A 57,671-nucleotide genomic window follows, 5' to 3' on the forward strand; every position below is an offset into this window, starting at 1 on the left:
CGGATCGTAGGGACCATTGGCCTCGCTGGCATCGCCACCGTAGAGCGAGGGGTGCACGTTGGATTTCGAACCGGTGACCATGACGCCATCGACCGAGGACAGGAGTTCATCGAGGTCGAGCCTGTCGCCGAACGACGGCACCAGCAGGGGGAACACGCCGGCACCGGCAACCGCCGCTTCCAGATATTGCTGCGGGGCGGCATGCCAGGTGTAGTTATCGAACTGACGGACGTCGGTTGATATGGCGACGAGCGGCTGGTGCATTTTGGGTCTGTTTTCCATCTGGCAAGGGATGTCCTGCCTGCAAAATAGGCGATCCCCAGAGATTTTTCCATGCCAAGTTTCAGTGTCGCATGGGCCACGAAATTCCCTGTTAGACTATAGTTGCAGGGCCGCATGGCTTGGTCACCAAATCAGGCTGCCGCGCTGGACTAGACTTCTCGGCTGTGTATTGTTTCGGCCAACCGATGCGGGAGCCCGAGGATTTCCCGGATGTCGGTCTGTTGATTCAAAAGGGAGGAACTGCATGGATCGTCGTTCATTCATTCGCAAGGCCGGCGTGACCGGCGTCGGCGCCGCCGCGGCGGCGGCAACGCTTGCGGCCCCGGCAATCGCCCAGTCCAACCCCAAGGTGACATGGCGACTGGCGTCGTCCTTCCCGAAGTCGCTCGACACCATCTATGGCGGCGCCGAGGTGTTCTCCAAGATGCTGTCGGAAGCCACCGACGGTAATTTCCAGATCCAGGTCTTTGCCGCTGGCGAACTCGTGCCGGGCCTGCAGGCCGCCGACGCCACCACGGCCGGCACGGTCGAAGCCTGCCACACGGTCGCATATTATTACTGGGGCAAGGACCCGACATGGGCGCTCGGCGCGGCGGTTCCCTTTTCGCTCAACGCGCGCGGCATGAATGCCTGGCACTATCATGGCGGCGGCATCGACCTGTTCAATGAGTTCCTCGCCACGCAAGGTCTCTTCGGCCTGCCGGGCGGCAATACAGGCGTGCAGATGGGTGGCTGGTTCCGCAAGGAAATCAACACGGTCGCCGACCTCGCGGGCCTCAAGATGCGCATCGGCGGCTTCGCCGGCAAGGTGGTGCAGAAGCTCGGCGTCGTGCCGCAGCAGATCGCCGGCGGCGACATCTACCCGGCGCTTGAAAAAGGCACGATCGACGCCGCCGAATGGGTCGGCCCCTATGACGACGAGAAGCTCGGCTTCTACAAGGTCGCGCCCTATTACTACTATCCCGGCTGGTGGGAAGGCGGCCCGACGGTGCATTTGATGTTCAACAAGGCGAAATACGACGAGCTGTCGCCGGCCTACAAGTCGCTGCTGCGCACCGCCGCGCAAGCCGCCGACGCCGACATGCTGCAGAAATACGACTATGTGAACCCGGCGGCGGTGAAGCGGCTGGTCGCCGGTGGCGCCAAACTGCGTCCGTTCAGCCAGGAGATCATGGCCGCCTGCTTCGAAAAGGCCAACGAGGTCTATGCCGAAATGGAGGCCTCGAATGCGCCGTTCAAGAGGATCTGGGAATCGATCAAGGGCTTCCGCAAGGAGCACTATCTCTGGGCGCAGGTGGCCGAGTACAACTACGACACCTTCATGATGGTGCAGCAGCGCAACGGCAAGCTGTAAAACAGTCCCATCGCATTCGTTCAAAAGACCCCGGGCGACACGCCCGGGGTCTCTCTTTTTCAGGTCCGTGAGGAACCGACCTCGACCAGTATTCCGCCCGGCGCCATGCAGTAGAAGGTCGTTGACTTGAAGCCGCCGCGCGTCAGGTCCTCAACCTCGCCCGGCGCGAAGCCTGCTTCCGTCAATTCGGCCTGCTTGGCGTGCACAGGGTCTGGGCTGTCGACGAAAAAGCCGATGTGAGAGCCGTCTGGGTAAGCGGCGGATTGTCCCTTGCCCGGCATCATCAGGTTGAGGGCAAAGCCATCGGCTCCGCGCAGGATTGCGAAGGCATCCTTGCCGCGCATGGCGACCGTTTCGAAGCCGAAATGGCTGGTGAAGAAGCCGGCAAGAGCCGCGACTTCCGATGTGACGAGGTTGAGATGGTTCAGTTTCATGGTCTTTGTCCTGTTGCGGTTGAAACGCGGACAGGCTTGGCTGCAGACCGAGAACCGGTGGGACCGTAGCATCAGGAAATTCGGACATGACCCAACCGGCCCACGAGCTTTCGCCTCGCTTGCCGGCCGCGGGTTCTCCCGCATGTTCATGCGGCGAACAGGCCTCCGTCCAGGAACGGAAGAGACCGGACTACCGAACCGGTCATGTCTTTTTCGGCGCTGGCTCGATAACCGATCGGCGGCGTAACGGCAAGCCGGTCTGGCGCGACTGGCCTTTGGCTCAACCCTGTCGCGGCACCACCAGCACCTTGACCTCGCCGGGCGCTGGCGGATTGGCGATCACATCGGCCGCCTCTTCGAGCGGCACCTGCCTGGAGATCAGCCGATCGATCTCGATCGCACCCGAAGCGATGAGCTCGGCCGCGCGGCGGTGCGTGTAGGGGTTGAGGAACGAGCCGACCACCTTCAATTCCCGAAACAGCAGGTCGAAGGGCTCGAATTCCGCCTTCATGCCTTGCGGCGTCACGCCGACGATGACGACGGTGCCGCCGGCCCTTGCCAGCCGCATCGATTGTTCGACGGTGTCGCGCACGCCAGCGCATTCGAACACCACGTCGGCGCCGCCGGGCATCAAGCCCTCGGATCCCGCGATGGCATCGATGACATCGCCGGCGGTAGGATCGACCGTCGCTGTCGCGCCGAGTTCCTCGGCAAGCACCCGCCGAGAAGCCTGCCTTGTCGACAGGATGATGGTGGTGGCTCCGGCCAGTTTCGCCAGTTGCACCGTCAGCAGGCCGATCACGCCGCCGCCCAGCACGACCACCGAACTGCCAGGCTTGATCTGCGCAAGGTCCACGCCATGCAGGCAGCAGCCGAGCGGTTCGCAGAAGGCGCCATGCGTCGGCGGCAGATCGGCCGGCAGGATGAAAGCCTGTTTCTGCGGCAGCACGACATACTCGGCAAAGCCGCCGTCGCGATGGATGCCGATGGCGTTGAGATTGCGGCAGAGATTGACCCGGCCGGCATGGCAATGCGGGCACCGTCCGCAGGCGATGTTGGGATCCCCGGTAACACGATCGCCGACGGCAAAGCCGGAGACGGCCTTGCCGATTGCCTCGACGATGCCCGAAAATTCATGTCCGGGCGTCACCGGCGGCCGGCAGGGAATTCGCCATGGAAAAGATGCCGGTCGGTTCCGCAAACGCCGCAGGCCTCGATCCGTACCAGAAGCTCGTCCGGGCCGGGGGCAGGTTTGCCGACTTCCCGCAACGCAATGCTGCCAACTGCCTCCAGCCGCACCGCTTTCATGGCGCTGTCCCCATCAATTGAAGCTCGGCGGCTGCGAAAGGTCCGGGGCCGGTGCCGCCGGCTTGGCGGGAGGCGTCTCGCCGAAACTCGGCGGTTGCGACAGATCCGGCGTGCCGGGCGCGGCCGGTGCGCTGCCGCCATTGGCCGGAGCCGTGCCGTTTGCCGGTGGCACGCCGAGCGGCGACAGGCCGGGCACCTCCGGCACCTTGTAGTCGATTGTGCCCGGATCGATCACCGTGCTCTTGTAGCGCATCACCATTTGCGGGAAGGAGATCGTCAGCCCGATCATCACCACCTGGATCAGCACGAAGGGCACCGCGCCCCAATAGATCTGGCCGGTCGTCACGGGCGCGATCTGCTTGCCGGTAAGGCGGTCGAGATAGGGCACGCGCGCGGCGACCGAACGCAGGTAGAACAGTGCGAAGCCGAAGGGCGGATGCATGAAGCTGGTCTGCATGTTGACGCCCAGCAGCACGCCGAACCAGATCAGGTCGATGCCGAGCTTGTCGGCGGCCGGCGCCAGCAGTGGCACGATGATGAAGGCCAGTTCGAAGAAGTCGAGGAAGAAGGCCAGGAAGAAGACGAGGATGTTGACGCCGATCAGGAAGCCGACTTCGCCGCCCGGCAGCGAGATCAAAAGGTGTTCGACCCAGATGTGGCCGTTGACGCCGTAGAAGGTGAGCGAGAACACGCGCGCGCCGATCAGGATGAACAGCACGAAGGACGACAGCCGTGTCGTCGAGGTCAGTGCCTGCTTGATCACGTCCAGCGACAGCCGGCCCTTTGCCGCCGCCATGATCAACGCGCCGACAGAGCCCATGGCGCCGCCCTCGGTCGGGGTGGCGATGCCGAGGAAGATGGTGCCAAGCACCAGGAAGATCAGTGCCAGCGGCGGGATCAGCACGATGACCACCTGCTGCGCCAGCCTGGACATCATGTTGAAGTTCAGGCGTTTGTCGGCAATTGCCACGATGTAGATGAAGAGCACCCCCACGGTGGCACCGAGAATGTCGGCATTGTCGCCATGAGCTGGCGCGAGATAGCGATACGCGGCATAGGAGATGGCCACCGCCACCACCAGCGCCACCAGCAGCGACAGGACACCGTGACCGAGCGTGCGTGCCTCGAGTGGCAGCGCCGGCACCGATTTCGGCCGAACGATCGACATGATGAGGATGTAGAGCGCGTAGAGGCCGGTCAGCACCAGCCCCGGGATCAGTGCGCCGGCGTACATGTCGCCGACCGAGCGGCCGAGCTGGTCGGCAAGCACGATCAGCACCAGCGATGGCGGGATGATCTGGGCCAGCGTGCCGGATGCCGCGATGACACCGGCAGCCAGCCGGCGGTCATAGCCGTAGCGCAGCATGATCGGCAGCGAGATCAGACCCATGGCGATGACGGATGCCGCGACCACGCCGGTGGTCGCCGCCAGCAGCGCGCCGACGAAGATCACCGCGTAGGCGAGGCCGCCGCGGATCGGTCCGAACAACTGGCCGATCGTGTCGAGCAGATCCTCGGCCATCCCTGATCGTTCGAGCACGATGCCCATGAAGGTGAAGAACGGAATGGCCAGTAGCGTGTCGTTCGACATCACCCTCGAGCCGTAGAAATTATCCGGCAGTGCGTGCAGAAGCGGCCAGGCGAGATTGATCGATCCACCAGAATAGGGCGAGAGGAGCACGCCGATGAAGAAAAACATCAAGCCGTTGGCGGCCAGCGAGAAGGCCACGGGGTAGCCAATCAGCAGGAAGATGATCAGCGAGGCGAACATGATCGGCGCCATGTTCTGGGCGATGAATTCCATCATGAGCGCACCTCGTCGGCCAATGCCTTGGCTTCGAGTTCGGCTTGCTCATGTGCCGATATGAACGGATTGGGGTCGTCCATGTCGCCGCGCATGATGGCGATCTTCTTGATGATTTCGGAGATGCCCTGCAGCGCGAGCAGGAAAAAACCGACCAGCAGGATGGCCTTGGCCGGCCAGATGATGAGACCACCGGAATTGTTGGACATCTCGCCGCTGCGGAACGACAGCGACACGTAGGGCACGAAATAGATGACCATCAGCGTCACGAACGGCATCAGGAACAGGAGATGGCCGAGAAGGTCGATCCAGTGCTGTACGCGGCGGGAAAACAGGCCGTAGACGATGTCGATGCGGATATGCTCGTTCTGCTTCAGCGTATAGGCGGCGGCCAGCATGAAGGCGGCGCCGAACAAATACCATTGCAGCTCCAGCCAGGCATTCGACGAAATGTCGAAGATCTTGCGGATGACGGCGTTGGCCGCGCTCACCAGGATCGCCAGCAGGATCAGCCAGGCTACCGATTTGCCGATGAATTCGTTGAGGCGGTCGATGCCTCGTGACAGAGCGAGCGGCCCTTGCATGCAGTCCTCCCTTGTAGCGGAGGCGTGCCGGTTCCCCCTGCCGTCACGCCGCGTGGCCCAACGGTATGCCGTGCGTGGCCGGACGGGTCAACACGCATGGGAGCAGCAAAACAGGATCGGATGGAGGGCGGAGCCGGACAAGGGCGGTCTGCCCCGGCGTCATGCAACCAAAGTCTGATGGTTCAGACGACCTTGCCGGTGTCGCGACCGGCGCCGATGAGGATCAGCATGGCCACCAGGAACAGATACATCCACGCATCGCGCCATTCGATCGGGAAATAACCGGCCCACAGTGATTCGGCCATGCCGAAGGCGGCCGCGCCAAGCGCTGCCCGTGGCGGCGAGAGATAGCCGCCGACCGCCGTCACGAACAGGATCTTCAGGCCATAGACGAGGCCGGAACCGAAGCTGACATTGCCGTAGTAGAGGCTGGCCATGACGCCGGCCAGCGCGGCGCAAAAGCCGCCGAGCAGCACGGCATGGCGGAACACGCCGCGCACGTCGACGCCGCACAGGGCGGCGGCGCGCGGGTCGTCGGACACGGCGCGCCAGCGCCGGCCGAAGCTGGAGCGGGCAAACGCTGAGGTGGCGAGTGCGACCGCCGCCAGCACCACCGCGCAGTCGAGCACCTGGATCAGCGTCAGCGTCGCCTTGAAGCCGGCGCCTTCGGCGAAAACGATGGGCTGTGCCAGCATTGGCGGCAGCCACAGATCATGCGTGTCGGCCGCGATGCGACTTGCTTCCGACAGCACGATCAGGATGCCCAGCGTCGTCACCACGATGGCGTTGGGCGAGCGGTCGGCCAACGGTTCGAAGACGCTGCGCGACAGGACATGGCTGATCAGCGCGGCATAAAGGAATGCCGCGACCACGCCGAACAGCACCGACACCAGCAGCGTCAGCCACAGCACCTGGTAGCCGAAGGCGACGCTCAGGATCATTGCCTGTCCGCTGAAGGCGAACAGCGCGCCATAGGCGAGGTTGGTGCGGTGCAGGATGCCGTTGATCAGCACGTAGCCGAAGGCGAGCAACGCATAGAGCGCGCCGGAATGCAGCCCGTTCAGCACCTGCTGGAAGAAATAGAGCATGCTCAAACACCAGAAGCATCTCGCCGACAACGGTTTTGGACGACGGAATGCTCAAGACAAAGGCGACGATACCGTGCGCAGCGGAGGTTTGCATCGCCGAATCTAACTTGTCAAATGCGATTTATCGGTTAGATTTTGCGACATGACAGTTGCCTGGACCCCGCACCGCTTCACCGGCGGCCTGCTTGCGCTCGATACGGCGAACACCGTCGTGCTGCGCGGCGATCCGGATCGCACGTTCGACCGTTTCGACGATCCGGCCGAAATCGCCCGCTTCGCCGACGCGGCCAGCGGTTTTCGCGCCGCCGAGCTTGGGGACAGGCGGTTGACGGTGTCTTCACCGACGGCAATCGCGCCCGTCGTGCTGTCGATCCGCGAGACGACCGACCGGCTGTTTCGCGGCGCGGTGTCGAAGGGCGCGGTCGCCACCGCCGACCTGCCCGATTTCCTGCGCGCCTGTGCCGAGGGCCTTGCCCGCAGCCGCACCGAGGTCGGCGCGCCGGGAAGGCCGTTCGGCGATCCCCTGGTGCCAATCCCCTTCGAGGCGGCGCTGGCGGTCTCGGCCCTTTCACTGCTGCGCGACGACACGGTCGCGCGGCTCAGGATCTGCCCCAACTGCACCTGGCTGTTCGTCGACAGAAGCCGCAATTCCAGCCGGCTTTGGTGCGACATGGCGGTGTGCGGCAACCGGCAGAAGGCCAGTCGTCACTATCGCCGCCGCCGCATGGCGGCCCATGAGGTCAAGGATGCCTAGAGGATTTTCGCCCGCGCTCGTTGCCGGCGCCATGCTGATTGCCGCCGCGGCGCTCGGCGCCTGCCGCGACACCGGCGGCGAGGGCAAGCTGTTCGAGGTTTCCGGCAAGATATTCGTCTTCAACTACCGTCTCGCGAGGGCGACCTATGTCGTGACGTTGCGGCCCTTGCAGCCGATGGGCGAGGGCCAGGTGGCTGTTGCCAGCTTCCAGAATCCCGCCGGCGGTGCGCCCTTGGTGGTCGAGCAGAAGGTCTGGCCGAAGCTCGACAAGGTCAGCCTGGAGAGCCCGGCGCTGACCTGCATCGTCAAGAACAAGCCCTATGCCATCGCCATCAGCATCAAGGGCGCCGACGGCACGGTCCTGCAGAAGATCGACACCACGCTGATGTCGACGGAAGACCAGTCGATCCTGCCCGACCGGCCGCTGGTCATGGACCAGCTCTATACGCCCAACCCCGATCTCGCCGGCCATCCCGACGGCAAGCTGCCGGGCGAGCCGAAGCCGGACTGCTCGAAAGCCGGCTGACACCGTCCGACGGCATCGATTCCAGCGGAGTTTTCGTGGCCAGTCGCCCGTCGGCGCGCGGTTTCATGCGCCGTCTCCCGCTGCCGAACTGTTTGTCGCGCGTTGCCTGGCCCCTGCGATTTTGTTTGACCTCACTTGCAAGGGGAGAAAGGATGCGTCATCCGACCCCGACGTTGGCTGCCTGCCCCCGCGCGGCCTTCGCACAGGAAATGCCTGATGACGCTGCATGATGTCGCGCTCGACGACAAGTTCGACCTCGGGAAGGAGCGCATCTTCCTGTCCGGCGCGCAGGCGGTCATCCGCATGCTCCTGATGCAGCGCGAGCGCGACCGCCGCGCTGGCCTGAACACCGCCGGCTTCGTCTCCGGCTATCGCGGCTCGCCGCTCGGCGGCCTCGACATGCAGCTGTGGAAGGCGAAGAAGCAGCTCGCCGGGGCCGACATCGTCTTCCAGCCAGGCCTCAACGAGGAGCTTGCCGCCACCGCCTGCTGGGGATCGCAGCAGACGGAATTGCTGGGCGAAGGCACCCATGACGGTGTCTTTTCCGTCTGGTACGGCAAGGGGCCGGGCGTCGATCGTTCCGGCGACGTGTTCCGCCATGCCAATCTTGCCGGATCGTCGAAGCATGGCGGCGTGCTTGCGCTGATGGGCGACGACCATATGGCCGAATCCTCGACCAATGCGCACGCCACCGAATTCCTCTTCGTCGATACCATGGTGCCGATCCTCAATCCGGCCGGTGTCCAGGAGATCATCGACTACGGTCTGTACGGCTTTGCCATGTCGCGTTTCGCCGGCACCTGGGCGGCGATCAAATGCGTCAAGGACAACATCGAATCGACGGCCTCGGTCGATGCCTCGCTCGAGCGATTGAACATCGTCGTGCCGGAGTTCGACATGCCGCCGGGCGGCCTCAACATCCGCCATGAGATCGACATGCTCGGGCAGGAGGAGCGGCTGCACGAATACAAGCGTGCCGCGGCCTCCGCCTTCATCCATGCCAACGGGCTGAACCGCATCGTCTATTCGGGCGGCCGCAATCCCAAGCTCGGCATCATCACGCTGGGCAAGAGCTATCTCGATGTCCGCCAGGCGCTGGAGGATATCGGCATCGACGAAGCCGCCGCCAACCGCATTGGCATCAGGCTGTTCAAGGTCGGCTGCCCGTGGCCGCTCGACCTGCAACACATCGCCGAATTTGCCCGCGGCCTCGACACCATCGTCGTCGTCGAGGAGAAGCGGTCGCTGATCGAGGTGCAGCTGCGCGAAAGCCTCTACGGCACCGCCTCGCAGCCGGTTATCGTCGGCAAGAAGGACGAGCGCGGCGACTGGCTGTTCCCCGCCAAGGGTGCGCTTGATCCCAACGAGATCGCCATTGCCCTTGGCGAGAGGATCGTCAAGACCATCGGCCCCTCGGAGGAGATCTCGGCGCGGGTGGGCAAGCTGCGCCAGTTCCAGGCGATGCTGGCGGACGCCACCGACATCGGTTCGCGCACGCCCTTCTTCTGTTCGGGCTGTCCGCACAATTCCTCGACCAAAGTTCCGGACGGCTCGATCGCCGCGGCCGGCATCGGCTGCCATTTCATGGCGCTTTGGATGGATCGCAACACGCTGGGCTTCACCGCCATGGGCGGCGAGGGCGCGCAATGGGTCGGCCAGGCGCCGTTCTCGAAGCGCGGCCACATCTTCCAGAATCTCGGCGACGGCACCTACAACCATTCCGGCACGCTGGCGATCCGCTTCGCTTTGTCGAGCGAAGCCAACATCACCTACAAGATCCTCTACAACGATGCCGTGGCCATGACCGGCGGCCAGCCGCATGAGGGCGGCCTGACGGTGGACATGATCGCCAGGCAGGTGCGGGCCGAGGGCGTCGACCGCATCGCCATCGTCACCGACGAGCCGGACAAATACGCCGGCAAGGCCGACTTCCCGGCCGGCGCCACCATCCACCACCGCGACGACCTCGATCTCGTCCAGCGCGAGCTGCGCGACGTCAAGGGCGTGTCGATCCTGCTCTACGACCAGACCTGCGCGGCCGAAAAGCGCCGGCGCCGCAAGCGCGGCACCTTTCCCGATCCCGACAAGCGCGTCTTCATCAACGAGTTGATCTGCGAAGGCTGCGGCGATTGCGGCGTGCAGTCGAACTGCGTCTCGATCCAGCCGGTCGAGACCGAATTCGGCCGCAAGCGCAGAATAGACCAGTCGAGCTGCAACAAGGACTTTTCCTGCGTCAACGGCTTCTGCCCGTCCTTCGTCACCGTCCACGGCGCCAAGATCCGCAAGGCCGAGGGCCTTGCCGGCAAGACCGATCCGCTTGACGGTGTGCCGACACCGGCCGAATTCCCGCTGGGCGCCGAGGGCTGGGCAGCGATCATCGACGGCGTCGGCGGCACCGGCGTCGTCACCGTCGGCGCCGTGCTCGGCATGGCGGCCCATCTCGAGGACAAGGGCTGCGGCATGATCGACATGGCCGGCCTCGCCCAGAAGGGCGGCTCGGTGTTCACCCATGTCCGCATCGCCCGCACGCCGGACGACATCCATGCCATCCGCGTCTCTGCGGGCAAGGCCGACCTCGTGCTTGGCTGCGACCTCGTTGTGTCGGGCGCCAAGAAGGTGCTGACGGCGGTGCGCGAGGGGCATACGATCTTCCTCGCCAACACCGCCGAGATCATGCCCGGCGAGTTTGCCCGCTCGGCGGATTTCTCCTTGCCGATCGAACGCCTGAAGAAGGCGATCCGCGCCGCCGCCGGCGACGACAAGGCGCATTTCTTCGACGCCACCCGCACCGCCACCGCACTGTTCGGCAATTCGCTCGGCGCCAACATGTTCATGCTCGGCTTTGCCTTCCAGCATGGCGGCCTGCCGCTGTCGGCCGAGGCTGTCGAGAGGGCGATCGAGCTCAATGGCGAAGCGGTGGCCATGAACATCGCCGCCTTCCGCTGGGGCCGCCGCGCAGCGCACCAGCCGGATTTCGTGCGCGGCCTCGTCGCCCAGCCGGGCAGGGCAGGAGAGACCGCCCCGGTCGCGCAGACGCTGGACGAGATCATTGCCCGCCGTGTCGCCTTCCTGACCGCCTACCAGAACGCCGCCTATGGCAAGCGCTATGCCGACAGGCTGACGCTGCTGCGCGCTGCCGAGACCAGGGCCGTGCCCGGCTCGACCGCCGTGACCGAGGCGGCGGCCAGGAACCTGTTCAAGCTGATGGCGATCAAGGACGAGTACGAGGTAGCACGACTCTACACCGACGGCTCCTTCGCCGCGGAGTTAGGCAAGCAGTTCCAGAGCTATGAAAAACTCGAATTCCATCTCGCGCCGCCGATCATGGGCCGTCGCGGCAATGACGGCACACCGAGGAAGTCGAGCTTCGGTCCCTGGATGATGAAGGGTTTCCGCCTGCTGGCGGCGCTGAAAGGCTTGCGCGGCACCGCTTTCGACCTGTTCGGCTATACCGCCGAACGACGCATGGAACGGCAGCTTTTGGCGCAATATGAGGGCGATCTTGAGCTCGTCGCCAACTCGCTGGCGCCAGGCAAGGCCGACGCGGCGGTCGCTCTCGTTTCGGTCCCGGCGCTCATCCGTGGTTATGGCCATGTCCGCCAGGCCAGCGCTGAAAAGGCCGCGGGCGAGCGTCAAAGACTGCTCGAGCGCCTGTCGAGTACGCCGACGCAGACGGAACTCCAGGCCGCCGAGTGATGGATACGCCTTGTTTACCTGAAGCTTGATTTTCCTGCTCTGTCCTGCATTTGCGGGCCCTTGGCACCTCAGTCGAAGTCCCTGTTCTAAGCCTTTCTTAAGGCGGGTGTGACATGACAAGGCTTAGCGTTGGGCCGACAATATGGGCAGAACAAAAACTGAGAACATCCCGGCGGATGTTTATATCCAGTTTGTGCGGTCGTTGTTCGACAACGCCCACATGCTGGTAATCGGCGGCGTATGCTACTGGATCCTCGGATTCATGATCTACTTGCGTATGCACAACCCATTGTTCCTGGGTTTTTCTTTTGGTCTGCTGTCCATCAGCCTTTTCCGCTACTCCGGCATTCGCGGGTTCCGGAAGGCGGGCGGCGTAATAGCCAATGTTGAAGAGGCGCGGCGGTGGGAGCGCACCTATATCCTGAAGGGCAGCCTGCAGGGCCTCGGCCTGGGCGCGCTGTGCTTCATATCGATCTATGTCTATCCCGATCCCTTCGCCGAACTGGCCGCGACGTCGCTGGCCATCGCCACCTTGGTGACGGTCGTTGGCCGCAACTATGGCTCGCCGCTCATGGTGCGGATCTTTTCCGTGACCTTCATTGGTCCGGCGGCACTGGCACTCTTGCTGCGCATGGATGTCCCCTCGGTCGTTCTCGGCTTGATGATCATCCCGTTGACTTTCATCACCATCAACAGCGCCGACCACGTCCGCAACGTGCTTTTCTCGGCCGTTATCGGCCACAAGGAAGCGAGGAAGCTCGCGTTAAGGTTCGACCGCGCCCTCAACACCATGTCGCACGGCCTTGTCATGCTCGGTCCCGACGGCCGGGTGGCGGTGGCCAATGCCGAAGCTGCCCATCTGATGTCGCTCAAATCCGCGAATGCGCTGCTCGGGCGGTCGATCCATGGTCTTTTGATGCGCGGAGTCGCCGGCGGCATGCTGGCGCCGAAGGACTGCCGCTACATCGAGGCCCAGCTGACGCGGGCCTTGCGCGAGGGGCGCGACCGCAAGGTCCTGGTATCGCTGGCCAATGGCCAGCATTATGAATTCTCGGCCCGCGAAGGCAGCCAGGAACTCGGCGTCATCACCTTCGAGGACGTGACGGCGCGCGTCGAGGCTGAAGACAAGATCCGCTTCATGGCGCGTTACGACAATCTCACCGGCCTGCCCAATCGCGCCTATTTCCACGAACTGGTCGGTGAGGCGATGGCGTCAGGCGATCGCGACCGTTTCTGCGGCCTGGCCGTGCTCGACCTCGACGATTTCAAGAGCGTCAACGATACGCTCGGCCATCCGATCGGCGACGGGTTGATCTACGCGGTCGCCGAGCGTCTTGCCGCCGTTGCCGGACAAGGCATCACCGTCAGCCGTTTCGGCGGCGACGAATTCATGGTCTTCTTCGACCGCATCGAGGATGAGAGCCATCTGACCACGCAGACCGACGAGATCTTCGCGGCATTGCAGGGCGAGGTGGACGTCGCCGGCCATGGGCTGCGCATCCAGACCAGTGGCGGCGCGGTATTGGCGCGGGTCAGGGACAGCGATGTCGACGCCATGATCGTCAAGGCGGATCTGGCGCTTTACAAGGCCAAGGAGCTTGGCAAGAACGGCTGGCGGCTGTTCGAGGCGGCAATGGACGCCGCGTTCCGCAACCGGCAGCTGATGAAGGCGGATCTGCGCAGCGCCGTGGAAAGCAAGAGCCTGCGGGTCGTCTACCAGCCGATCGTGGCGATGAACACCATGCGCATCGCCAGCTGCGAGGCGCTGTGCCGCTGGGATCATCCCGACCTTGGACCGATTTCGCCAAGCATCTTCATTCCGCTGGCCGAGGAAATGGGCATCATTTCCGAGATCAGCACTTTCGTGCTGCAGGCAGCCTGCACCGAATGCGCCAAATGGCCCGATCAGACAAGCGTCTCGGTCAACCTCTCGGCCAAGGATTTCCGCAGCCGCGATGTCATCCAGAAGGTTCGCGATGCGCTGGCGAGTTCCGGCCTCGCCGCCGGCCGGCTGGAGATCGAGGTCACCGAAACGGCGCTGCTCGACGACAAGTCGCTGACGCGCCAGTATATCGAGGAGCTCAAGCAGATCGGTGTTCGCATCGCGCTCGACGATTTCGGCACCGGCTATTCGAGCCTGAGCTACCTCCACAAACTGCCGCTCGACAAGATCAAGATCGACCGCTCGTTCCTGATGGACGTCACCCAGAACGCGCGTTCGCTGGAACTGCTCAAGGGCATCGTCAATCTGTCACGGCCACTGGGGCTTTCCGTGACCGTCGAAGGCGTCGAGACCTTCGAACAGCTCAAGATCCTGGCCTTGCAGGTCAAACCGGATCTCGTGCAAGGCTTCCTGTTCGGTGCCGCGCTCAGTGCGTCGGGTATCGAGACGATGTCGAATGTCACTTGGCCATTTGCAGCCGACCTGCGTCGTGCCGGCAAACGGACAGTCATTAGCTCCGTGATTTCGCAGGGCGCTTAATTCCCGACGTTTTTCGATTCAAGCACGGCCTTTGATATCGAACTCATCCGCCTCCTCATCGTCCCGCCGCGATTTTGCTTTCACGCAATGCTGCTGAAAAGGGTCCTTTCGGAACTCGCTCGCGAATGGATTGAACTCAGCCGCTGAAATCTGCCTGTTTGTCGAGGCGCGATGTCTCGGAGGCCATGAACCAAGTCGGTCCCAGGCGTGTTGCTCGCCAAGACTCAGCGGTGCGTGCGGCCGTTAAGGTTAACATAAGGTAAATCAACAGCATCCAAGTTTCTGCTTGTGTCTCATTTTGACTCGACTAGCGTATTCGAAGGCGGAATTTCGAGGACAGATGATGGATGCTGCTGCGGCTGCAAGGAATACGTCTGGCGCGGTCAGGGCAGCCGGGGATTCGGTGCTGAACCGATCGATGATGCAATTGCTGGAGCATGTCGACTATCGCCTCATCACCGGAGGCGAGGATTTGGAGGCGATTTACCGGCTTCGCTATAAATCCTACCTGCGTTCGGGCATGTGCGGCCCGATCGCCGCCGGGATGTTCGAAGATCGCTGGGACAATCTGCCCAATTCCTACCGGTTCGGCGTCTATTGCTATGGCGAATTGGTCAGCACGATCCGCTTCCATTACATTTCTCGCGAGCACCCCAATTCGCCCTCCGTCGATGCCTATCCCGAAATACTGATCGAGCGGCTTGCCCGCGGAGAAACCTTTATCGACGGAACCCGGTTCGCAACCGATCCTGATGCCGCGCCGGCCCCCGGAGTGCTGCCGTTCCTGACACTCAGGCTTGCCATGGTGGCCTCGCTCTATTTCGGTCAGAACTCGGTGCTGACTCCGGTCAAGGTCGAGCATTCCAATTTCTATTCCCGTTATTTCAACGCCGTACAGAGGACCGAGGCCAAGGAATTCCCGGGCGTTCTGACTCGGATCGCCCTGTTCGAAATCCCTGCCGGCGAAAATATGCGCCTGACGCTCGAACGGTTCCCATTCTTCAGGTCGACGCCGATGGAACAGCGGCTGATGTTCGGCAATCCGGCCATCAATCGGCTGACGCCCTTGTCCATCGTGCCGACAGCGAAATATTATCGCGACGCCGCCTGAAGCCCTCGTTTTTTGCAAGGCGTCTGGAGCTTTCCGGCTAGATCCGCGTTCTGATGACGGCGGAACGCCGCCGCTCCATGTTTGTCTTCCCAGCGGATATGCCAGAAGGACCCCGACATGCATATTTCCCAGCTCGCGCTCACGCCGCTCATCTCGCTGATCGCCGGCGTGCTGATCCTGATCATGCCACGGCTGCTGAACTACATCGTCGCGCTCTATCTGATCGTCGTTGGACTGCTCGGACTTTTTCCGCACCTCGCCGGGTAAATAAACCTTCAGCCGGCAAAGAAACGCAACGCTGCGGCGACGATCGCTTCGGGTCTATCTTCCTGCATGAGGTGGCCGGAGCCGGGGACGAGGGTCAAGGCGCAACCCGGCAGCATGGCCGCGAGCTTTTGGCCGCTTTGCGGCGGTATCCAGCGGTCTTCCTCTCCCCACAGCAAGGTGACGGGGCAGCGCAATTGGCCGTAGAGCGGTTCGACCTCATCGGTAAAGCGTTGATCCATTTGGGCGATCTGCCGGTAGAAAGCCGGCTGGCCAACGGAGCCGGTCCATGGTGCGATGTAAGGTTCCAGATCGCTGTCCGACAAAGGCCTGGTCGCTGCGCCCGAAACATACGCTTTCAGAATCGCCGCTTGTATGTAGTCCGGCAAGCCGGCGAAAGCGGCCTCGTGCTGACGCACATGCCGGACAAAGGGCGAGCCCCAGGGGCGCACCGCCACCGGGTCGATCAGCAGCAGCCTGTCGTAGTCGCAGCCGTCGATCAGATGCGCGCGTAACGCCGTGGCGCCGCCGAAATCATGGGCGATGATTTGGGGTCGGTCGAGCTTCCAGAAGGCCAGCATCGCCGCCAGCGCCTTGTTCTGGATGCCGAGCGAAACGTCCTGACCTTCCCGCTTGTCGGATCGCCCATATCCGGGAAGATCGTAGAAATACAGCGTATGGCCACGCGCCAGTTCCGGTGCGACGCGATGCCAGACATGCGAGGAGAACGGCGTTCCATGCACGAGTACGATTGGCGGGCCCGAACCGGTGGTCCCCCATGCGATGGTCGTGCCGTTCCAGTCAAATGTCTGTGTGGGTGTGATCATGGTGCTTCATCGGCCGGCGGTTCGTCCCGCGACGATAGTCCCTCGCGACCACGTCCAGAACCGCCAAATTCTGACACTAGGTTCAACGGGATTCACTCCTGTCGCTGACGACCGGCGATGGCCGGGCTCTATCATGCAAGGGATTGGCCAGCAGTTTCAATTTTCCCTTGAGGCAGTTGTCGGTCCCAATGCGGCAATAGCGCCATTGCTCTCGGCCCGGCTTTTCGCTATGTGCCTGAAAGATGTCTTCGAAGGGGTATTCCTATGGCTGATCACTCGCCGACCGGTCCTGTCGAACTGGGCGCGAAGATGGACTATGCCGAGCATGACCGCACCTATGCGGGCTTTCTCGCTCTGGCCAAATATGGATCGCTTTTCTGCGGCGCGCTGCTCATCGCGATGGCTTTCGGCTTCTTCGCGGGCGGTTTCTTCTCGGCACTTGTCCTGTTCGCCCTGATCATGGCCGTCGGCGCCTTCATTCTGCGATAGACCTTCCAAAACCCAGTTGCCATTGACCTCGCCGGATATTCCGGCCGACACTTTGCGCAAACAGGTTCCAGCCGAAAGGATCATGCGGTGGGACAGACGGTTTTCATCCCTCGTGAGCTTGACGCGAACGAGCCGCGCGTCGCGGCCTCGCCCGATACGGTCAAGCGGCTGGCAGGGCTGGGCTTCGACGTGATTGTCGAAACCGGCGCCGGCACGAGGTCGCGCATCCCCGACGAGGAGTTCGCCAAGGCAGGTGCCGTCATCAGCAAGGCCGCGGATGTCGGTAAGGCCGATGTCGTGCTGAAGGTCCGCCGGCCTACGGAAGCCGAGCTGAAGAGCTATAAATCCGGCGCTGCCGTGATCGCCATCATGGATCCCTACGGCAACGATGCCGCCGTTGCGGCGCTGGCAAAGGCCGGTGTCACTGCCTTCTCGATGGAATTCATGCCGCGCATTACCCGCGCGCAATCGATGGACGTGCTGTCCAGCCAGGCAAATCTTGCCGGCTATCAGGCGGTCATTGACGGTGCCTCGGAATATGATCGTGCCTTGCCGATGATGATGACGGCGGCCGGCACGGTGCCAGCGGCGAAAATCTTCATCATGGGTGTCGGCGTCGCCGGCCTGCAAGCGATCGCCACGGCGCGCCGCCTTGGTGCCGTTGTCACCGCCACCGACGTGCGCCCCGCCGCCAAGGAACAGGTCGCCTCGCTCGGCGCAAAGTTCCTGGCCGTCGAGGACGAGGAGTTCAAGGCCGCCGAAACGGCTGGCGGCTACGCCAAGGAAATGTCCAAGGAATACCAGGCCAAGCAGGCGGCACTCACCGCCGAGCACATCGCCAAGCAGGACATCGTCATCACCACGGCGCTGATCCCCGGCCGGCCGGCGCCGACGCTGGTGTCGGCGGCGATGGTCGCCTCGATGAAGCCGGGCTCGGTGCTCGTCGACCTCGCCGTCGAACGTGGCGGCAATGTCGAAGGTGCTCAGCCGGGTCGGGTGGTGACCACGGCCAATGGCGTAAAGATCGTCGGCCACCTCAACGTGCCCGGCCGCGTCGCCGCATCCGCCTCGCTGCTCTACGCCAAGAACCTGTTCGCTTTCCTCGAGACGCTGGTCGACAAGACCACCAAGACGCTGGCCATCAAGCGCGATGACGAACTGGTCAAGGCCACCATGCTGACCGACGGCGGCAAGGTGGTTCATCCGGCCTTCGCCAAGGCCGACCAGCAGCCTCATGTCGAACCCGCGGCGATCCCGGCCACAACCATGGTCGCCGATGCTTCGGCTGCGCCCAAAAAGCCCGCGCCAAAGAAGACAGCCGCGTCCAAATCGTCCTCGCCCAAGTCGTCCTCGCCCAAGTCGAAAGGCACAGCGTGATGGATCAGTCCCTGCAGAAAGCCCTCGACCAGCTCGACCAGGCCTCCGCCGCCGTCAGGCTTGCGGTGCAGAACCTGGCCAATGCTCCAGGTGGCGCCGAGGCGGCGGGTGATGCCGCCCACGCTCTGTCCGGCGGCGCCATCGATCCCTTCGTCTTCCGCTTCGCCATCTTCGTGCTGGCGATCTTCGTCGGCTACTATGTCGTTTGGTCGGTGACCCCTGCGTTGCACACGCCGCTGATGGCCGTCACCAACGCCATCTCGTCGGTCATCGTCGTCGGCGCGCTGCTCGCCGTCGGCATCGCCGCTTCCGGTGTTGCCGCCGGCTTTGGCTTCGTCGCGCTGATGCTGGTCTCGGTCAACATCTTCGGCGGCTTCCTCGTCACCCAGCGCATGCTGGCAATGTACAAGAAGAAGGACAAGTAGAGCGCCATGAACGCCAACTTCGCGTCCTTCCTCTATCTCGTCTCCGGCGTCCTGTTCATCATGGCGCTGCGCGGCCTGTCGCATCCGACCACCAGCCGCCAGGGCAATCTCTACGGCATGATCGGCATGGGCATCGCCATTGCCACCACGCTGGCGCTGGCAACCCCGTCCGCGGGCCGCTTTGGCCTCATCGTGCTCGGCCTTGCCATTGGCGGCGGCGTCGGTGCCGTCACCGCGCGCCGCATCGCCATGACCTCGATGCCGCAGCTGGTTGCCGCCTTCCATTCGCTGGTCGGCCTTGCCGCCGTCATGGTGGCGGCAGCCGCCATCTACGCGCCGGAAAGCTTCGGCATCGGCACGGCGGGCGACATCCATGCCCAGGCGCTGATCGAGATGAGCCTCGGCGTTGCCATCGGCGCCATCACCTTCACCGGCTCGGTCATCGCCTTCTTGAAGCTCGATGGCCGCATGTCCGGCAAGCCGATCATGCTCGGCGGCCGTCATTTCATCAACGCCGCCCTGGGCGTCGCGCTCATCGTGCTGATCGTGCTGCTGGTCACCACGGAATCGAAGCTGGTCTTCTGGCTGATCGTCGCCGCCTCTCTGGTGCTCGGCGTCCTCTTGATCATCCCGATCGGCGGCGCCGACATGCCGGTCGTCGTCTCGATGCTCAACTCCTATTCGGGCTGGGCAGCGGCCGCGCTTGGCTTCACGCTCGGCAATCTGGCGCTGATCATCACCGGCGCGCTGGTCGGCTCGTCCGGCGCGATCCTGTCCTACATCATGTGCAAGGGCATGAACCGCTCGTTCATCTCGGTCATCCTTGGCGGCTTCGGCGGTGAGACGGCGGCTGCGGCCGACGACGGCATCGAGCGCACAGTCAAGCAGGGTTCGGCAGATGATGCCGCCTATCTGATGATGAACGCGCAGAAGGTCATCATCGTGCCAGGCTACGGCATGGCGGTCGCCCAGGCGCAGCATGCGCTGCGCGAAATGGCCGACAAGCTCAAGGCCAACGGCGTCGACGTGAAATACGCCATCCACCCGGTCGCCGGCCGCATGCCCGGCCATATGAACGTGCTCTTGGCCGAAGCCAACGTGCCCTATGACGAAGTGTTCGAGCTCGAGGACATCAATTCGGAGTTCGCGCAGGCCGATGTCGCCTATGTCATCGGCGCCAACGACGTCACCAACCCGTCCGCGCGGGACGATAAGAGCAGCCCCATCTATGGCATGCCGATCCTCGACGTCGACAAGGCGCGCACCTGCCTGTTCGTCAAGCGCTCGCTCGGCTCCGGCTATGCCGGCATCGACAACACGCTGTTCTACAAGGACGGCACCATGATGCTGCTCGGCGACGCCAAGAAGATGACAGAGGAAATCGTCAAGGCCATGGATCACTGATCCGGCCATAGGCGGAAATAGCAAAGAGCCCGGCCCAGGGGCCGGGCTCTTTCATTTTTGACGCAAGCCTAGGCTCAGCGGCTGGTCAGGAAGACCGCTTCCTCTTCGTCGCGCTGCCGGCCGCCGAGGGCGGCCGCGGCACTGGAGATGAAGGCGCCGATGACCAGCGACAAGGCGCCGAGCAGCGCAAAGGTCGCGCTGGCCTTCCTGGCGCTATCGGCCGCCTGCTTGGCCTTGACCTTGGCGTCCTCGACCTTGGCAACCATTGCATCGACACGCGCCTTGGCGTCGGCCTCGGAAAGGCCGGTGCGGGCGGCGACCAGTTGCGCCAGATAGGTCTTGTCGTCGGCCGAAATCTCGCCCGCCGCGGCGCTAGCAATGAGGATACGCGAGGCCTGGCCTACAGCGGCGGCATCGCCATCCGGAGTGGCAGCAGCCAGCTTGCTCGGATCGGCGGGACGAAACAGCGAATCCACCAGATAGGAGGTCGCGTTGTTGGCCGACGCATTGCCGGCGTTGCCGGCGGCACCAGCAGATGCTCCCATGGCCGCTCCCGACGCCGCCGCGGACACGGCCTGCACGCCCGAGCCAAGCACTGCGGAAAGCGCCGAGCCGAGGACTCCGACGACAAGCAACGTGGCCAATGCCCAAGCAAGAAAGCCGTGAGCCGTGTCGCGGAAATAAACCTCATCGGTGTGGATGCCGACCCATTTGGTGCGCAAGCGCCCGGCAAGGTAGCCGCCGACGCCGGAGGACAGCCACTGCACGACGACCAGCCAGATCGCGGTCGACGCCGCGAAGGTGGTGATCGACGCGCCGGAGCCCGACCATGGTGAGACCATGGTGAGCCCAAGACCGGAGCCGAGCAACATGAGGATGAAAGTCAGCGTCGAGGCCGCGAAGGCGCCGGCGATGATCGGTCCCCAGCTGACGGCTGTTGCGGAGGACTCTTCTGACGCGGACAGGTCGATAGCCGATACGGTGGGCTGCATCTGCGCCCCCTACCGTACGAACAGCATGATGAGGATGATGATCGGGATCGGAATACCGAGCAACCAGAGCAAAATGCCACGTCCCATGAAAGCCTCCTGTGAGAAATTGTGATCGATGTTGGCACAATGTCCCGAGAGGCCTTCCGTTCCGGCGGGCAATAAAATGATTTTGTTTGCCGGCGATGGAACAATTCGGAGCTCCGCTCCGCACCTCGTGTCGGGCAAAAGCGGAAATCTGGGGCTTCGACGGCGTGCCACCGCTTCCGAAATTTGCATCGACGCATCCGGCTTTGACCGGGCCGCGTTTCACTAGCGTCTCAACGCCGCGCTGCTAGCAAGCTTCCTCAGCACAGCGCTACGGCCTTAAAGCGCGTCGCGTCGAAACGGATTCAGCCACGCGCTTAGGTGCGTGTTCTTGTGCATATTGTTCGCCCAAAACCGCTGCGCAGTTTTGGGCAACATGCATCAAATATCCAGATTGGCGACCGACAGCGCGTTGTCCTGGATGAATTCGCGCCGTGGCTCGACCTCGTCGCCCATCAGCCGCGAGAACAGGCTGTCGGCATCGGTCGCATCGTTGACCTTGACCTGCAGCAGCGACCGCACATTCGGGTCCAGCGTGGTTTCCCACAATTGCTCGGCATTCATCTCGCCGAGACCCTTGTAGCGCTGCATGGTCAGCCCCTTGCGACCTGTCGCAAAGACGGCGTTGAGCAGCGCCAGCGGCCCCGAGACGGTTTCGGACACATCCTTGCGGCGCAGCACCGGCGGCGTCCCGTAGACCTCGCTGAGGCGCTGCGCGTAGCGGTCGAGCTGGCGGGCGTCGGCCGAATTGATCAGCCCCATGTCGAGATGGGCGTATTCCTTGACGCTGCGCACGGTGCGCTCGAAGACATAGCCCCCGCTGCCGTCATTCGAGGTCGACATGCGCCCGGTCCAGCCGCGCTCGGTGTCCTCGGCGATGATGTCGAGGCGCTGTGCAATCCGCTCCGCCATGGCGTTGGCACGGCCAAGATCGCTGAAGACTTCGGGGTTGAGCCCACCGGCGATCGACGCTTGTTCGACCACGCCTCTGTTGTAGCGCGTGTGCAGGCCGTTGATAAGCTGGCGCACAGCCAGCGCGTCGTCGACCGCACCGCGCAGATCCTGCCCGGTCCGCACTTCCCCCGAGCCCAGCGTCAGCGAAGCTTCCTCCAGCCCGGACTCGATCAGGAACTCCTCGAAGGCGCTTTCATTCTTGATGTATTGCGAGCTCTTGCCGCGCGTCACTTTGTAGAGCGGCGGCTGAGCGATGTAGAGATGGCCGCGCTCGATCAGCTCGGGCATCTGCCGGAAGAAGAAGGTGAGCAGCAAGGTTCTGATATGGGCGCCGTCGACGTCGGCGTCGGTCATCAGGATGATCTTGTGGTAGCGCAGCTTGTCGGCGTTGAACTCGTCCTTGCCGATCGAGGTGCCGAGCGCGGTGATCAGCGTGCCGATCATGTCGGAGCCGAGCATGCGGTCGAAACGCGCCCGCTCGACATTGAGGATTTTGCCGCGCAGGGGAAGGATGGCCTGGTTCTGGCGCGAACGGCCGCCCTTGGCCGAGCCGCCGGCCGAGTCACCCTCGACGATGAAGATTTCGGATTTCGCCGGATCGCGCTCCTGGCAGTCGGCCAGCTTGCCGGGCAAGGACGTGACGCCGAGCGAGCTCTTGCGGGTGATGTCGCGCGCCTTGCGCGCGGCTTCGCGCGCCGCCGCGGCCTGGATCACCTTGTCGATGACCACCTTGCCTTCGGTCGGATGCTCTTCCAGCCAGGTGCCGAGCGCCTCGTTGACCAGCCCCTCGACCACCGGGCGGACCTCGGAGGAAACCAGCTTGTCCTTGGTCTGCGAGGAGAATTTCGGATCGGGAACCTTGACCGACAGCACCGCCGTCAGCCCTTCGCGGCAATCGTCGCCGATCAGCGAGACCTTTTCCTTCTTGGTCAGGCCCGAGGACTCGCCATAGCCGGTGATCTGGCGCGTCAGCGCGCCACGGAAACCGGCCAGATGGGTGCCGCCATCGCGCTGCGGGATGTTGTTGGTGAAGGCCAGCACGTTCTCGTGGTAGCTGTCGTTCCACCACATCGCCACTTCGACAGTGATGCCGTCGCGCTCGGCCTTGATGGCGATCGGCTTCTCGATCAGCGGCTTCTTGACCCGGTCGAGATATTTGACGAACTCCTCGAGACCGCCATCATAGTGCAGTTCATGCCGCACGATGTCGGCGTGGCGGCCGTCGGTCAGAATGATGCGCACGCCGGAATTGAGGAAGGCGAGCTCGCGCAGCCGGTGCTCCAGCGTGCCGAAGTCGAATTCGACCATGGTGAAGGTCTCGGCCGACGGGAAGAAGGTGATAGAGCTACCGCTGCGGCCCTCATAGGTGCCCGGCTGCTTGTCCTGCTCGTAGCTACCGGTCGCCCTCAACGGCGCATCGGCATTGCCGTGCGTGAAGCTCATTTCGAAGATCTGGCCGTTGCGGCGAATCTTGAGCTTCAGCCAGGCCGAAAGCGCGTTGACCACCGAGACGCCGACGCCATGCAGGCCGCCCGACACCTTGTAGGAGTTCTGGTCGAATTTGCCCCCGGCATGCAGCTGCGTCATGATCACTTCGGCCGCGGAAATGCCTTCGCCGGTGTGAATATCGGTCGGAATGCCACGGCCATTGTCGATCACCGTCACCGAACCATCGGGGTTGAGCGTCACCGTGACGAGGTCGGCGTGCCCTGCCAGGGCCTCGTCGATGGCGTTGTCGACCACCTCGTAGACCATGTGATGCAGGCCCGAACCGTCGTCCGTGTCGCCGATATACATGCCAGGGCGTTTGCGGACAGCGTCCAACCCCTTCAAAACCTTAATGGAATCGGCGCCGTATTCGGCTTCGGCGCCGTTGGTGTTCTCGATCTGGTCGCTCATGAAAACCTATTGTCTAGATGCCGCTTGTACGGCGCGAAAAATCAGCCCCGAATCGCGCGCCTGATATAGCGTTAGATATAGGCGCTAAAGGCGGTTTTTCCAAGGTTTGCGGGCATTTCCGGCCCAAATCCTGGGCCGGCAGCCGGCTATTTTTTTCCGGCGTTGAGTTTGGCGAGAAGGCCGCGCAAATATTTGATCGTGGGTTTGTCTCTTGGCGCCAGCCGGCCTGTGCGGTCGAGGTCCAGCGTCAGGTTCAGCGCCTTGGTCAGCACAGCCTTCGGATCCTTCGCCACATAGGCATAGTTGATGTAGGCCTGTACTAGATCAAATTGCCAGATGGCATTGTTCGGATCGGACTGGGCGAGTTTCTGGCGGATGCCGAGGCTGGCTTCGAAGGCCTTCCTTGAGCCCTCGAAATGGCGCTGTCTGGTCTCCAGCATGCCGATTTCCGAAAGCGTAATCGACAGGTCGCGTTGCCAGTCGGAATTACCTGGATCGAGCTTGGTCAGCCGATCGACAATGGCAAGACTGTCCTGGTAGTTTTGCAGTGCGCTGCGGATATCGCCCTGGGCATCAAGCACACCGGCAACCTTTTCCAGACAGACCGACAGGTCGCGCTGCCAGTCGGTGTTGCCAGGGTCATCAGCGGCAAGTTCGCGCGCCACGGCCAGCGCTTGCTGATAGGAAGCCAGCGCGGCCGGCCAGTTCTCCTGGTCGTTGAGCGCGTTGCCGATCTTGGCGTAACTGATCGACAGGTCGCGCTTCAAGTCGGTGTCGTTAGGGTCATGGCGTACCAGTTCCTCGGCGATCGCCTGGCTCTTGCTGTAGGCCACGAGCGCCCCGGCGGCGTCGCCGCGCTCGCGCAGTACATCCCCGATCCTCTCATGGCTGACAGAAACCGCGCGCTGGCGCTCAGGATCGGGTTTGTTCTCAGCCAACACAAGCCGAATTCTCAGGCTCTCTTCAAAGGCCGTCTGGGCGCCGTCCAACTGCCCGGCGGTCCGGGCAAGGTCGCCGATTTCATCATAGGTTATGGTCAGGTCGCGCAGCAGGGAGGCGCTGTTCGGCTGAGCATCCACCAATTTCCGCTTGATCGACAGGCTTTGCTGGTAGGCCTTGGCCGCCGCACCCACATCGCCCTGCGTCGCCAGCACGTTGCCGATCTTGTCATTGGCCATGGCAAGATCACCGAGCCAGCTTTTCTCGTCCGGCACGCTTGCGGTCAGGTCCTGCAGCATGTCCCTGGCCGCCTCATAGTGCTCTAGGGAGGTTGGCAGGTCGCCTTGCACCATCTTTATGTTGGCGAGCTTGATGTGGCTGATGGCGAGATCGCGCTTGACGCTGGGGTCTGTTTCCTGACGCGACCGCTGCTCGAGATTGGTCAACAGCGCGGTAAAGGCGCGGCCGGCCGCCTCGACATTGCCCACCGTCGTATAGAGGATACCGAGTTCCTCCAGCGTGCGGCTCTGACGGTCGGCCTGTTCCAGGCTGAGCGAGGTCTGCCCAGCCTCACCATACAGCGACAGCACCGTTTCAAAGTCACCAATGGCCGTGGTGTAGTCGAGGTCGGCGCGCGCCGCACCACCGGATAGAAAACGCGTCGCGGCCTCGGACAGGGTGCGGCTGGCGAAATTGACCTTCAGCGCCTGGCGCGAAACATTGTCGATGTCGGCGGCCTTGGCCAGAAGAGCGCGGGCGCCATCGAAGGCGCCTAGTGAAAGCTGTTCCTCGGCCTGCCGGCGCAATTCCGCCACCTGCGGATCGTCGGAGGCGAGCGTCTTCATTTCGCTGCGCACCTTGACGAAGGCGTCGGCGGCCTCGCGCAGCCGGGCGTTCAGGCTGTCGGCGGAGAGATGGCTGGCGTCGGAACTGATCAGCGCGCCATAGAGCGGCGCCAGCGGCATGTCGGCATCGCTGGCGATCTGCTCGACCTCGCCGCGCATTTCCGGCGTCACGTCGGCCATGGCGAGCAGCAGCCGTTCGCGCTCTGGCAGCTGTTCCTTGGCGGCAGCGGCAAAGAACAGTTTCGGCAGGCCGCTTTCGACATAGGGCAACTGCTTGCCGCGCGACAGGTCATAGACTTCCTGCTGCACCAAGGTCAGCACCGAGCGGATCTCGAGCCCGTCCGTGGCGAGATATTTGGTCAGCGCCGTCGTGAAGGGCGAATTCTCTCCGGTTCCATCGGCGGCCGTCTCGCCAGGGGCGGCCGAAAAGGCGAACAGGATGTTTTCCGCCCGCCCGACGCGGCCGAGGCCCGGCTTGACCTTGTCGGCGACATCCTTGGTCAGCGAGGTCGCGCCGCGACCATCGCCGCTGCTAGCCGAGAAGGGATCGCTGCGGCAGGCATCGAGCACGATCAGCCCGACCTTGGCGGTCGCGGCGACGGCATCGCGCACCTCCTCCAGCGGCAGGCTGGTCTTGTCCAGTTGATCGACCGACGACGCGTCGGCATCGACTGGCAGCAGCCGGTTGTCACCGGAGATTTCGACGCCATGGCCGGAGAAATAAACCAGCGCGACATCGGCGCCCTTGGCATCCTCGCGAAAGTCGTCGAGCGCGCGTCGCATGCGCCGAAGGTCCCGGTTGGTTTCGAGGATGACCTCGAAGCCGAGCTTCTTAAGTGCGGCTTCCATCGCCTCGCCGTCATGGATGGGATTGGCCAGCGGCCGGACCAGCCGGTAGTCGTTGTCGGCCATGACCAGCGCCACGCGCCGTTCCGCCACCGCGGTGGCGGTGGTCGCAATCGTCAGCAGCAAGGCAAACAGCAAGCGCAATTTAGAACCGCCCCCGGCTCAGTCACCCACCGACCATTCCACCTCTTTATGGCGCGGGCAAGCCGGGGGCGCTAGGCAAAAGACCGGCGTTCTCAGGCAGCGCGCATGGGTTTCAACGCCTCGCTCCAGCGCAACAGTTCGTCCAGCATGGCCTTGGCGCCGCCGATCACCTGTTCGCTGGCGTTGAAGGCGCCGTTCTCGTCGAGCAGCTTCTGATACATCGGCAGCGCGACGCCTTCCGGGATCGGCATGATCCCCACCGAGGTCAAAAGCGGCTTCAGCGCCTGCGCCGCGCGCAGGCCACCGGACACGCCGCCATAGCTGAAAACGGCGGCCGGCTTGTACTTCCATTCGCGCAGCAGGTAGTCGATCGCGTTGACGATCGCTGGCGCTGCGAAATAATTATACTCCGGCGCCACGAAGACAAAGGCGTCGGCGGCGTCGATCGCCTTCGACCAGGCCTTGGTGTGGTCGTTCTGATAATTGCCAAGCCTCGGATGGTGCGGCTCGTCCAGCACCGGCAGGTGGAACGCGGCGATGTCGGTCAGCACCGGCTCGAACTTCCCGTGCTCACGCGCGAACGTATCCAGCCACTCGGCAAAAACCGGACCGGCGCGGCCGGGCCGCGTGCTGCCGATGATGATGTTCAACTGGTGCTTCAAGGCGGGCTCCCCTGTCAGGCGGTATCTCTTTGTGACTGTCACTACGGCAGAGCGTCCCGGCGGACAAGGCGGGACACCCAGCGAAAGGGTCACGATCGGATGAACGGAGCGTCTGCTTTCGCGCCGCGAATTGCCTGCCTTGCGGTCACATGGACGCCGGGATTGCCAGCCACTACATTGATGCGAGCAGCGGAGCACTTCATGGACACTCAGCCCGCCCCCTTTGTTCCCCCCGCGCCGAAGCCGCGCACGTCGCCGCCTTCGACGCTGGAGATGATCCGCATCGTCTATCGCAATCCGCTCGAACTGTGGGGCGAGCCGACCTACAACGAGCCGTGGATTTCCGCGAATGGCGTCGGGGGCCATCTGATCGTCGCCAACGATCCCGGCCTAATCCGCCATGTGCTGGTCGACAACGCCAAGAACTACAAGATGGCGACGGTGCGCCAGAAGATCCTGCGGCCAATCCTGCGCGATGGCTTGCTGACCGCCGAGGGCGAGGTGTGGAAGCGGTCGCGCAAGGCGATGGCGCCGGTGTTCACGCCGCGCCATATTTTCGGCTTTGCCCAGCCGATGTTGAAGCGCACTAAGGAGTTCGTCACCCGCTACGAAGAGGGCGGCGCGTCCGACATCGCCCATGACATGACGTTGCTCACTTACGATATCCTCGCCGAGACGCTGTTCTCCGGCGAGATCGCGGGCGAGCCGGGCAGTTTCGCCAACGAGATCGACCGCTTGTTCGAGACCATGGGCCGCGTCGATCCGCTTGATCTGTTGCGCGCACCCGACTGGCTGCCGCGGCTCACCCGCATCCGCGGCCGCAAGACCATGGCCTATTTCCGCAAGATCGTGACCGATACGGTCAAGATGCGCGAAGAGAAATTCAGGCGCGATCCCGATGCGGTGCCGCAGGATTTCCTGACGCTGCTGCTCAAGGCCGAAGGTCCCGACGGGCTGACGCGCTCGGAGGTCGAGGACAACATCATCACCTTCATTGGCGCCGGCCATGAGACCACCGCGCGGGCGCTGGGCTGGACGCTTTACTGCCTCGCCGAATCGCCATGGGAGCGCAATCGGGTCGAGCAGGAGATCGATGAGGTGCTGGCGCGCGAACCCGATCCGACGAAGTGGCTCGACGCCATGCCGTTGACCCGCGCCGCCTTCGACGAGGCGCTTCGGCTCTATCCGCCGGCGCCCTCGATCAACCGCGAGCCGATCGAGCCGGAGATGTGGAAGGATCTTTATATCCCCAGGCACGCGGCCGTGCTGGTCATGCCCTGGGTCGTCCATCGCCACAGGAAGCTGTGGGACAGGCCCGATGCCTTCCTGCCCGAGCGCTTCCACCCGGGCAACCGTGAGAAGATCGATCGCTTCCAGTATCTGCCGTTCGGTGCGGGGCCGCGCGTCTGCATCGGCGCCAGCTTCGCCATGCAGGAAGCAATCATTGCGCTCGCCATCCTTTTGTCGCGCTTCCGCTTCGACACCACGGCCGAAACCAAACCCTGGCCGGTGCAGAAGCTGACGACCCAGCCGCAAGGTGGGCTGCCGATGCAGGTCACGCCTCGCTAGGCGTGCTGATATTCAGGTGATGCCGGCCTGCGAACGATGGCTTCCTGCGCTTCCCCGTTCTACTGCGTCGCAGTAGAACTGTGCTCACGTACTTGAGTACGCTCCGCTCCGGTTCTCGGAACCCAACGTTCTCGACTCGGCCTGACCTGAATATCAACACGCCTAGGGCTTATGCCGCTGGCTTGCGCTGCTGGAACTGGCCGGCGGCGCGGAAGCGCCAGAGGTAGCTCGGCAGGATCGTCGCGATCGATTGCGGCTGGATGCCGAGCCCGGCGAGCGTCCGGTTGGCCTTGGCGGCGGCTTCCGAGACGATGTTGTGCTCGCGCAGCTGCATCACCTGGTCCTTGGTCAGCAGCGGATTGGGCAACAGGCCGAGGATCGAGGCCTGGATGTTGGCCACCCACCACGGCACCGGCACCAGCAGTCGCTTGCGCTCGATCACGGTCAACAGCTCTTCCATGCATTCCTTGAAGGTGAGCACGTTGGGGCCGCCAAGCTCGTAGATCTGGCCGCGATCGATCTTGCCGTCGACCGAGCGCGCCACCGCTTCGGCGACATCGCCGACATAGACCGGCTGGAACTTGGTCTGGCCGCCGCCGATCAGCGGCAGCACCGGCGAATAGCGCGCCATGCTGGCGAAGCGGTTGAAGAAGCTGTCTTCCGGTCCGAAATTGATCGACGGCCGGAAGATCACGGCGTCGGGGATCGTCTCCAGCACGGCCTTTTCGCCGAGCGCCTTGGTGCGCGCATAGTCCGATTCGGAGTCCAGATCGGCGCCAAGCGCCGAAATATGGGTCAACCCGGCACCGACCGAGCGCGCCGCCTCGGCGACGGCGCGGGAGCCAAATTCGTGCACCGCGGAGAATTTCTGCCGGCCGGTTTCATGCAGGATGGCGACGAGATTGACGACATGGTCGGCGCCTTGCACGGCGCGGTCGACCGACCAGCGCACGCGCACATTGGCCTGCACCGGCTGGATCTGGCCGACATTGCCGAGCGGCTGCAGATGGCCGGCAAGATCGGGCCGCCGGCAGGCAACCCGGATGCGATAGCCGCGCTTGGCCAGCGCGCGCACGACATGGCGGCCGACAAAGCCAGACCCGCCAAAGACGACGACGAGCTTTGGGGTCTGCAGGATTTCGGTCATGGCTGGCTCCGGCGCACTTTCCAGATGGCTTGGCTGAAGCCGTTTCATAGTCGGTTTTGCGCCAAAGGCAAAGGGTGACGCGTCGTCGCGTCACCCCTCTTGAAAGCTTGTCAGATGCCTTGCCGATGCGGGCGTCAACCGAGTGCAGGTTGCTGCCGCGAATGACGAAGAAGAGCTGGATCGCGGCCCACAAAATCGACTTTTCGGCACCCGATAACCCTGGCCCATGGTCAACCAGTGGAACCAGACGGTGACCAGCAGCACGAAACGCAGAAAACCCCGCCGAAGCGGGGTTTTCCGGGTGAAGCTCATGTCGAAACCAGGGTCCAACGAGGCGGCCTGACCTGAGACGGTATCAGCACGGCGTAAAACGCCCGCCCCAGCCCTGGATGCATTCGACAGAAGACACCGACCGGGCAAACCCGACCCGGACAGCCATTGGTCGCCGCGGCATGCAGGAAGGTTCACAAAATCACAAAAAATCGCACCGCCGGGGCGACATGAATGCGTCGAAGGACGTTACCGGCCGCCGTTGCGGGAAATCGCCGCTGCCCGCCTGAGTGCCTGCGGCGGCTGGCCAAAGCTTCTCAGGAACGCGCGGCGCATTCGCCCGGCATCGCCGAAGCCGCTCTCTTCCGCGATGCGATCGAGCGACATGGGGCTGTTTCCACCGCGATCCGCGCGCTCTCCAGGCGAATTCGTTCCACGGCCTTGGCCGGAGTGGTGCCGGTTTCCGCCTTGAAGGCGCGCGCAAAATGCCGCGGGCTCATGGCGGCACGATCGGCAAGGCACTCCACCGTCAACGGCTGGGCCAGCGCGGTGCGCATCCATTCGATCAGCTCGATAAAGCGGCCCGTCCGTCCGCCGAGTTCGACAAGCGCGGAGAATTGCGACTGGCCGCCGGGGCGGCGTTGATGAACGACAAGCTGCTGCGCAACGCGGCGGGCTATGGCCGGGCCGAGATCATCCTCGATGAGCGCCAATGCCAGGTCGATGCCGGCCGAAATGCCGGCCGAGGTCCACACGCTGCCATCCCTGACGAAGATCCGCTCCGCATCGAGTTTCACTGCGGGGTAGCGGCGTGCGAAATCGTGCGTGCTCCACCAGTGGGTGGTGGCGCGCCTGCCATCGAGAAGTCCAGCTTCGGCCAGCAGATAGGCGCCGGTGCACACGCTCGCCGTTCGTCTCACGCCCGTGCGCCGAAGCCAGGCGACGATCTCCTGGGCGGCGGCCATGGAGCGAATGATTTCGCCACCGGAGATGATGGCGGTGTCGAGCGGCTCTTCCATCGACAAAGGCCGGGCCGCAAGCCGCATGCCGGATGAGCTCTCGATCTCCTCTCCGCCGGGCGCCAGTATCTCGAGCATGTAGCTGCCAACGCAAAAACCTTCCGCCAGCTCAAAGGCGGCCGCCGGGCCGGCCGCATCCAGCAACTGGAAGCCGGGGTGAATGATGATGCCAACCTTGCGGGTCATGGCAGTTTTTGCGCGATATATGTCATTTCGGACAAGTCCTACCGCAGCTAGGTTGATGGTCAAGCGTTTCGATCGGAAGGACTGGATCATGAATTTGCGTATCATGCTGTGGAGTGGTCTCGGCGTCGTGGTGGCCCTCCTCGCATTGGGTGCCGCATGGCTATTGTCGCTGCCGGCGGCATCCCAGGCTGCCGTTCAGCCGGCAATCGATACCAGGGAGGCCGCCGCGACGCTCGCGGCATTGAAGTCGCCGAAGCGCCAGCGTCCATTGATCGCCATCATCGGCATCAACGACGGCACCGAAACCACTGATTATCTCATGCCTTACGGCATCCTGCGGCGCGCCGATGTCGCCGATGTCGTGGCGCTGGCGACGCGGCCCGGACCGATGAGACTGCACCCGGCCTTGCAGATCGAGCCCGATGCGACGACGACGGCATTCGACGCCGAGCACCCGGACGGCGCCGACTACGTCATCGTCCCGGCCATGATGCGCGATGACGACGCCGACGTGCTGGAATGGATCAGGAGCCAGGCGGCCAAGGGCGCCATGGTGATCGGCATCTGCGCTGGCGCCAAAGTGGTCGGCGCCAGCGGGTTGTTGGACGGCAAGCGGGCGACGACCCATTGGTATTCCGTCGGCGAGCTCCGCGAAAAACACCCTACGATTCACTATGTCGCCGACCGGCGCTTCGTCGTCGATCAAGGTGTCGCGACGACAACGGGGATCACCGCATCGATGCCGATGATGCTGACCCTGATCGAGGCCATCGCCGGCCGGGACAAGGCCGAAGCCGTCGGCCGCGATCTGGGCCTGGCGCACTGGGATGCGCGGCATGACAGTGGCGCCTTCAAGTTCACCCGCCCGTTCGCGCTGGCGGCGATCGGCAACACGCTTGCCGTCCTGGGGCATGAACAGCTCGGTATCCCGCTGACATCAGGCATGGATGAGGTGTCGCTGGCCCTGGTCGCCGACGCCTGGTCGCGAACCTATCGCTCGGGCGCGGTCACATTCGCCGGTAAGGACAGCGCGATCGTCAGCCGTGACGGTCTTCGTATCTTGCCTGACCAGATCGCCACCGACTGGCCGGTGGACCGGTTGGTTCCGGCCACGGCCGATCCGCGGCCGGCGAGGGCGCTCGACCAGGCGCTTCAAGACATCTCGGCTCGCCACGGTGCACGCACGGCCGACTTCGTCGCCATGCAGCTCGAATATCCCCGGTGAAAGGGACTGTTGAAGGTCCGGCACCGGCCAGGCATTCGTTCGTCGCAATTCAGGTCGAATAGCGCTCGGCGAATTCGGAAATACGCTGCACCACCGCCTTGGGCGCGGTGATGCCGCGCGCCTGCGCCTTCTCGGCGGCTTCCGCCCGGGCGCGGCCCGGCACATGCACGCCGAAGCGGCGGCGCAGGCGGTCGAGCTGGTCCTTCATGCGCTGTTCGAAATCCGGATCGAGCAGCTTGGGCTCGATAGCCAGCACGAACAGGCCGGTGCCTGGGCTGTCGGGCCCGCCGGTGAACCAGGGCGCATCGAGCGACCAGTTGGCCCCGGAAATGCCCGCAGCCAACACTTCGACCATCAGCGCGATGTTGGCGCCGCGCTGGCCGCCAAAGGCAAGCATGGCGCCCTTCATGGCGGCGGCCGGGTCGGTGGTCGGGTTGCCACTGGCGTCCAGCGCCCAGCCTTCGGGGATCTTCTTGCCGTCTTCGGCCGCCTTGCGAATGTTGACGAAGGCGGTGGCGCTCGATGACTGGTCGATGACCAGCGGCGCGCCGTCGGCGGCGGGCGCGGCAAACGACATCGGATTGGTGCAATAGACCGGCTTGACCGAGCCCGAGCCGGCAAGAACGGCCGGGCCGTTGGTCGCGGCGAAGGACACCAGCCCCTGTGCCGCCAGCCTTCCGGTAAAGTAGCCGAGCGCGCCGCATGTATAGGCGTTCTTCTGCGAGAAGATGGCGACGCCGAACAGTTTTGCCGCCTTGGCAAGGTCGTCGATCGTCCGGTCGAAGCCGGTATGCGCCAGCCCGCCGCGTGCGTCGGAAAGGTAGACGGCCAGCGCCGGCCTGGTGATCACCGGATCGGCATTGCCGTCGATGCGCCCGGCCTCCAGGGCTTCGAGATAGTCGATGAAATGCGACAGGCCGACAGTCGAAAGCCCTTCCGCCTCGGCGGCGATGATCGACGCGGTGAGCGACTGCGCCGCCTCCTCATTGGCGCCGGCGCCGAGTGCCGCCATCCGGCACAGTCCTCTTGCCTGGTCGAGACTGAGTTGCATCGCAATTGTTCCTAAGTGAGTAGCGAATAGGGAATAGCGAGTAGGGCGAATAGTGAGACGCCCTATTCGCTACTCACCGTTCGCTAACGACCTCTTCCTAGCCGACCTTGACCGGAATCCGCGCCTCGATCCGGCTGAGGGCCAGGACCAGAATGCCGGTGATCGCCATATAGATCAACGCCAGCAGCAGCAAGGGCTCGTAGGTGAGGTAGGTGTCCTGCCGCACCTTGCCCGCAACGGCGAAGATATCGATGACGCTGATCGTCGCCACCAGCGGCGTCGACTTCAATTGCAGCACGGTCTCGCCGGTCAGCGTCGGCAGAGCCCGGTAGAAGGCCTGCGGCAGCAAGATGCGCTGGAAAATCTTCCAGCGGCTCATGCCGAAGGCGCGGGCGGCTTCCAGCTGTCCCTGGGGCACGCCGGCAAAGGCGCCGCGCATCACTTCGCCCTCGTAACCGGCGAAGGACAGGGTGAGAGCCAGAACGCCGTACGGCCATGCCTGCCTCAGATAGGGCCACATCCAGGACTCGCGGATCCATGGATATTGCGGGAACAGCGAGCCCAGCCCGTAATAGAGCAGCCACAGCTGCAAGAGCAGCGGCGTGCCGCGGATGATGGTGCAGAAAACTTTCGCCGGCGCCGCGACCCAGATCGAACCGGCGGCCTGCGCCAGCCCGACCGGCACGGCGATCAGGAAGCCGAGCGCGCAGGTGACGGCCAGGATCCACAGGGCCCGCCAGATGCCCATCAGGCCCATTTCCCAATATTGCGGCAGCCAGTTCCATCGCATGAAAAAGGCGGCCGACAGCACCAGCCCCAGGGCGATCAGGATGAGGACGATGCGGTGCGGCTGCAGCCAGAGCGAGGCGCGCGCCGCGGTGTTGATGATGGCCGCTTCGCCCGCCATCAGCGTGCCTCCTTGATCGAAGGCATGCCCCGCCGCGCCCATTTCTCGGCGCGGCCAAGCAGGAAGTTCGAAAACAGCGTCACCGCAAGATAGAGAACGCCGGCGGCGAGATAGAATATCAGATAGGCCTTGGTGACGCCGGCTGCCTGCCGTGTCGCCAGCGTCAGCTCGAAGAAACCGACGACGGCCAGCAGCGCGGTGTCCTTGGTCGCGATCAGCCACAGATTGGCGAGACCTGGAATGGCAAAGGGCAGCATCGCCGGCAGCGTGATGCGCCGCAAGAGAAGGCTGGGAGACATGCCGAAGGCGCGGGCGGCTTCGATCTGGCCCTGCGGGATGGCCAGGATCGCGCCGCGCATGACCTCTGTCGAATAGGCGCCCTGGCAGAAGCCAAGCACGGCTATGCCGGCCACCAGCCCGCTAATATCGACACGCTGGTAACCGATCGCGGTCAGCACCTGGTTTATCAGGTCGGTGCCGGCATAGTAGAGCAGCAGGATCAGCACCAGTTCCGGCACGGCGCGCACCACGGTGGTGTAGACCGCGAGCAGGTCGCGCACGACCGGTCCGCCATAGAGCTTGCCATAGGCGCCGCAGATCCCGATGAGCAGGCCGACGATCGTGGCGCCGACGGCAATCTCGAGCGAATGCAGTAGCCCGAGCATGAGTGTGCCGCCCCAGCCGACGGGCGCGGGCGAGAGGAGTTCGATGATACCGGCCGCCGAGGCCGGAAGAAACGCGTCGATCAGCTTTGCCCCCGGATTGCTGGCTTTGTCCGCCGACGCCAGCGGCCGGCGGCAAGCATGCGTGGGAAGAATAGGCCGGAGAGCACAACTTTGGCGTCATGCCCTCCGGCTCATGCGAGGGGCGTCAGTTCGACTGCGTCGAGCCGCCGTAAATGTCGAAATCGAAATATTTCTTCGAGATCTCGTCATACTTGCCGTTGGAGCGGATCGCCTTGATGCCGGCGTTGATCTTTTCCTTCAGGTCGGTGTCTTCCTTGCGCACGCCGGCGCCGACGCCCGGTCCGAGCACCTCGTCGTCCGGAGCCACCATGCCCTTCAGGTCGCAGCAGGCCTTGCCCTGGTCGGACTTCAGGAATTCGCCAAGCGCGATGGAATCGGCCTGCACCGCATCGAGGCGGCCGGCGGCGAGATCCTGGTTGGCTTCGTCCTGGGTCTGGTACTCCTTGATTTCGGAAGCCGTGGAGCCGAAGTGCTTCTTGGCGTAGACGGCGTGCACGGTCGACACTTGGACGCCGACCACCTTGCCCTTGAGGTCGTCAGGCGTGGCGCCGAACTTCTGGTCCTTCGGTCCGATGATCGCCGTCGGCGTGTTGTAGTACTTGTCCGAGAAGTCGATCGTCTTCTTGCGCTCGTCGGTGATCGACATCGACGAGACGATGAGGTCGATCTTCTTGGTGGTCAGCGCCGGGATGATGCCGTCCCAGGCAACAGGTGTGATGACGCAGTCGAGTTTCTCTTCGGCGCACACGGCGTCGATGAAGTCGATTTCCCAGCCGACCCATTTGCCCGAGGCATCCGGCGAGGTGAAGGGCGGATAGGGCTCGGCGGCGACGCCGATCTTGACCGGATCGGCTTTGGCCACGCCCATGGCGGCGACGCCGAGCAGCAGTGCCGCGGCGAATGTCTTCAGAACAGTCTTCATTTCAAACTCCCAGTTTGTTGTCGGTTCCCGGTTTTCTTCCGTCCCGGCTTTCCTAGCCGATGTTGCGGATGAACTGCTTGAGCCTTTCGGATTTCGGTGCGCCGAAGATCTGCTCCGGCGGCCCTTCTTCCTCGACCAGCCCGTTGTAGAGATAGACGACGTGGGTCGCGACCTCGCGGGCGAATTTCATCTCATGGGTGACCAGCACCATGGTGCGGCCTTCGCGCGCCAGATCGCCGATCACCTTCAGCACCTCGCCGACCAGTTCGGGGTCGAGCGCCGAGGTCGGCTCGTCGAACAGCATGACGCGCGGATTGATGGCGAGCGCGCGGGCAATTGCGGCGCGCTGCTGCTGGCCGCCCGAAAGATAGGCTGGATAGACGTCGCGCTTTTCGGCAAGCCCGACGCGCGCCAGCAGCTTTTCGGCCTGGGCGATCGCCTCGTCGCGCTTAACGCCGAGCACATGCACGGGAACCTCGATGACGTTTTCGATCAGCGTCATGTGGCTCCACAGGTTGAAGTTCTGGAACACCATGCCGAGCTTGGAGCGGATGCGCTCGATCTGCCTGCGGTCGGCCGGAACGGTGTGTCCATGGCTGTCCGCCTTGAGCTTGATCTCCTCGCCATTGACGCGGATGACGCCGCTGGTCGGATTTTCCAGGCAGTTGATGCAGCGCAGCAGCGTCGATTTGCCCGAGCCCGAGCCGCCGATGATGGCGACCACCTCGCCGTCGCGCGCCGACAGCGATACGCCCTTCAGCACATGCAGCTGGCCGAATTTCTTGTGCAGGTTTTCGACATGGATGGCTTCGGCGGCGCCACTCTGCGCCTTGCCGGATGAGACTGCGGCAGCTTCCACCGCGCTCACCGGCCGGCCCCTGCATCGTCGGCGGCAGTTCGTCGAACGTCTATCCGGCTAATCAACATATACGCTGTACTGCCCCGCTCCAGACTTCAGCATGGACCCAACGGCGCGAGCCCGTCAATCCCGCTCATTACGGCACTTGCGAGCTTGTTGTGCAAGTGTATAAATAGCCCTCCATGAAATTTTCTCGGTTTTTTTCAGCCAAAAAAGGGCTTCGATGAGCGCTTTCGGATCACAATCCATGGCAGCGCCGCTGCGACGCGTGCTGATGCGGTCGGCGGCCAACGCCATGCGCGACGCCGACAGAGCTGCCTGGCACTATGGCCCAGGTTTCAATCCGGCGAAAGCGGCATCGCAGCACGCGGCGCTTGCTGAATTGGTTGCCGCCTCCGGGGCCGAAATCGAATGGATCGAGGACAAGGCCGATGGACTTTCGGATTCGGTGTTCACGCACGACCCATCGCTGATGACCGACCGCGGCGCATTGATTCTGTCCATGGGCAAGCCGTTGCGCGCCAGCGAGCCCTCGCTGCATGAGGAGACCTATAGAAGACTGGGCATTCCGATCCTCGGCCGCGTCGAGGCCCCAGGCCAGGTCGAAGGCGGTGACTGTGTCTGGCTGGATGCGCGCACGCTGGTGATCGGGCGCGGTGTCCGTTCCAACCAGGAAGGCATCCAGCAGGTCTCCAACCTGCTGACGCCGCTGGGCATTTCCGTCTACGGCTTTGACCTTCCGTTGTGGCAGGGTGAAGAGGCCTGCCTGCATCTGATGTCGGTGATCAGCCCGCTGGCCGACGACCTCGCTTTGGTCTATTCACCGCTTTTGCCGGCCCCGTTCTATCAGATGCTGAAGGCGCGCGGCATCCGCCTGGTCGAAGGCGATGCCGAAGAGTTCGCGGCTTCCAACGGCCTCAGCCTGAACGTGCTGCCGACCAACCCGCTCAAGGTCATTGCCGTTGCAGGCTTTCCAAAGACCAAAGCCGCGATGGAAGCCGCCGGCTGCACGGTCGAAATCTTCGAGGCGGACGCGCTCTGCATCGCCTGCGAAGGCGGGCCGACATGCCTGACGCGGCCGATTCTGCGCCAATGAATGCGCCATCCCGCCGCAGGTTCCGTCGCGAGGGCGAGGAGCGGCGGCGGCAGGATTTGATCGAGGCAACTCTGGACAGCGTGGCGGAACGTGGCCTGCAGGGCGCCACCTTGCGCACCATCGCATTGCGCGCCGGCGTCACCGCTGGCCTGATCCGGCACTATTTCCCTGGCAAGGAAGAGCTGCTGCAGGAAGCCTATGCCGCGCTCATGGGCCGCATGACCGAGCAGGCGAAGGCGGCGCTGGTCATGGAAGATGCCTCGCCGCGCCGGCGCCTTGCGGCTTTCGTCACCGCCAACCTCAACGTGCCGATCATCGACGCGCGGGTGTTTTCACTCTGGGCAACCTTCATCGGCCGCGCCGGTGCGGATCCGAGCCTGGCTCGCGCCCACCGCGAAGGCTACCTTGGCTTTCGCAACGAGGTGGAAGCCGTTGTGGCCGAGGTGCTCGCCGCCGAACGGCGCGAGCCGGACGCAAGCCAGTTGCGCCACCATGCCATCGCGATCAATGCGATCATCGACGGGCTCTGGATCGAAGGCTGCCTGGCCGGCGAGATGTTCTCGCCCGGCGAATTGGCGGCGATTGGCATCAAGACCGTCGAGGCCGAACTGGGCCTCGCGCCGGAAAGGGAAGACAATCAATGACAACACTCGGCGAGGCCCTGATCACACTGCTCGAAGCGCATGGCGTCGATACCGTCTTCGGCATTCCGGGCGTCCACACGGTCGAGCTCTACCGCGGCCTGGCGCGCTCGAAAATCCGTCATGTCACGCCGCGCCATGAACAGGGCGCCGGCTTCATGGCCGACGGCTATGCCCGCGCCAGCGGCAGGCCAGGCGTCGCCTTCGTCATCACCGGACCGGGCCTGACCAACACCATCACCGCCATGGGCCAGGCGCGCGCCGATTCGGTGCCGATGCTGGTCATATCGGGCGTCAACGCCACGCCGACGCTGGGCAAGGGGCTGGGCTTCCTGCATGAGCTGCCGGACCAGCGCGGCATGATGGAAAAGGTGGCGCTGTTGTCGCGGCGCGTCACCGAGGCAAGCGAATTGCCTGACGCGCTGGCACAGGCCTTCGCGCTGTTTTCATCCTCGCGGCCGGGCCCGGTGCATATCGAGATCCCGACCGATGTCATGGTCAAGCCGGCCGACGATATCGCGGCACTGTTGAGCAACGCGGCACCGCCGACGCCGGATGGCGCGGCCATTGCCAGCGCAGCCAAGCTTATCACCGCCGCGCGCCGTCCGCTGATCCTGGCCGGAGGCGGCGCCAAGCGGGCCGAGATGGCGCTGCGGCGCCTGGCCGAGACACTGGGCGCGCCGGTCGTCGAAACCACCAATGCGCGCGGCCTGCTGCATCGCCACCCGCTCTGCGTTCCGGCAAGCCCAAGCCTGAAGGCGGTTCGGGCGCTGATGGCCGAGGCCGATCTGGTGATTGCCGCCGGCACCGAATTCGGCCCGACCGACTATGACGGCTATGGCGACGGTGGCTTTGTGCTGCCTTCCAATCTGATTCGCATCGACATCGGCGCTGACCAGCTCGCGCGCCGTCCGGTGACGGTCGGCATCCAGGCCGATTGCGCCGAGGCGATCGAAGCCTTGCTCGCCGCGATCGGCACCGCTCATCCTGCCGCACCAGATGGAGAGGCGCGCGCCACCGCCGCGCGGAAGGCGGCGTTCGCCGAACTGAGCCCGGCCTATCTGGCACAGGTGCATGCCGTGGAAATGATCCGCGATGCCTTGCCGGGCGCCATCGTCGTCGGCGATTCGACGCAGCCGGTCTACGCCGCCAACCTCTACTATGATCACGACCGCCCGGGCGGCTGGTTCAACGCCGCCACCGGCTTCGGCGCGCTTGGTTACGGCCCGCCGGCGGCGATCGGCGCCGCACTTGCCGTGCCCGACGCGCCGGTTGTCTGCTTGACCGGCGATGGCGGCTTCCAGTTCACCTTGCCTGAACTTGGCGCGGCGCTCGATGCAAAGGCGCCGGTCATCTTCGTGGTCTGGAACAACAGGGGCTATCGTGAGATCGAGACCTCGATGCTCGATGTCGGCGTCGAGCCCGTCGGGGTCTCGCCGGCGCCGCCGGATTTCTGCAAGCTGGCCGAAGCCTATGGCATCGGCGCCGAACGGCTCGCCGATATCGGCGCTCTGCCGCAGGCCCTGAAGCGCGCCCGGGCAACCGGACTGCCTTGCGTCATCGAAATCACCGTCGATTGAAGGCTTCAGCTCGGCGTTGATTTTCTCGTCTGCATCGGATCCTTCGTCGGCTCGGCTGTTGTACCGCAACGGCCGCATGGCTGACGCCATTGCCATAATATGCGTAGTGACGCATGCAAAGACGAGACGGCTGCCATGTCGAGATATCAATTGAGTGATCGCCCGAAAGGCGCGACGCTCCGCGTCGGGGCGGCACAACAAGCGACACAATCATAAAAACACGACAGGAGCGGTCCAGGATGACGGAAACACTTCAAGGCAGGCATATCGTTGTGACCGGTGGGACCGGCGCTCTCGGCGGTGCGGTGGTTGGTCGGCTGCTGGAACAGGGCGCCATCTGCCACGTGCCGAACGCACACGCCTCGGCACCCCAGCAATTTCCTTTCACCGCCCACGACAACGTCAAGCTGGCGCACAATGTCGACCTGTCGGACTCCGCCAAGGTCGAAGCCTTCTATGCCCAGGTTCCTGCCTTGTGGGGATCGATCCATCTCGCCGGCGGCTTCACCATGGCGCCGGTGGAAAAGATCGAATCGGCATCCTTTGCCGAGATGATGGACACCAACGCCCGCACCACCTTCCTGTGCAGCCGCGCTGCGATCCGCTCGATGCTGGCGTTGGGCACATCAGGCCGCATCGTCAATGTCACCGCGCGTGCCGGGCTCGACCCCAGGCGCGGCGCCGGCATGGTCGCCTACACGGCCAGCAAGGCGGCGGTGGCGGCCATGACGGTGGCGATGGCCGAAGAGCTCAAGGCCAAGGGCATCCTGGTCAATGCCGTGGCGCCGTCGACGCTCGACACGCCGGCAAACCGCGCCGACATGCCGGATGCCGATTTCAGCAAATGGGTCAGCCTCGAAGCGGCGGCGGAAGCCATCGCCTATCTCGCCTCGCCGGCCAACCAGGCGATGAGCGGAACGCTGGTGCCGCTCTACGGCCGGGCCTGAGCGGCGAGCGTCGAAGTCGGGCAGACGGCATCCGATCCATCGGCATTGCGATAGCTGTAGATCCGCAGCGGTGATGAAGCTTTCGTGGGGCACTCCCGCAACCATGTCGGCGGGTGGCCTTCAATCAGGCCCGCCGCGAATGGATAGGCGGCTTCCAGTCCCGGCAATGGCGGGCCGCGCCAGGCGCAAATCGCGACATGTGTTGCCTTGGAGGCATCGAGTATCGCGCGTGGATCGGCAGTCGCCGGATCGAGAAAACGATAGCTGCGCTCGATGCCCTTGGCCGATGGATGGTTCGGGATCGTCACCACCTTGGGACCTTCGGCAAGGGCAATGAAATGCGCGCCGATCAGCGGTGGAGAAAGAACGACGGCGCCAGACGGCCAACCGTGTTCCGGTTCAAAAGGGCTGTAATAGCAGCCGTCGGCGAGTTCGGCGGCCGGAACCACCGCTTGCGCCGGTTTTACCGACAGGTGGTACAGCACCATTGCTCCGGACAAAACGAGACCGGGCAGGATCAATGCGTATCTGTGCGATGCCGCCGGCACCGGCGATTTCAGATAGCGACCCAACCCCGCATTCGGCAGGAGGCTCGCCAAGGCGAAGACGAGGCCAATGCCGGAAAAGATCGGAAGGTAGCGGTAGTAGCGGACATAACCGATAGCAAGCGCCAGCGAGAGCAGCGAGAACAGGGTCAATATGACGAGAGGCCGGCTTCGGCCTTTCGGCCTGGCGCAGATGACGGCTGGCGCAAGCGCGCCGATAAACAGCAGCGCCATGCTGAGGAAACCTGCCGACAGGACGACATCAGGGCGCCGAAACAGGCTCAACTCCTGAAGAATTCTGTTGATCATGTTGTCGCGGACATAGGCGTCGATGGAGGCATAGGGGCTGGCCAGGCATTGCGGGAACAACAGCACCAGCACCGCCGCGCTGGCCGCCGCGAACACCGGAAGGATTGCCGTGCGCATCGGCCATCCTCCACGCCGGCCGGCAAGCAAGGGCGCGACGGCGAATGAAAGCCCCGCCGCGGCCAATGCCGTCACATGCGGCGGCGAATAGGTGTCGCATCTGACCGTGGTATAGGCGGAAGGCGGCACGATCGCCGCGAACAGGCCGATCGCGCCGGCGGTCAAGGCCAGCCCGAAACCGGCGATCCTGTTTTCGCCGCCCTCGCGGTCGAAGATCCAGTCAAAGGCATAGACCGCCATCACTAGCGCGTAGAACGGCGCGAATTCGGCGCTGACGGCGATTGCCAGGGCCGCCAGCAGCCCGTTGACGAAGGCCGAAAAGCGGTTCTGCGACATCATCAAAACCAGGGCCGCCAGCAAAAGCAGGATCTGCAGATTGTGATAGTCGATCCGTCCCGGGGCGAATTCGAAAAAGCTGCGCGCGGCAAAGATCAAAGCCAACGGCAATGCAACGGCCGGATAGGCAAAGCCGATGGCGATCAGCAGCCGGTTGTAGAAATAGAGCGCGGGCGCCAGCAGCAGCAGCGGGACGGCGAAGCTCGCCAGCATCAAAGCCGGCTCGACGCCGGCAAACGGGGCGAACAGCCGCGCGAAGGCGGCGTAGGGCAGGTCCACGATCCACGGCCAGTGTGAGACGTAGGGCTCGGGCTGGACAATGCCGGGCAGCGTCCGGTCGAAGATGTTACCCGTTTCAAGCAAAGTACGGATTTCGTGCAGCTTGAGGAGATCGTCCGCGTCATTGTTGAGCTGGAAGCCCAGGGACCACAGAACGATCATCAGGATCGCCATTGCGCAAAAGCAGAACAGGACAGGCGAGCTGGTGTAAAGGCGCAGCAACACCGAAGGCTGCGCAGCGGCACGATTGGCGCCAGTGCTCATGGAAGTATTCCGTTGGACCACCGGCAAATACGCGATGAAGTTTATGTTCCCGTAAAGAAAAAACCCGCCGGATCGCTCCGGCGGGTCTTTTTGTAAGACCGCACGCGAAGCGTGCGATCGATGGCTGACGCCTTAGTTGCCCTGCTTCTTCAGCGCGGCACCCAGGATATCGCCCAGCGAAGCGCCGGAGTCGGTCGAGCCGTACTGGGCGACCGCTTCCTTCTCTTCGGCGATTTCCAGCGCCTTGATCGAGACCTGCAGCTTGCGGGTCTTCTTGTCGAAGGCGATGACACGGGCATCGACCTTCTGGCCGACGGTGAAGCGCTCGGGGCGCTGCTCGTCGCGGTCGCGGCTCAGGTCAGAGCGCTTGATGAAGGTCTCGATGCCGCTGTCGACCAGCCGCACTTCCAGACCGCCATCCTTGACGCCGATGACTTCACAGGTGACCACGGCGTTCTTGCGCAGTTCTCCGGAAGTCGCTGCTTCGCCGACCGTGTCGCGGGCCAGCTGCTTGATGCCGAGCGAGATGCGCTCCTTCTCGATATCGACGTCGAGCACCTGCGCCTTGACCATGTCGCCGCGATTGTACTCTTCGATGACCTGCTCGCCCGGACGGGTCCAGTCGAGGTCTGAGAGGTGCACCATACCGTCCACGTCGCCTTCCAGGCCGATGAACAGGCCGAACTCGGTCTTGTTCTTGACCTCGCCCTCGACCTGGCTGCCGACCGGATGGTTGCGCGCGAAGGCTTCCCACGGATTCTCAAGCGTCTGCTTGAGGCCGAGCGAGATGCGGCGCTTGGCCGGATCGACCTCGAGCACCACCACGTCGACTTCCTGGGTCGTCGACAGGATCTTGCCGGGATGCACGTTCTTCTTGGTCCACGACATTTCCGAAACGTGGATGAGGCCTTCGATGCCCGGCTCCAGCTCGACGAACGCGCCGTAGTCGGTGATGTTGGTGACGGTGCCCTTGATCTTCTTGCCGATCGGGAACTTGGTGCCGATCTCGGACCACGGATCGCTCTCGAGCTGCTTCATGCCGAGCGAGATGCGGTGGGTTTCCTGGTTGATGCGGATGATCTGCACCTTGACCGTCTGACCGATGTTGAGGATTTCGGTCGGATGGTTGACGCGGCGCCAGGCCATGTCGGTGACATGCAGCAGGCCGTCGATGCCGCCGAGGTCGACGAACGCACCGTAATCGGTGATGTTCTTGACGACGCCTTCGACAACCTGGCCTTCCTCGAGGTTCTGCACGATTTCCGAACGCTGTTCGGCGCGGCTCTCCTCGAGCACGGTGCGGCGCGACACCACGATGTTGCCGCGGCGGCGATCCATCTTGAGGATCTCGAAGGGCTGCGGGTTGTGCATCAGCGGGGAGACGTCGCGGATCGGGCGGATATCGACCTGGCTGCGCGGCAGGAAGGCCACGGCGCCGTCGAGGTCGACGGTGAAGCCGCCCTTGACCTGGTTGAAGATGACGCCTTCGACGCGCTCACCCTTGGTGAACTTTTCTTCGAGACGGACCCAGCTCTCTTCGCGGCGGGCCTTCTCGCGCGAAAGCATCGCTTCGCCAAGCGCGTTCTCGATGCGCTCGACATAGACTTCGACGGTGTCACCGACCTTGAGGGTGGTGTCCTTGCCCTTGACGCCGAATTCCTTCAGCGGCACGCGGCCTTCGACCTTGAGGCCGACGTCGATGATGGCCATGTCCTTTTCGATCGCGGTGATCGTGCCCTTGACGACCTGACCTTCGCCGGAGTGGCCGGTGGTGAATGATTCTTCGAGCAGGCTCGCGAAATCATCGCGAGTGGGATTTGCAGCTGACATTGTTTCTCCTGGAGTGCCCCGCATCTCTGAGCGGGGCGGGCGCCGTGGGTTAGCGTTGCGTTGGCCTGCCGGCGTTCCGGGTTTAAAAAACCCTAGGCCGCATTTTAAGCGGCAATTCCGGCGCATGAAGAATGCTGGCAGGCTGGTTCGTGCCCGATATGGGTATTTTCCGCGCTTCCGGCAACGGAAACACGGGAGAAAACCCGGATCAGGCCTTGTTTCTCCTGGTCAGCACGTCGTCAACGATCGCCATGGCCGCGAGAAACGCGGCTTCTATAGCCATTTCGCTGGTATCAAGCAAGTGCGCGTCGGCGGCCGGCTTCAAGGGCGAGTCGGCACGGCCCATGTCGCGCTCGTCGCGGCGCACGATGTCGGCGAGGATTTCGGTGAAATTGGCGGTGCCGCCGATGCTTTCGATCTCGGCCAGCCGGCGCATCGCCCGCACCTCGGCGCTTGCCGTCACATAGAGTTTGATGTCGGCATCAGGGCACACGACCGTGCCGATGTCGCGCCCGTCCAGCACCGCGCCCGGCGGCGTCCTGGCGAAGGCGCGCTGCTTTTCCACGAGGATGCGCCGCACGGTCGGATACACAGCAACTTTCGAGGCGGCCTCGCCGATGGCATGCGCCGACAGCACCGCCCGGTCGAGCTTAGCCATATCGACCTGGCGCGCCGCGGTCTCGGCCGCCGAGACATTGTCGAGCGGCAACGCGTGCTGGATGAGCGCATAGGCCACCGCCCGATAGGTGAGGCCCGTGTCCAGCAGGTTCAGCCGGTAGTGGTCGGCCAGCCGACGGGCGAGCGTGCCCTTGCCGGCACCGGCGGGACCGTCGATGGCGATGGTGAAGACGTGAGTCATTGGCTGGCCAACGAAAGGGTTGGGCGCCGAGATCCTTCGCCGCCTGCCAACGTGCCACGGCTGTTGGTTGCCACGACCGTCACCTGATCTCCGCCCCGAGCCCCGTCATCAGCCCCATGAACTCCGGAAAGCTCGTCGCGATCATCGCCTGATCGTCGATGGTGACCGGCTTTTCCGTCGCCAGTCCCATCACCAGAAAGCTCATGGCGATGCGGTGGTCGAGATGGGTCTGCACGGTCGTATCCAGGCCGTTGGGATGGCCGCCGAGCCCCTTGCCGCCCGGCCTGCCGCGCACGGCAAGCGACGCCTCGCCCTCGGTGCAGTCGACGCCGTTGAGCTTCAGCCCGTTGGCGACGGCCGACAGCCGGTCGGATTCCTTGACGCGCAATTCTTCCAGCCCTTGCATCAGCGTCTCGCCCTCGGCGAAGCTGGCAGCGACAGCGAGCACCGGGTACTCGTCGATCATCGACGGTGCCCGCTCCGGCGGCACCGCGACGCCCTTGAGTTCGGAATAGCGCACGCGCAGATCGGCGACGTCCTCGCCGCCGGCATTGCGCGGGTTCAAAATGTCGATCTGGCCGCCCATTTCCTGCAGGGTCAGCAGCAAGCCGGTGCGGGTCGGGTTCATCAGCACGTTTTCGATCGTGATGTCCGAACCCGGCACGATCAGCGCCGCCACCAGCGGGAAGCCGGCCGAGGACGGATCGCCGGGCACGGCGATCGTCTGGCCGGTCAGTCTGCCCTGGCCTTCGATGAAGATATGGCGCACGCCGCGCTCGTCGGTCTCGACCGACAGATTGGCGCCGAAGCCTTTCAGCATCTTTTCGGTGTGGTCGCGCGTCATCACCGGTTCGATGACGGTGGTGATGCCGGGCGTATTGAGGCCGGCGAGCAGCACCGCCGATTTGACCTGTGCCGAAGCCATCGGCACGCGGTAGGTGATCGGGGCGGCGTGCTTGGGACCATGCAGCGTGATCGGCATGCGGTCGCCGGGCGTCGCCTTCAACACCTGCACGCCCATCTGGCGCAGCGGCTCCAGCACGCGGCCCATCGGCCGGCCGGACAGCGAGGCATCGCCGATGAAGGTGGTTTCCATGTCGTAGGTGCCGACGAGGCCCATGGTCAGCCGTGAGCCGGTGCCGGCATTGCCGAAGTCGAGCGGGCCTTCCGGCTGTAAGAGCGCGCCGTTGCCGGTGCCGCGGATCACCCATTCGGCGCCGCGCTTTTCGATATGCGCGCCCATCGCCTTCATGGCCGCGCCGGTGCGCATCACGTCCTCGCCCTCGAGCAGGCCGGTGATGCGGGTTTCGCCGGAGGCGAGGCCGCCGAACATGAAGGAGCGATGCGAGATCGACTTGTCGCCCGGCACGCGCGCGGTGCCGGAAAGGGCTTGAGATTTGCGGGCGGTGGCCGGCTTGGCAGCGGCGGCGTGAGACATGGAATTTCCCTGGACGGAATGCCGGCGGGCCGGCGCTTTTCATTTGTTGCGGCGGTCTCGTATCACGGCGGGGCGAAATGGTCATCCCCATGGTCGTCACTTGGCGCGAGGCCTTTCAGGACTTGGTTTTGTGACGCCGGCTTTTGGCTTTGACAGCGCCGCAAACAGTGGTTAAGGGGACCACTCTTTTATTGACGAGGCTTGCCGTGGCAAAAACCGAACTTGGCACAAAGCGTATCGACCCTGAGACGGGTCGAAAATTCTACGACCTGAACAAGGACCCGATCGTCTCGCCCTACACCGGCAAGACTTATCCGCGTTCCTATTTCGAGGAAGGCAAGATCGCCGCCCTCGAGGAGGAAGAGGAAGTGGCCGAGAAGGAAGTGGACGCCGAGGACGAAGAGGGCGTTGAAGTCGTCTCGCTCGAAGAGGCCGACGACGACGTCAAGGGCGACGACCTGCCCGATCTCGGCGATGACGAGGACGTCGACCTCGGCGACGATGAGGATGACACTTTCCTTGCCGACGAAGAGGAAGAAGACGACGACGTTGCCGACATGATCGGCGTCGGCGATGACGACGACGAGGTCTAACAGGCCTGAGACATAAGCGTTTGCAGGCTTTCTCGGCCTGTGGACAAAAAGCCGCTCATCAAGGCTTGATATCTGAGAAAGGCGGGGTTAGAAGCCGCCTGCACTAACGGCGCGGTGTTCCAACCCGCGCTGATCTCTTCGCCGGAAACGGCGCCGGCTGACTGCCGGGAGTGGGGCCATAGCTCAGTTGGGAGAGCGCTTGAATGGCATTCAAGAGGTCGTCGGTTCGATTCCGATTGGCTCCACCAAACAGTCTTCTCCAATCCGCCAGGGACTGACGACAGCGGGTCCGCCAAGGACCAGGCCTACCTTCGACCGATCGAAGAGAATTTCCAATTTCAACGGCGGATTTGGAATAAACTAACTCTACAGAGTTTGTAGAATAAGCAAAGTGCGGGCGATCTGTTTCCCGGACAGGACTCCGCCATGCCCGCCCCATTGCGTCAGCCATCAACCCCGTCAGGCACAGTCTGCTGCCGCCACCGGCTCGCGGGAGGCAGGCCATGACCGGCGACGTTCCGGACCGCATCAAGGTCCTCTGGTTCCTGCCGACGCATGGCGACAGTCGGTATCTCGGCACCGCCGAGGGCGGCCGATCGGTCGATCTGCCCTATCTAACGCAAGTCGCGAAGGCCGCCGACACCCTGGGCTATTACGGCGTGCTGCTGCCGACCGGCCGGTCGTGCGAGGATTCCTGGGTGATCGCCTCGGCGCTGGTGCCGCTGACCGAGCGGCTGCGTTTCCTGGTCGCCGTGCGGCCCGGCTTACAGTCGCCGACGCTCGCCGCGCGCATGACGGCGACGCTCGACCGCATCTCCAATGGCCGCCTGCTGATCAATGTCGTCACCGGCGGCGATCCGCTTGAGAACAAGGGCGACGGCATTTTCCTCTCACATGCCGAGCGCTACGAGGTGACGCAGGAATTCCTGCGGATCTACAAGCGCGTGCTGAGCGGCGAGACCGTCGAGCACCAGGGCAAGCATTTGCATATCGAGGACGGCAGGCTGCTGTTCCCGCCGGTGCAGACGCCCTATCCGCCGCTCTATTTCGGCGGCTCGTCCGATGCCGGCTCGACAGTGGCGGCGCAGGAGATCGACAAATATCTGACCTGGGGCGAACCGCCCGCCGATGTCGAGCGCAAGCTCGATGCCGTGCGCGAACTGGCCGAGAAGGCCGGGCGAAAACTCTCTTTCGGCATTCGCCTGCATGTCATCGCACGCGAAACCACCGAGGAGGCCTGGGCCGCCGCCGACCGGCTGATCAGCCGGCTCGACGATGCGACCATCGCTTCGGCCCAGAAAGTCTTTGCCCGCATGGATTCGGTCGGCCAGGCGCGGATGAGTGCGCTGCATGGCGGCGACCGCGCCAAGCTCGAGATCGCACCCAATCTGTGGGCCGGTGTCGGCCTGGTGCGCGGCGGCGCGGGGACAGCCCTGGTCGGTGACCCCGACACCATCGCCGAGCGCATCGACGAATATCGCCGCCTCGGCATCGACACCTTCATCCTGTCCGGCTACCCGCATCTGGAGGAAGCCTATCGTTTTGGCGAACTGGTGCTGCCGAAATTGCCGACCGATCATCCGGTCAAGGCCACCGGCTCATCCGTCAACACCGGCCCGTTCGGCGAGACCATCGCCGGCGACCACCGGCCGAAGTCACTCGCCAGCGCCTCGTGAACGCGCTGCCTCCGGCCCGCCGACTGCGCGTCGCCAGTATCGGCGGCGGCTTTTCCGGCGCGGCGTTGGCATGGCATCTGGCGCGGGCGCATCGGCCGGAGCGCCTGTCGATCTCGGTGATCGAGCCACGCCTCGCGCTCGGCGGCGGTCTCGCCTATTCCAGCGAAGAGCCGTCGCACCGGGTCAATGTGCCGGCTGTCAGAATGAGCATGGCTCCCGACGACCCGCAGCATTTCGTGCGCTGGTTGGCCGGCTCCGGCGAACTCGAGCGTGACGCGGACGCGATCTGGAAGAATGGCGACGCCTATCCGCGCCGGCGTGTGTTTGGTCGCTATGTCGCCGAGCACCTCGCGCCCTATCTGGCTTCAGGCGCGGTCCGTCATGTCGGCGGTCCCGCCACCGGCGTGACACGCGAAGCCAATGGCGCCGGCTGGACCGTGCAGACCTCCGCCGGACCTGTCATAGCCGACATTGTCGTCCTCGCCGCCACCCATCCTGCCCCCGCAATCCCGGCAGCACTTGCCTCCCTGGCCGAAGCGTCGGGTTTTGTCGCCGATCCCTACGCAGCGTCGGCACTTGCCGGTATCGGACTGGACGCTTCGGTGCTGATCGTCGGCTCCGGATTGACCTCGGCCGACATGGTCACGGAACTCGATCGCCGTGGCCATCGCGGCCGCGTCCTGGCGTTGTCGCGCCGTGGACTGCGCTCGCGCGGCCATCCCGATGTCCGGGGCGAACCCTTCGGCGATTTTGCATCGGCGCCGGCCACATCGGCGCTTGGCCTGCTGAAGAGCATTCGCGCGACGCTGGCGGCGGCGCGCGAGGCCAATGTCAACTGGCAGTCCGTCTTCGACCAGTTGCGCCTGCAGGGGCCGGTTCTATGGGCCGCCCTTGCGCCATCGGAACGGGCAAGGCTGGTCCGCCAGCTGCGTGTGTTCTGGGACGTGCATCGCTTCAGGATCGCCCCACAAATTGCTTCCGTCCTTGACCGCCGCCAGACGGCCGGCACCTTCGACACCATCGCCGCCAGGCTTGTCGCGTCGAATGATGAGGGCGAGAACCTCGCGGTCAGCTTTCAGAGGCGCGGCCAGACACGGATCGAGACGGCCCGCTTCGATGCCGTCATCAACACGACAGGGCCGGCCCACGGGCAGGCGCTGCAGCTCAATCCGGCGCTGCGCTCCCTGGCCGAGGCCGGGTTGATCAGGAGCGACGCCTACGGACTCGGCATCGAGACCAGCCTGGATAGCCGCGCCATCGGCTGGGATGGCGAGGCGGTCGCCGGGCTTTTCGTCGCCGGTCCGCTGGCGCGGGGCACCTTTGGCGAACTCATGGGCCTGCCGGAGGTCGCCCGCCATGCCCAGATGGTCGCGGCCGAGATCGCAAGGCTGGTCGACAGGTTTCCGTCCGCCGAGGCGGTTGGCGCCAATGCCGGCGACGTTGCGACCGCGCGCTGACAAGCCGAAGCCGGCCTGGCCGGCCAAATTTGGTATTTCCGTCCCAACCGGCCGCCAAAAACGGAAAATCCTACTTTGTATATATAATCAGTAGACATAATAAATATCGGCGAGATCCGGCCACGCCGGACCGATCAACGACACGGCCTGAAGGGGAGACAGTTCATGGCACACGCAGCAACCGACGCGGTCAAATTCGCCTACTGGGTGCCGAATGTTTCGGGCGGCCTGGTGATTTCCAACATCGAGCAGCGCACCAACCATTCGGCCGAGTATAACCGCAAGCTGGCGCAGATCGCCGAGAAGGCCGGCTTCGACTATGCGCTGAGCCAAATCCGTTTCACCGCTGGCTACGGCGCCGACGAACAGCATGAATCGGTTGCCTTCAGCCATGATCTGCTTGCCGCCACCACGACACTGAAGGTGATCGCGGCGATCCTGCCCGGGCCGTGGAATCCGGCGCTGGCTGCCAAGCAACTCGCCACCATCAGCTACCTGACAAATGGCCGCGTCGCCATCAACCTCGTCTCCGGCTGGTTCCGTGGCGAGTTCCACGCCATCGGCGAGCATTGGCTCGATCATGACGAGCGCTACCGCCGTTCGGAAGAATTCATCCGCGCCTTGCGTGGAATATGGACGCAGGACAGCTTCATCTTCCGCGGCGATTTCTACCGCTTCAACGAATATTCGCTGAAGCCGAAGCCGCCACAGCCTTTGCCGGAAATCTTCCAGGGCGGTTCCTCGCGTGCCGCTCGCGACATGGCCTCGCGTGTTTCGGACTGGTACTTCACCAACGGCAACACGCCGGCCGAAATCGCCAAGCAGGTGGACGACATCAGGGCCAAGGCGAAGGCCAACAACCATTCGGTCAAGGTCGGCGTCAACGCCTTCGCCATCGTCCGCGAGACGGAGGAGGAGGCCAAGGCGGTGCTCGCCGAAATCATTGCCAAGGCCAACCCCGAAGCGGTCAACGCCTTCGGCCACGAGGTCAAGAATGCCGGCAAGGCCTCGCCGGAAGGCGAGGGCAACTGGGCGAAATCCTCCTTCGACGATCTGGTCCAGTACAATGACGGCTTCCGTTCGAACCTGATCGGCACGCCACGGCAGGTCGCCGAGCGCATCGTCGATCTCAAGCGCGCCGGCGCCGATCTCATCCTGCTCGGCTTCCTGCACTTCCAGGAAGAGGTCGAGTATTTCGGCAAGCATGTCATCCCGCTGGTCCGCGAACTGGAAAATGCCGAGCAGGCTGCATCGCTGGCAGCGGAATAGCCCTTTTCAAAAAGCAGGCCGGACTGTCCGGCCTGCACACCAATGAAGGTTCCCCAGCGCGCTCGATCGATCGGGCGGCGATGAGGATTCGTGCGCCTGCTGAAGCAATCGAGGACGACTGGAATGCCGTTGGCCAGCTATGCCCTTGGAATGATGGACGCCTCGGTCCACGCGCCGGAAGTTTTCGCGCCCGGCCTGCCCTCAACGCCCCAGTCGTCCGCCGTTGGCATCGTGCCGGCAGGGTCGATCGCGGATGCCGCCGCTCCGTTGCTTGCCCTGCAGGGCATCGGCCTGTCGTTCGGCGGCGTCGTCGCGCTGGCCGATATCGATCTGTCGGTGCGCCCCGGCGAGATTCGCGCCATCATCGGCCCGAACGGCGCCGGCAAGAGTTCGCTGATCAACGTCATCAGCGGCGTCTACCGGGCGGATCGCGGCCATGTCCTGCTCGATGGCGTCCGTTATGGCCAGGTGCCGACGCAGCGGCTGGCGCATCTCGGCGTCACCAGGACGTTTCAGAACCTTGCTCTGTTCAAGGGCCTCAGCGTCCTCGACAATGTCGCCTCCGGCCTCGCCTACAAGGTCCGCTCCAATTTTGCCGGCCAGGTGCTCGGCATCGGCCGCTCGCGTGGCGAGCAGCGCGACTCCCTGAGCCGCGCCGACCAAATCCTCGAATTCCTCGACCTCACGGCGGTTCGCGATCGCCTCGCCGGCACGCTGCCTTACGGGCTGCAGAAGCGGGTCGAACTGGCCCGCGCGCTGGTCGCTGAGCCGCGCCTGCTTCTGCTCGACGAACCGATGGCCGGCATGACCGCAAGCGAGAAGAGCGAGATGGCAAGTTTCGTGCGCGCCGCGCGCGACCGCTTCGCCACCACGGTCGTGCTGATCGAGCATGATGTCGGTGTCGTCATGGGCCTGTCCGACCGCATCGCCGTTCTCGACTACGGCCGCAAGATCGCTGACGCCACGCCCGACGAAGTCAGGAACGACCAGCGCGTTATCGATGCCTATCTCGGCGTCGCCTCCGACAATGAGGACGGGGCAGGCATATGATCGCCGATTTCGACTACCAGTTCTTCATCGAAGTGCTCGTCGGCGGCCTGCTCTCCGGCGTCATGTACTCGCTGGTCGCGATCGGCTTCGTGCTGATCTACAAGACATCAGGCGTGCTCAATTTCGCGCAAGGCGCGCTGCTCTTGTTCGCGGCACTCACCTTCGTCAGCCTCGTCGAACGCGGTGTTCCCTTCGCGCTGGCGCTGGTGGCCACCTTCGCCATCATGGTGGCGATCGGCATCGCCATCGAGCGCACGGTGCTCAGGCCGCTCACCAACAAGCCGCCGATCACGCTCTTCATGGCCACGCTCGGCCTGTCCTACATCATCGAGGGCGCCGCCCAGTTGATCTGGGGCACGCAGGTCCATGGCCTCGACCTCGGCATCGAGGATGTGCCGCTGGAAGTCGGCGGTGTGCTGATCAGCCAGTTCGACATCTTCGCGGCTGTGGTCGCCGCCGGCATGGTTCTGCTGCTGTCGCTGTTCTTCCGCTACACCCGCATCGGCCTCTCCTTCCGCGCCGTCGCCGACGATCAGTTCGCCGCCCTAGCGGTCGGCCTCAGGCTGCCGCTGATCTGGGCGACCGTCTGGGCCGCGGCCGGCCTCGTCGCGCTGGTCGCGGGACTGCTCTGGGGCGCCCGCCTCGGCGTGCAGTTCTCACTGTCCCTGGTGGTGCTCAAGGCGCTGCCGGTGCTGGTGCTTGGCGGCTTCGATTCGATCCTCGGCGCCATCGTCGGCGGCCTCTTGATCGGCGCCAGCGAGAAGCTCGCCGAGGTCTATATCGGCGACTATTTCGGCGGCGGCATCGAGAGCTGGTTCGCCTATGTCGTGGCGCTTGCCTTCCTCCTGATCCGTCCCTCCGGCCTGTTCGGCCAGAAGCTCGTGGAGAGGGTCTGAGCCATGGCCGCGATCACAAGCAATTTCTCCTCCGCGCCGGTGCTGCCGAAATGGACCGCGCCCGTGCTGCTGCTTGCCTTCGCCTATGGCATCGTGCCGTTGATCGGTTCGAGCTATCTGTTCGAAGCCATCCTGCTGCCGTTCCTGGCCCTCGGTCTTGCCGGCGTCGGGCTGAACATCCTCACCGGCTATGCCGGCCAGGTTTCGCTGGGCAGCGCCGCCTTCATGGCGGCGGGTGCCTTCGCTGCCTATAATTTCAACCTGAGGGTCGAAGGCCTGCCGCTGATCGGCAGCATCGTGCTCGCCGGCATCGTCGCCGCGGCGATCGGCATCGTCTTCGGCCTGCCAAGCCTGCGGCTGAAAGGCTTCTATCTTGCCGTCTCGACGCTTGCCGCGCAGTTCTTCGTACAATGGGCGCTGACCAAGTTCAGCTGGTTCTCCAACAACTCCGCGTCGGGCGTCATCGACGCGCCGAGGCTGTCGATCGGCGGTCTTGCGCTGGATGGCGCGGTCGGCCGCTATCTCTTCGCGCTGACCACCGTCGCGCTCCTCACCTTCCTTGCCCACCGTCTGGTCACGTCGCAGACCGGTCGCAACTTCATTGCCATCCGCGACAATGAAACCGCCGCCCGCATCATCGGCATCCCGGTGCTGAAGACCAAGCTTCTGGCCTTCGCCATCTCGTCCTTCATCATCGGCGTCGCCGGCGTCATCTGGGCCTTCGCCTATCTGCGGACCGTCGAGCCGGCCGGCTTCGATCTCGACCGCTCGTTCCAGATCCTGTTCATCATCATCATCGGCGGTCTGGCCTCCATCCGTGGTGCCTTCTTCGGCGCCGCCCTGATCGTGGTCTTTCCGCTTGGCCTGTCGCGCCTCGGCGGCTTCCTGCTCGGCGATGTCTTTGACTCGGGCGTCCTCGACATGAGCCAGCGCATCGTGCTCGGCGCCCTCATCATCCTGTTTCTGATCCTGGAACCCGACGGGCTGGTGGCCCTGTGGGACAGGGTCCGAAGACGGCTCCTGTTCGCCTGGCAGTCGACATGAGCCATGCGGGGCGACCCGCGCCGAACTGAATCGGAAAATGAACCAGAGGCCGAATCAAGACGGCCCATACCGGGAGTATCTCGACCATGAATTTCCTCAGCACAATCAAGGCGGCGGCGCTGTCCGCGGCGATGATCGTGTCGGTGGCCTTGCCGGCCGCCCACGCCGACGAACAGTACTTTCCGCTGCAGAGCTATCGCGTCGGACCCTATGCGGCTGGCGGCACCGGCTTCTTCGGCGGCTTCATCGATTATCTCAACCTCATCAACATCCGCGACGGCGGCGTCAACGGCGTCAAGCTGACCTGGGACGAATGCGAGACACAGTACGAGGTCGAGCGTGGCGTCGAATGCTATGAGCGGCAGAAGAGCCATGCCGGTGCCGCCGCCTGGAACCCGCTTTCGGTCGGCATCGCCTATGCCATGATCGACCGCATCACCGCCGACAAGGTGCCGCTGATCACCGTCAATCACGGCCGCACCGATTCCACCGACGGGCGCGTTTTCCCTTACGTTTTCCCGCTGCTGCTCAACCCCTACAGCGAGACCTCAGGCATCGTGAACTACATCGCCGCCAAGGAAGGCGGCATCGACAAGCTCAAGGGCAAGAAGATCGTCGTGCTCTATCACGGCTCGCCCTACGGCAAGGAGACCATCCCGATCTATGAATTGCTGGCGCAGAAATACGGCTTCACCGTCCAGCAGATCGAAGTGCCACATCCTGGCAACGAGCAGCAGTCGCAGTGGCTGACCATCCGTCGCGCCAAGCCGGACTTCGTCGTCCTGCGCGGCTGGGGCGTGATGAACCCGGTGGCGCTGAAAACGGCCGTCAAGGTCGGCTATCCCGTCGACCATATCGTCGGCAATGTCTGGTCGAATTCGGAAGAGGACGTCATCCCGGCCGGCGACGCCGCCAGGGGCTACACCGCCATCACCACCCAGGCTTCCGGCAACACCTATCCGGTGGTACAGGAGATCGTGAAGACGGTCTACGGCGCCGGCAAGGGCAACCTTGAAGACAAGTCCCGTATCGGCTCGGTCTACCACAATCTCGGCATCGTCAACGGCATCCTCAATGTCGAGGCGATCCGCGTCGCGCAGGAGAAGTTCGGCCACCGCACGCTGACCGGCGACGAAGTCCGCTGGGGCTTCGAACATCTCAAGCTCGATCCCGCCAAGGTCGAGGCGCTCGGCGCCAAGGACCTGTTCCACTCGATCAATGTCAGCTGGGACAATCACGAGGGCGAGGGCTACGTGACCTTCCAGCAGTGGGACGGCAAGAAGTGGAACGTCGTCTCCGACTGGATCGCGCCGGACTGGGCGCTGCTCAGGCCAATCATCGAGAAGTCGGCCGAGGCCTATGCCGCCGAGAAGGGCATCAAGCTGCGCACCGCCGATGACGCCAACGCCGTGACCACCAACTGATCAGCCAATGCCGGGCGCCACGGACAGGTTTCCGCGGCGCCCGGTCCTTACGGTTCTCGAACCGCGGAAGAAGAGCCCATGCCGGACAATGACGTCATCCTTGCAGTGGACACGATCCATGCCACCTATAACCACGCCATCACGGCGCTGCATGGCGTCAGCTTCGAGATCCGGCGCGGCGAAATCCTGGCGCTGCTCGGCGCCAACGGCGCCGGCAAGACCACCACGCTGAAGGCAGTCTCCAACCTGTTGCCCGCCGAGCGCGGCCAGGTCAACGCCGGCACCATCTGCTATGACGGCGCCGATGTCTCGCGCCGCAAGCCCGGCGACCTCGTGCGCGCCGGCCTGGTGCCGGTGCTGGAAGGCCGCCACTGCTTCAAAAGCCTCACTGTCGAGGAAAACCTGGTCGCCGGCGGCATCGGCCGCAGCGGCCGCCGTGCCGAGATCAATCAGGACCTTGAGCGGATCTACGCCTATTTCCCCCGGCTGAAAGAAAAGCGCCGGACATTGTCCGGCCTGACCTCAGGCGGCGAACAACAGATGACG

Annotated in this window: 47 protein-coding genes, 1 tRNA gene and 3 pseudogenes (2 of these 51 cut by a window edge); 27 read left to right on the forward strand and 24 right to left on the reverse strand. The window is 63.9% G+C overall.

Annotated features, from left to right (window positions below):
• A protein-coding gene (locus MAFF_RS21160) for a gamma-glutamyl-gamma-aminobutyrate hydrolase family protein (protein ID WP_044548764.1) crosses the window boundary here: on the reverse strand, window positions 1-264 show its 5' end (the start). The gene continues 510 nt to the left of window position 1, outside the view; only the first 264 of its 774 coding nucleotides appear in the window; it begins with the start codon at window positions 262-264; its stop codon lies off the left edge, out of view.
• Between the two features lie 262 nt (window positions 265-526).
• Between MAFF_RS21160 and MAFF_RS21165 the strand changes: the two genes are divergently transcribed.
• Window positions 527-1,636, forward strand: a complete 1,110-nt coding sequence (locus MAFF_RS21165) for a TRAP transporter substrate-binding protein (protein ID WP_010913001.1) — start codon at window positions 527-529, stop codon at window positions 1,634-1,636.
• Window positions 1,637-1,695: 59 nt separating this feature from the next.
• Here the strand turns inward: MAFF_RS21165 and MAFF_RS21170 are convergent, their stop codons facing one another.
• The 5 genes and pseudogenes from MAFF_RS21170 to MAFF_RS21190 form a co-directional block, all read right to left on the reverse strand.
• Window positions 1,696-2,070 (reverse strand): VOC family protein, encoded by a 375-nt coding sequence (locus MAFF_RS21170; protein ID WP_010913002.1) that lies wholly within the window; start codon window positions 2,068-2,070, stop codon window positions 1,696-1,698.
• Window positions 2,071-2,350: 280 nt separating this feature from the next.
• A pseudogene (locus tag MAFF_RS21175) lies at window positions 2,351-3,378 on the reverse strand (zinc-dependent alcohol dehydrogenase family protein).
• Between the two features lie 13 nt (window positions 3,379-3,391).
• Window positions 3,392-5,182, reverse strand: coding sequence for a TRAP transporter large permease (locus tag MAFF_RS21180; protein WP_044548765.1), 1,791 nt, complete (start codon window positions 5,180-5,182; stop codon window positions 3,392-3,394).
• Window positions 5,182-5,766, reverse strand: a complete 585-nt coding sequence (locus tag MAFF_RS21185) for a TRAP transporter small permease subunit (protein ID WP_010913005.1) — start codon at window positions 5,764-5,766, stop codon at window positions 5,182-5,184. The genes MAFF_RS21180 and MAFF_RS21185 overlap by 1 nt, the downstream gene beginning before the upstream one ends.
• Before the next feature lie 182 nt (window positions 5,767-5,948).
• Window positions 5,949-6,854 (reverse strand): branched-chain amino acid ABC transporter permease, encoded by a 906-nt coding sequence (locus MAFF_RS21190; protein ID WP_010913006.1) that lies wholly within the window; start codon window positions 6,852-6,854, stop codon window positions 5,949-5,951.
• Window positions 6,855-6,996: 142 nt separating this feature from the next.
• Here MAFF_RS21190 and MAFF_RS21195 point away from each other — a divergent pair, with 142 nt between their 5' ends.
• From MAFF_RS21195 to MAFF_RS37120, 6 genes are all read left to right on the forward strand, one after another.
• Window positions 6,997-7,608: a CGNR zinc finger domain-containing protein gene (locus MAFF_RS21195; protein ID WP_010913007.1), complete on the forward strand. Its 612-nt coding sequence runs from the start codon at window positions 6,997-6,999 to the stop codon at window positions 7,606-7,608.
• The gene (locus tag MAFF_RS21200; RefSeq protein WP_010913008.1) at window positions 7,589-8,134 is read left to right on the forward strand and encodes a hypothetical protein; all 546 of its coding nucleotides are present in this window, start codon (window positions 7,589-7,591) and stop codon (window positions 8,132-8,134) included. Before MAFF_RS21195 ends, MAFF_RS21200 begins: the two co-directional genes overlap by 20 nt.
• A gap of 216 nt (window positions 8,135-8,350) precedes the next feature.
• Window positions 8,351-11,830 (forward strand): indolepyruvate ferredoxin oxidoreductase family protein, encoded by a 3,480-nt coding sequence (locus MAFF_RS21205; RefSeq protein ID WP_010913009.1) that lies wholly within the window; start codon window positions 8,351-8,353, stop codon window positions 11,828-11,830.
• Between the two features lie 142 nt (window positions 11,831-11,972).
• Window positions 11,973-14,312, forward strand: a complete 2,340-nt coding sequence (locus tag MAFF_RS21210) for a putative bifunctional diguanylate cyclase/phosphodiesterase (protein ID WP_010913010.1) — start codon at window positions 11,973-11,975, stop codon at window positions 14,310-14,312.
• 340 nt (window positions 14,313-14,652) lie between these two features.
• Window positions 14,653-15,423, forward strand: coding sequence for an N-acyl amino acid synthase FeeM domain-containing protein (locus tag MAFF_RS21215; protein ID WP_010913011.1), 771 nt, complete (start codon window positions 14,653-14,655; stop codon window positions 15,421-15,423).
• 117 nt (window positions 15,424-15,540) lie between these two features.
• Window positions 15,541-15,690, forward strand: a complete 150-nt coding sequence (locus MAFF_RS37120) for a DUF3096 domain-containing protein (protein WP_019862764.1) — start codon at window positions 15,541-15,543, stop codon at window positions 15,688-15,690.
• Window positions 15,691-15,698: 8 nt separating this feature from the next.
• Here the strand turns inward: MAFF_RS37120 and MAFF_RS21220 are convergent, their stop codons facing one another.
• Window positions 15,699-16,514, reverse strand: a complete 816-nt coding sequence (locus MAFF_RS21220; RefSeq protein WP_010913012.1) for an alpha/beta fold hydrolase — start codon at window positions 16,512-16,514, stop codon at window positions 15,699-15,701.
• A gap of 264 nt (window positions 16,515-16,778) precedes the next feature.
• On the opposite strand from MAFF_RS21220, the gene MAFF_RS21225 reads away from it, so the two are divergent.
• The 4 genes from MAFF_RS21225 (at window position 16,779) to MAFF_RS21240 (ending at window position 20,209) form a co-directional block, all read left to right on the forward strand.
• The gene (locus MAFF_RS21225; protein WP_032932689.1) at window positions 16,779-17,003 is read left to right on the forward strand and encodes an aa3-type cytochrome c oxidase subunit IV; all 225 of its coding nucleotides are present in this window, start codon (window positions 16,779-16,781) and stop codon (window positions 17,001-17,003) included.
• A gap of 87 nt (window positions 17,004-17,090) precedes the next feature.
• Entirely contained in the window at window positions 17,091-18,380 is a 1,290-nt protein-coding gene (locus MAFF_RS21230) for a Re/Si-specific NAD(P)(+) transhydrogenase subunit alpha (RefSeq protein WP_010913014.1), read from the forward strand.
• The gene (locus tag MAFF_RS21235; protein WP_032932694.1) at window positions 18,380-18,805 is read left to right on the forward strand and encodes a proton-translocating transhydrogenase family protein; all 426 of its coding nucleotides are present in this window, start codon (window positions 18,380-18,382) and stop codon (window positions 18,803-18,805) included. The genes MAFF_RS21230 and MAFF_RS21235 overlap by 1 nt, the downstream gene beginning before the upstream one ends.
• A 6-nt stretch (window positions 18,806-18,811) precedes the next feature.
• Entirely contained in the window at window positions 18,812-20,209 is a 1,398-nt protein-coding gene (locus MAFF_RS21240) for an NAD(P)(+) transhydrogenase (Re/Si-specific) subunit beta (protein ID WP_010913016.1), read from the forward strand.
• A gap of 74 nt (window positions 20,210-20,283) precedes the next feature.
• Here the strand turns inward: MAFF_RS21240 and MAFF_RS21245 are convergent, their stop codons facing one another.
• From MAFF_RS21245 to MAFF_RS21260, 5 genes are all read right to left on the reverse strand, one after another.
• Entirely contained in the window at window positions 20,284-21,201 is a 918-nt protein-coding gene (locus tag MAFF_RS21245; RefSeq protein WP_010913017.1) for a membrane protein, read from the reverse strand.
• 9 nt (window positions 21,202-21,210) lie between these two features.
• A complete protein-coding gene (locus MAFF_RS39170; protein WP_010913018.1) occupies window positions 21,211-21,477 on the reverse strand; it encodes a hypothetical protein in 267 nt (88 codons plus the stop codon).
• 189 nt (window positions 21,478-21,666) lie between these two features.
• Window positions 21,667-24,138, reverse strand: a complete 2,472-nt coding sequence (gyrB, locus tag MAFF_RS21250) for a DNA topoisomerase (ATP-hydrolyzing) subunit B (protein ID WP_010913019.1) — start codon at window positions 24,136-24,138, stop codon at window positions 21,667-21,669.
• Between the two features lie 146 nt (window positions 24,139-24,284).
• Window positions 24,285-26,912: a caspase family protein gene (locus MAFF_RS21255; RefSeq protein WP_044548772.1), complete on the reverse strand. Its 2,628-nt coding sequence runs from the start codon at window positions 26,910-26,912 to the stop codon at window positions 24,285-24,287.
• Between the two features lie 92 nt (window positions 26,913-27,004).
• On the reverse strand, window positions 27,005-27,574 hold the full coding sequence (locus MAFF_RS21260; protein WP_044548773.1) for an NADPH-dependent FMN reductase: 570 nt from the start codon (window positions 27,572-27,574) through the stop codon (window positions 27,005-27,007).
• Between the two features lie 201 nt (window positions 27,575-27,775).
• Between MAFF_RS21260 and MAFF_RS21265 the strand changes: the two genes are divergently transcribed.
• On the forward strand, window positions 27,776-29,143 hold the full coding sequence (locus MAFF_RS21265) for a cytochrome P450 (protein ID WP_010913022.1): 1,368 nt from the start codon (window positions 27,776-27,778) through the stop codon (window positions 29,141-29,143).
• A 169-nt stretch (window positions 29,144-29,312) separates the two neighbouring features.
• Here the strand turns inward: MAFF_RS21265 and MAFF_RS21270 are convergent, their stop codons facing one another.
• The 3 genes and pseudogenes from MAFF_RS21270 to MAFF_RS21275 form a co-directional block, all read right to left on the reverse strand.
• Window positions 29,313-30,290, reverse strand: coding sequence for a complex I NDUFA9 subunit family protein (locus tag MAFF_RS21270; RefSeq protein ID WP_044551122.1), 978 nt, complete (start codon window positions 30,288-30,290; stop codon window positions 29,313-29,315).
• A 118-nt stretch (window positions 30,291-30,408) separates the two neighbouring features.
• Window positions 30,409-30,557: pseudogene (locus MAFF_RS40685) on the reverse strand (DoxX family protein); the annotation flags it as partial.
• Window positions 30,558-30,809: 252 nt separating this feature from the next.
• Window positions 30,810-31,765: pseudogene (locus MAFF_RS21275) on the reverse strand (GlxA family transcriptional regulator).
• Between the two features lie 88 nt (window positions 31,766-31,853).
• Here MAFF_RS21275 and MAFF_RS21280 point away from each other — a divergent pair.
• Window positions 31,854-32,990, forward strand: a complete 1,137-nt coding sequence (locus tag MAFF_RS21280; RefSeq protein WP_044551124.1) for a DJ-1/PfpI family protein — start codon at window positions 31,854-31,856, stop codon at window positions 32,988-32,990.
• 49 nt (window positions 32,991-33,039) lie between these two features.
• Here MAFF_RS21280 and MAFF_RS21285 read toward each other — a convergent pair whose 3' ends face one another.
• The 5 genes from MAFF_RS21285 to MAFF_RS21305 all read right to left on the reverse strand — a co-directional run bounded on the left by MAFF_RS21285 (window position 33,040) and on the right by MAFF_RS21305 (window position 37,484).
• Window positions 33,040-34,041 (reverse strand): Ldh family oxidoreductase, encoded by a 1,002-nt coding sequence (locus MAFF_RS21285; protein WP_010913027.1) that lies wholly within the window; start codon window positions 34,039-34,041, stop codon window positions 33,040-33,042.
• Window positions 34,042-34,138: 97 nt separating this feature from the next.
• Window positions 34,139-34,948 carry an ABC transporter permease gene (locus tag MAFF_RS21290; protein ID WP_044551126.1) on the reverse strand — a complete coding sequence of 270 codons (810 nt, stop codon included), beginning with the start codon at window positions 34,946-34,948 and terminating at the stop codon, window positions 34,139-34,141.
• Window positions 34,948-35,613 carry an ABC transporter permease gene (locus tag MAFF_RS21295; RefSeq protein WP_010913029.1) on the reverse strand — a complete coding sequence of 222 codons (666 nt, stop codon included), beginning with the start codon at window positions 35,611-35,613 and terminating at the stop codon, window positions 34,948-34,950. Before MAFF_RS21295 ends, MAFF_RS21290 begins: the two co-directional genes overlap by 1 nt.
• A 205-nt stretch (window positions 35,614-35,818) precedes the next feature.
• Entirely contained in the window at window positions 35,819-36,616 is a 798-nt protein-coding gene (locus MAFF_RS21300) for a transporter substrate-binding domain-containing protein (protein ID WP_010913030.1), read from the reverse strand.
• 52 nt (window positions 36,617-36,668) lie between these two features.
• The gene (locus MAFF_RS21305; RefSeq protein ID WP_044548776.1) at window positions 36,669-37,484 is read right to left on the reverse strand and encodes an ABC transporter ATP-binding protein; all 816 of its coding nucleotides are present in this window, start codon (window positions 37,482-37,484) and stop codon (window positions 36,669-36,671) included.
• 214 nt (window positions 37,485-37,698) lie between these two features.
• On the opposite strand from MAFF_RS21305, the gene MAFF_RS21310 reads away from it, so the two are divergent.
• From MAFF_RS21310 to MAFF_RS21325, 4 genes are all read left to right on the forward strand, one after another.
• Window positions 37,699-38,571, forward strand: coding sequence for a dimethylarginine dimethylaminohydrolase family protein (locus tag MAFF_RS21310; protein ID WP_010913032.1), 873 nt, complete (start codon window positions 37,699-37,701; stop codon window positions 38,569-38,571).
• Window positions 38,568-39,215, forward strand: coding sequence for a TetR family transcriptional regulator C-terminal domain-containing protein (locus MAFF_RS21315; protein ID WP_010913033.1), 648 nt, complete (start codon window positions 38,568-38,570; stop codon window positions 39,213-39,215). Before MAFF_RS21310 ends, MAFF_RS21315 begins: the two co-directional genes overlap by 4 nt.
• Complete coding sequence (locus MAFF_RS21320; protein ID WP_010913034.1) at window positions 39,212-40,792, forward strand: 5-guanidino-2-oxopentanoate decarboxylase; 1,581 nt, start codon at window positions 39,212-39,214, stop codon at window positions 40,790-40,792. The genes MAFF_RS21315 and MAFF_RS21320 overlap by 4 nt, the downstream gene beginning before the upstream one ends.
• A 239-nt stretch (window positions 40,793-41,031) precedes the next feature.
• The gene (locus MAFF_RS21325) at window positions 41,032-41,739 is read left to right on the forward strand and encodes an SDR family NAD(P)-dependent oxidoreductase (protein ID WP_010913035.1); all 708 of its coding nucleotides are present in this window, start codon (window positions 41,032-41,034) and stop codon (window positions 41,737-41,739) included.
• On the opposite strand, the gene MAFF_RS21330 is transcribed toward MAFF_RS21325, so the two are convergent.
• The 4 genes from MAFF_RS21330 to aroA all read right to left on the reverse strand — a co-directional run bounded on the left by MAFF_RS21330 (window position 41,724) and on the right by aroA (window position 47,716).
• Window positions 41,724-43,589: a hypothetical protein gene (locus tag MAFF_RS21330; protein WP_044548780.1), complete on the reverse strand. Its 1,866-nt coding sequence runs from the start codon at window positions 43,587-43,589 to the stop codon at window positions 41,724-41,726. The two genes, MAFF_RS21325 and MAFF_RS21330, sit on opposite strands and share 16 nt — an antisense overlap.
• A 132-nt stretch (window positions 43,590-43,721) precedes the next feature.
• A complete protein-coding gene (gene rpsA, locus MAFF_RS21335; RefSeq protein ID WP_010913037.1) occupies window positions 43,722-45,419 on the reverse strand; it encodes a 30S ribosomal protein S1 in 1,698 nt (565 codons plus the stop codon).
• Window positions 45,420-45,627: 208 nt separating this feature from the next.
• Entirely contained in the window at window positions 45,628-46,278 is a 651-nt protein-coding gene (gene cmk / locus MAFF_RS21340; RefSeq protein ID WP_010913038.1) for a (d)CMP kinase, read from the reverse strand.
• A 79-nt stretch (window positions 46,279-46,357) separates the two neighbouring features.
• Complete coding sequence (gene aroA, locus MAFF_RS21345; protein WP_010913039.1) at window positions 46,358-47,716, reverse strand: 3-phosphoshikimate 1-carboxyvinyltransferase; 1,359 nt, start codon at window positions 47,714-47,716, stop codon at window positions 46,358-46,360.
• Between the two features lie 206 nt (window positions 47,717-47,922).
• Between aroA and MAFF_RS21350 the strand changes: the two genes are divergently transcribed.
• The 10 genes from MAFF_RS21350 to MAFF_RS21395 form a co-directional block, all read left to right on the forward strand.
• Complete coding sequence (locus tag MAFF_RS21350) at window positions 47,923-48,309, forward strand: TIGR02300 family protein (RefSeq protein ID WP_027047671.1); 387 nt, start codon at window positions 47,923-47,925, stop codon at window positions 48,307-48,309.
• A gap of 172 nt (window positions 48,310-48,481) precedes the next feature.
• Window positions 48,482-48,557: transfer RNA gene (locus tag MAFF_RS21355), tRNA-Ala, on the forward strand.
• Between the two features lie 255 nt (window positions 48,558-48,812).
• Complete coding sequence (ssuD, locus tag MAFF_RS21360; RefSeq protein WP_010913041.1) at window positions 48,813-49,985, forward strand: FMNH2-dependent alkanesulfonate monooxygenase; 1,173 nt, start codon at window positions 48,813-48,815, stop codon at window positions 49,983-49,985.
• Window positions 49,982-51,442, forward strand: coding sequence for an FAD/NAD(P)-binding protein (locus tag MAFF_RS21365; RefSeq protein WP_010913042.1), 1,461 nt, complete (start codon window positions 49,982-49,984; stop codon window positions 51,440-51,442). Before ssuD ends, MAFF_RS21365 begins: the two co-directional genes overlap by 4 nt.
• A 165-nt stretch (window positions 51,443-51,607) precedes the next feature.
• Window positions 51,608-52,711: a dimethylsulfone monooxygenase SfnG gene (sfnG, locus tag MAFF_RS21370; protein WP_010913043.1), complete on the forward strand. Its 1,104-nt coding sequence runs from the start codon at window positions 51,608-51,610 to the stop codon at window positions 52,709-52,711.
• A gap of 123 nt (window positions 52,712-52,834) precedes the next feature.
• On the forward strand, window positions 52,835-53,761 hold the full coding sequence (locus tag MAFF_RS21375) for an ABC transporter ATP-binding protein (protein WP_044548784.1): 927 nt from the start codon (window positions 52,835-52,837) through the stop codon (window positions 53,759-53,761).
• On the forward strand, window positions 53,758-54,657 hold the full coding sequence (locus MAFF_RS21380) for a branched-chain amino acid ABC transporter permease (RefSeq protein ID WP_010913045.1): 900 nt from the start codon (window positions 53,758-53,760) through the stop codon (window positions 54,655-54,657). Before MAFF_RS21375 ends, MAFF_RS21380 begins: the two co-directional genes overlap by 4 nt.
• 3 nt (window positions 54,658-54,660) lie before the next feature.
• Entirely contained in the window at window positions 54,661-55,701 is a 1,041-nt protein-coding gene (locus tag MAFF_RS21385; protein WP_010913046.1) for a branched-chain amino acid ABC transporter permease, read from the forward strand.
• An 86-nt stretch (window positions 55,702-55,787) separates the two neighbouring features.
• Window positions 55,788-57,125: an ABC transporter substrate-binding protein gene (locus MAFF_RS21390; protein ID WP_010913047.1), complete on the forward strand. Its 1,338-nt coding sequence runs from the start codon at window positions 55,788-55,790 to the stop codon at window positions 57,123-57,125.
• A 78-nt stretch (window positions 57,126-57,203) separates the two neighbouring features.
• On the forward strand, window positions 57,204-57,671 hold the 5' portion of the coding sequence (locus MAFF_RS21395; protein WP_010913048.1) for an ABC transporter ATP-binding protein. 339 nt of this gene lie beyond the right edge of the window; only the first 468 of its 807 coding nucleotides appear in the window; the start codon lies at window positions 57,204-57,206; its stop codon lies off the right edge, out of view.

Origin of the sequence: Mesorhizobium japonicum MAFF 303099 (assembly GCF_000009625.1) — a bacterium.
GTDB classification, from domain to species: domain Bacteria; phylum Pseudomonadota; class Alphaproteobacteria; order Rhizobiales; family Rhizobiaceae; genus Mesorhizobium; species Mesorhizobium japonicum.

Bases quoted from the DNA above. Each gene is read 5' to 3' on its own strand.
- MAFF_RS21165 (WP_010913001.1), top strand. From the start codon at position 527: ATGGATCGTCGTTCATTCATTCGCAAGGCCGGCGTGACCGGCGTCGGC.
- MAFF_RS21170 (WP_010913002.1), bottom strand. From the start codon at position 2,070: ATGAAACTGAACCATCTCAACCTCGTCACATCGGAAGTCGCGGCTCTT.
- MAFF_RS21180 (WP_044548765.1), bottom strand. From the start codon at position 5,182: ATGGAATTCATCGCCCAGAACATGGCGCCGATCATGTTCGCCTCGCTG.
- MAFF_RS21185 (WP_010913005.1), bottom strand. From the start codon at position 5,766: ATGCAAGGGCCGCTCGCTCTGTCACGAGGCATCGACCGCCTCAACGAA.
- MAFF_RS21190 (WP_010913006.1), bottom strand. From the start codon at position 6,854: ATGCTCTATTTCTTCCAGCAGGTGCTGAACGGGCTGCATTCCGGCGCG.
- MAFF_RS21195 (WP_010913007.1), top strand. From the start codon at position 6,997: ATGACAGTTGCCTGGACCCCGCACCGCTTCACCGGCGGCCTGCTTGCG.
- MAFF_RS21200 (WP_010913008.1), top strand. From the start codon at position 7,589: ATGAGGTCAAGGATGCCTAGAGGATTTTCGCCCGCGCTCGTTGCCGGC.
- MAFF_RS21205 (WP_010913009.1), top strand. From the start codon at position 8,351: ATGACGCTGCATGATGTCGCGCTCGACGACAAGTTCGACCTCGGGAAG.
- MAFF_RS21210 (WP_010913010.1), top strand. From the start codon at position 11,973: ATGGGCAGAACAAAAACTGAGAACATCCCGGCGGATGTTTATATCCAG.
- MAFF_RS21215 (WP_010913011.1), top strand. From the start codon at position 14,653: ATGATGGATGCTGCTGCGGCTGCAAGGAATACGTCTGGCGCGGTCAGG.
- MAFF_RS37120 (WP_019862764.1), top strand. From the start codon at position 15,541: ATGCATATTTCCCAGCTCGCGCTCACGCCGCTCATCTCGCTGATCGCC.
- MAFF_RS21220 (WP_010913012.1), bottom strand. From the start codon at position 16,514: ATGATCACACCCACACAGACATTTGACTGGAACGGCACGACCATCGCA.
- MAFF_RS21225 (WP_032932689.1), top strand. From the start codon at position 16,779: ATGGCTGATCACTCGCCGACCGGTCCTGTCGAACTGGGCGCGAAGATG.
- MAFF_RS21235 (WP_032932694.1), top strand. From the start codon at position 18,380: ATGGATCAGTCCCTGCAGAAAGCCCTCGACCAGCTCGACCAGGCCTCC.
- MAFF_RS21240 (WP_010913016.1), top strand. From the start codon at position 18,812: ATGAACGCCAACTTCGCGTCCTTCCTCTATCTCGTCTCCGGCGTCCTG.
- MAFF_RS21245 (WP_010913017.1), bottom strand. From the start codon at position 21,201: ATGCAGCCCACCGTATCGGCTATCGACCTGTCCGCGTCAGAAGAGTCC.
- MAFF_RS39170 (WP_010913018.1), bottom strand. From the start codon at position 21,477: ATGCAAATTTCGGAAGCGGTGGCACGCCGTCGAAGCCCCAGATTTCCG.
- gyrB (WP_010913019.1), bottom strand. From the start codon at position 24,138: ATGAGCGACCAGATCGAGAACACCAACGGCGCCGAAGCCGAATACGGC.
- MAFF_RS21265 (WP_010913022.1), top strand. From the start codon at position 27,776: ATGGACACTCAGCCCGCCCCCTTTGTTCCCCCCGCGCCGAAGCCGCGC.
- MAFF_RS21270 (WP_044551122.1), bottom strand. From the start codon at position 30,290: ATGACCGAAATCCTGCAGACCCCAAAGCTCGTCGTCGTCTTTGGCGGG.
- MAFF_RS21280 (WP_044551124.1), top strand. From the start codon at position 31,854: ATGAATTTGCGTATCATGCTGTGGAGTGGTCTCGGCGTCGTGGTGGCC.
- MAFF_RS21285 (WP_010913027.1), bottom strand. From the start codon at position 34,041: ATGCAACTCAGTCTCGACCAGGCAAGAGGACTGTGCCGGATGGCGGCA.
- MAFF_RS21290 (WP_044551126.1), bottom strand. From the start codon at position 34,948: ATGGCGGGCGAAGCGGCCATCATCAACACCGCGGCGCGCGCCTCGCTC.
- MAFF_RS21295 (WP_010913029.1), bottom strand. From the start codon at position 35,613: ATGCTCGGGCTACTGCATTCGCTCGAGATTGCCGTCGGCGCCACGATC.
- MAFF_RS21300 (WP_010913030.1), bottom strand. From the start codon at position 36,616: ATGAAGACTGTTCTGAAGACATTCGCCGCGGCACTGCTGCTCGGCGTC.
- MAFF_RS21310 (WP_010913032.1), top strand. From the start codon at position 37,699: ATGAGCGCTTTCGGATCACAATCCATGGCAGCGCCGCTGCGACGCGTG.
- MAFF_RS21315 (WP_010913033.1), top strand. From the start codon at position 38,568: ATGAATGCGCCATCCCGCCGCAGGTTCCGTCGCGAGGGCGAGGAGCGG.
- MAFF_RS21320 (WP_010913034.1), top strand. From the start codon at position 39,212: ATGACAACACTCGGCGAGGCCCTGATCACACTGCTCGAAGCGCATGGC.
- MAFF_RS21325 (WP_010913035.1), top strand. From the start codon at position 41,032: ATGACGGAAACACTTCAAGGCAGGCATATCGTTGTGACCGGTGGGACC.
- MAFF_RS21330 (WP_044548780.1), bottom strand. From the start codon at position 43,589: ATGAGCACTGGCGCCAATCGTGCCGCTGCGCAGCCTTCGGTGTTGCTG.
- rpsA (WP_010913037.1), bottom strand. From the start codon at position 45,419: ATGTCAGCTGCAAATCCCACTCGCGATGATTTCGCGAGCCTGCTCGAA.
- cmk (WP_010913038.1), bottom strand. From the start codon at position 46,278: ATGACTCACGTCTTCACCATCGCCATCGACGGTCCCGCCGGTGCCGGC.
- aroA (WP_010913039.1), bottom strand. From the start codon at position 47,716: ATGTCTCACGCCGCCGCTGCCAAGCCGGCCACCGCCCGCAAATCTCAA.
- ssuD (WP_010913041.1), top strand. From the start codon at position 48,813: ATGACCGGCGACGTTCCGGACCGCATCAAGGTCCTCTGGTTCCTGCCG.
- sfnG (WP_010913043.1), top strand. From the start codon at position 51,608: ATGGCACACGCAGCAACCGACGCGGTCAAATTCGCCTACTGGGTGCCG.
- MAFF_RS21375 (WP_044548784.1), top strand. From the start codon at position 52,835: ATGCCGTTGGCCAGCTATGCCCTTGGAATGATGGACGCCTCGGTCCAC.
- MAFF_RS21380 (WP_010913045.1), top strand. From the start codon at position 53,758: ATGATCGCCGATTTCGACTACCAGTTCTTCATCGAAGTGCTCGTCGGC.
- MAFF_RS21385 (WP_010913046.1), top strand. From the start codon at position 54,661: ATGGCCGCGATCACAAGCAATTTCTCCTCCGCGCCGGTGCTGCCGAAA.
- MAFF_RS21390 (WP_010913047.1), top strand. From the start codon at position 55,788: ATGAATTTCCTCAGCACAATCAAGGCGGCGGCGCTGTCCGCGGCGATG.